The following is a 57,671-nucleotide window of genomic DNA, read 5'->3' on the forward strand; positions in this document are numbered from 1 at the left end:
GGGTCTGTTGACCTTTCGAGCTGATTTTTGCAGCGATTTGTGGGTTCTTTATACAAGGCAGCGCTTATTCGGTGTAGCCGTTCTACATCAATAAGCGGTAACACAGTAGAAAGGAGCCACAAATGCTGCCCAAAGGGTTCCTTTCTATGTGCTTTACTCTTTGTTGCAAGGTATTTGCTTAGAATGACTAAGCTAAAGACCTTGCGCCGCGATTAAAACACATAGAACTCGAACAAAATTTAACCGCGAAAGGTTAACAGACCCTAGGCAACGAGCTGGTCGTGCAGTCGATGTAGCATGTCGTCCAGATGGGCTTCTTTGAGTGGTTTTACCAACACTTCGTCGCAACCGGCATTCATCATCGCATCACGAGTTGTGGCGTAAGCATCGGCAGTACAACCTATGATGATGGAACTTTGTCCACTGACTTCCTGAGCGCGAATGACTTGCGTTGCCTGAATGCCATCCATCTCTGGCATGTGATTATCCATCAAAATAATTGGATAGAAATTCTTGTCTGCCATATCAACGGCGATTTGCCCGTTCATTGCTATATCACACTCAAAGCCTCGCGCCTTCATGAACTTTTCGATAATCATGATGTTGACGCGATTGTCTTCAACGATAAGCACTTTGCGTCCCATACCTTGATAACTTTGAGTTGGTTTCTCGGTAAGTTCATGCTCAGAGCGTCCAGCACGTAAGCCAAATGAGGCGGTGAAGATACTGCCTAATCCCGACTTGCTTGTGAGCGCAATTTGACCGTCCATGGCTTCGCAAATCTGCTTAGCAATAGCCAGCCCAAGCCCGGTTCCACCATAGTTACGAGTGGTACTGGACTCTGCCTGAATAAAGGGATCGAAAATGGACTGCTGCCGATCGCTTGAAATACCTATTCCCGTGTCTTCGACACGCACAATCAAGTGATGCTGCTCACTGGACTGAACCTCAAATCCTACTTTGATTTGTCCCTCCTCGGTGAACTTGGTCGCGTTGCTGACCAGGTTTGCAATAACCTGTCGAACTCGCTCTTTGTCGCCAAACAGCCAGACGGATTCATCAATCGAATGTACACATTCAAACTCAATCCCTTTATCGGTGCATAGTGGGGAATAGGTGGACTCTATCTCCTGAATAAGAGGCAGAAGCTGGAAGTTACCGGGGCTGAGAACCAATTTCCCAGCTTCGATTTTCGAGAAATCAAGTAAGTCATTGAGCAGCGTCATCATGTGTGAGCCAGAATGACAAAGCGTATCAATGTACTCTCGCTGCATGGTTGAAAGCTCGGTCTTTTGCATTAACTGAGCAATACCGAGTATACCGTTCATCGGGGTTCTGATTTCATGGCTGATGCTGGCAAGGAAGTGTGATTTCGCTGTGTTTGCCGATTCCGCTTTTGTTAACGCCTCTTTGAGTGAAGCCTGCATCTTCTGTTTTTCAGAAATATCCCGTTCGACTGCAATGAAACCTTCAAGGCGACCCTGTTCGTCATGCACAGGGGTAATGTCGATGTCGATCCAGTAAGATTTGCCGGATTTGCTGTAATTGAGGATTTCTTCACGTACGTGGCGTTTTTCGATGATGGCTTTTCGAAGCCGGTGTTTGGTTTCGTGATTGGTATCTGGACCTTGCAGCAGCGAACCGGGTTTACGACCGATGATCTCTTTAGGTTCATATTCCGTCAGTTGAGTAAATGCTTGGTTCACCCAGGTAACCAGACCATGTGTATCGGTAATGATGATCACATCTTTCGCGTGGCGCGCGACCTTTGCCAGCCTGCGTGATTCCGCTTCCTGACGCTTCAGTAATTCTGAAGATTCAGCCAGCTTCTTTCGAGACTTCGCCAGCTCTTCGAAGGGCTGAACCATAATCTTGCTACCAAGGAAATAGGAACCGATAAGACAGACCGAAAGGGTAATGAAAGTGGTGGTAGCCAACCGATAAAGCAGGGTACTTCTCTGTTTATCTTCAGAAGCGGTATTGACCGCGTAAAGCAAGGTTAAGCCAGAATCGTTAATGGGGACTTCGGCGATTCGCCAGTTGACTCCTTCAGGGGCTTCGGGGACGACGCCTGTTTCAAATTGACGAAGTGCTACCCAGCGCTGTCCATCATTGGTCAATGCTGAAAAAAACTCTTTGTCCTTGAACAGAAACTCAACCTGAAGAACGCCTTCGACCGAATTGTTGTAGGTGATGGGAAGAAACATCCAGAAGTACAGTTTTCTTCCCTTCTTAATTAGGGAGACAATGGAAGAACCATTGTGAGAGAAAATTCTTTCAACGGAGGTAGCAGCCAGAAGTTTATTCCCAGTGAGATTGATTTCGCTGAATACAACATCGTTGGCGATATCAAACAGGGCGACACTGACGGACTCTTTGAATATCCGATCCTGATTAATGTGGTCGCGGATTTCTAGGTTGTTTACCGAATTCCCCATTGCTGCACTCACCAAAACGGGGGATGTCGACATCTGCTTGAATGCAACCTGCCTATCCAGTAAATACTGATTCAAATAGCGCTTGGCGGTTTCCTGTTCGACCTTAGATGCTTCGGTTTGCAGAGCACTGATCGTTGTCTTACTTTGATGATTGATTGCGAAGCCGCCAATCACTGCAAACAAGACGGCAACGATTGCGATGAAGGTGACGAACAAATGTCTCGCAGACAAAGATTTTAGCAGTCGCAAACTACAGCTCCTGTATTAATGCTATCGACCAGCGATAACCGAAATGTTGTTGTCCTGATTGAATGTTGCCATGCAAAGGTCATCTAACCCTAGCGCTTCATGCGCGTCTTTGTTCGATTCAGAATACGTTGTAAAAGGTTTGTCGTAACGCTTTACCAAGCCCTGAACCGGTGACTGAATGTTTTCGAGCGCGATTCTTAGCTTGTCTCGGTTATTGACCATTTCACCTTCAAGCTCTATTTCAGATAGAGCCTGAATCAATAATTTGCTCAAATCGTACCCGTGAATAAATCCAGTCGGTGCCACGATATCATTGGCGGATTTTATCTGTTTTGGAAACAGTGCCTTAGCTCGGGTCAACACGCTGGTGGATAGTTCGGTTTCAGGTGAAGACAGGAAGGAAAAACAGGTCTGGACGACATAGAGATCCAGTTTTTGTCTTGTCTCATGGGGAACCTGAACCGCAAAATCTCCCCCTGTGATTCCCCAGTGGCTGATAATAGGGAGTCGCTCTTCTTCTGGGAATGACGCCATCGCGTTAACAATGTGTTTTCCTTCAGCGGCGTTGGACACCATCAGCACGCAGTCGGCACCGGAACGCTGAACTTCTCGGATCTTGATTCTTGCTCCGGGTTCATTGATTCCCCAGTTAAACCAGGTCACGGTGGGTGTCAGGTTAAGCAAATCTTTAATGGCAGCAGTCATATTACGCTGGTTTGATTTTCCCCAAGGGGTTTCCTCTAACAGCAAATGAGGGTTTTTACACTGGGTTTGAGTCACGGCGAAGTTTGCCAGCCTAGCCCCGGCTTTGGTGTCGTCAACAGACAGCCTGAATACCCAGTTTTCACTGCTTGGATGGCGAGTAATTGGTGCACCAGCAGCCCACGGGACGAGGGTAAGAATCTGATTGTCGTTAATATACTGGCGGTATTTGATAAGTGGAGGCGAATGAAGACCAGCGAAAATGACTAAGGCGTTGGGATCCTTCTTATAGATCGCCATGTGCTTTTTGCTTCGAACCGAATTACCTCGATGGTCGAGAGTGACAAAGCGGATGTCATGACCCTGAATCGTATTACCAATTTCGTCGAAAGCTGTGCGTATTCCTTGCTCAATAGAGGTTGCGGATTCAATGTAGCCAGTTCGATCCGCATCCAGATATATATTGATGTATGAGTCGTTAGCGACAGCAGAGAAGGGCATCAATAGCCCTAATGTCATGCCGAGCAGGTTGCGAATTTTTACCATCGTCCGTAAGCCTTTTAACGCAATGAGTTAATTGATTTTATTACAGTATAGGCAGTAATCTGGATTTAAACAGGCAACTTTGAAGAGATATCAGATGTTTAAATAATGAGCCTTGCTGGGGACAAAGCTCATTGAATTAAGGCGCTGAAACAGCGCCTGTTGGGGATTATTTCATTAAGACTTTCTGAGTAAACTGCTTACTCATCTCTTTACCGTAAACGGCGTTAAACGGCAGAGTAGAACGGCTACGCATTTCCTGAGAAACCAAAGCCTGACTGGAATCTGCTTTTGGATGCTGAGGAGCGACACCAAATTTCGCATTCAGTGCAGATTGTGTTTCTGCACTGGTCAGCCAATGTAAGAAGAGCACCGAAGCTGCCTTTCGTTGGCTGTTTTTCGCAATTGCCGCGAAGTTTGCACCACCCGACATCCCAAACTCAGGGATGTAGAATTTCAGACGAGAGGTGATTGCGCCACGTTTTTGCAAACCAGCCAAGTGGTCTTCCCATGCAGGAGCAATCACAATTTCACCATCGTTGATTCGGGTTAAGCTATCGGCGTTAGAAGCGGTAATCACCATTTGCTCTTCATTTTGGTTAAACCAGTCCCAGGTTTTTTGCCATTTCTGTGTCACTGAAGAACTCAGCTTTTTGCCTTTTGGCTCACCAGAATAACTGCGGATCGCGGCTTCAATGAATCGTCCGCCAGATCCGCCGCCGTTTGGATCGTTCACACCAAACGATTTAGGGTTGTCCTGTATGTATTGCGTTAAATCTGCAAAGCTTTGGGGTAAATCTTTCTCTTCAATACGTGCAGGGTCGTACGCCATACCTGTTTGGTTACCCCAAAATGTGACCGCGTAACCTTCGGAGTCGAACCCTTCACTTTCTGTTTTGAGTGATTCGATTTCCGGCAGCACATCCAGTTTCAGTAATACTTTCTCTGGTGAGAAAATTTTAATGTTGGAAGCACCAAGAGCGATGACGTCCAGCTTCCCTTTTTCACGTTTACTTTCAGCAATCAGCTTGTTTCGGTTACCGTCTAACGTGCCTTCGGGAATGCGAACTTTGATTCCATACTTGTCCTCAAATCCTTTTACAAACTCTCGCCAGCCAGGCTGGAGGTACCAGACCGCAAAGCTGACGGTACCTTCTTTTTTTGCCTGATCTTCGATTTCCTTCCATGTCATCTTAGTGACGTCATAAGCGTAAGCCGACGTCGCAACGCATGCGGCTACGCCGACCAGCAGCGCCTTCAAGGGGTTAAATTTAAACATAGTATCCTCTACTTCTAAGCTTTGCCCGTTGACTGGGACAAGTAATTTCCTTTTAAAAGTTGCTCGATAATGAGCATTAAAATGACGTTAGGTATCACTAAGAAAAGTGACACTACCGCCGCATCCGGTCGGATGAACGAGTACCCTAGAAAGGAGTACAAAATGGTGGGAACCGTTATAAAATCTGGGGCTCCGAGTACATAAGCCATATTGAACTCTTCGATACTGATCACCAGACAGAAAATCAGTGACGCCAGCATGCTTGGTTTAAGCATCGGCAGAAATGCATGACGGAAAGTGGTAAAGCGGCTTGCTCCCATGTCAGCACAAGCGTCGATGACGTCTTGTGGAACCGCTTTAAAACCTGCGCTCAAAATTCGTATTGCATAAGGCAGTGCCAGAACGGAGTGCGCGATCACAATGCTGAAATAAGGTTCTGAAATCCCAAGCTGCAATAACATTCCACTGAAGAAAATCGCCAGTATCATGGAAGGCATCACCATAGGGAGCAATGTAAGCAGCTCTGCAGCTCGTTTTCCTCGAAACTCCATTCTGCCAAACGCATAAGCCGTAGGTGTTGCCAGAGTGACGGTAACCAGAGCAACGGCGGGTGCCACTGTGTAACTGTTAAACAGCGCTTCTTCCAGCGAAGTGGTTTCCCAGATCTCTGTCCACCGAGCAAAGGACAGAACTTGCGGGAAAATATCGGGGAAACTCCACGGATGTGATGGGTCTACCAGAGACCAAAGCACCGCCATCCCGAAAGGAACACCCAGCCAAATGATGTTGACCAGAACAAAAAATCCGATACTCAGGTAGATCACCCATTTGTGATTGCTGTTCATGATGATTCCCCTCTCTGAATATGGGTGATGATGGAGCGTGTTTTCGTGGAGAAAGGTTGAGTGATGAGGGTAATCACCACCGCAGAGATAACAGCTAACAACATAATGACCATTGCGATGACGGCGGCTTTTTCCCATTCGTAGTACTGGGTTGCCGTGAAGTTCATCAGCATGGACAGCGAATAAGCGTTACGGGATCCAGCAATAGAGGCAAAAGCAAAGTCACCCAACGCCCCAATAAATATGAGTATTAGGGATGCCTGCAAAGCAGGGATGGTCAGAGGGAAGACAATCTGGCGGAATCTCGCCCAGCGCGAAGCGCCCAGATCATCGGCGGCATTAAGAATATCACTGCGGATACTGTTGATGGCACCACCAAGAAGAATCAGAGCGAAAGGTACGTTTTTCCATACCTGAAGCAGTATTACACTCCAGCCAAACTTGTCATTGGTTAATCGAAGTGGCTTTTCCAACAAACCAAGCGCCATTAGCCCTTCGTTAAAGATACCGTGATAAGAGATCACGTTAATGAGAAGAAACGCGGCAACCAAACCCGGGACGAACATTGGGGCGCGAAGCACACCGATGATGACAGGTTTAGCTGGCAGCGGACGGCTTAACCAAAGCGCAATGGGGTAGGCGAGCATGATTGCACCCAGGCTTCCCAGAATAGAGGTGCGCAATGAGTAAGCGATGGAACGTTGCAGAATGGGGTCTGCAATCATTTCCTGCCAGTATTGCAGGGTGAATGAAGATTCTCCCGTCAGACCTGCCATACCAAAGCTTTGAGCGACAACGGCGTACAACGCACTCCCCATTAAAAACAGGATCATGCCTAAGCCGGGAATGAGAAAAAGGTATGCCCTCACGACTTCACCTCCTCTAGGAAGCGAATTGCGTTACGACTCATTTTAAAAGCCACTTTATCGCCCGGTTGGCTCGACATGGACTGATGCAATTGAATGCGGATCTTCTGACCACAAGGCTCGTCGGCAGCGCGCCCGAACAAATCAGTGACATTCCCCAGAAAGGCCAGGTTTTCGACCTGAACATGAAAGCAGTTTTCTTCATCACTGCTTGCCAGGTGTGCGGATTCAGGGCGCCAGCAAATGTAAATACGCTCTGCCACTGGGGCTTGTTGAGATTCGGTTAAAAATGATCCTAACTCGCATTCCACCTGATACAGATTGGCTTGGTCAGTCGGGCTTACTCTTGCAGGTAAAATATTTGCTGCGCCGATGAAATCAGCAACAAAGCGATTTTTAGGCTGATAATAAATTTCTTCAGGTGTGCCAATTTGCTCAATCGAACCTTTGTTCAACACCACGATTTTGTCACTCATCGCCAGTGCTTCTGCCTGATCATGGGTAACGTAGACGGTTGTGAGGTTCTGTTCTTTTTGTAGCGACTTAATTTCAAAACGCACGCTTTCACGCAGCTTGGCGTCGAGGTTGGAAAGGGGTTCATCAAACAGTATGACGTCAGGTCGCATAACCATGGCTCTGGCAAGTGCGACGCGCTGCTGCTGCCCGCCAGATAGCTGAGCAGGTAGCTTGTCTTTGTGATCTTCCAGCCCAACCTGTGAAATGGCTTCGGACAGTAGCGTTTTTTGCTGCTCAAGCGGCATGTTTTTCTGTACCAGACCAAAGCAGATATTGTGGGAAACACTCAGGTGTGGGAACAGCGCATAGGACTGAAAGCACATGGCCGTGCTTCTTTTTTCTGGGGGTAGTGGATCAATACGCTGACCATCAATCAAAATCTCGCCTGAATCTACAGTGAGAAACCCCCCAATCATTTTCAACAGGGTAGTTTTACCGCATCCGCTTGGTCCAAGCAGAGTGACAAACTCCCCAGCCTTAGCTTCAAACGAAATATTTTCAGAAGCGACAAAGTCTCCAAATTTCTTGGTTACATTCTTAATTTGCAACATCGGCTTAATTTCTTCCTTTTAAACTTGCCTACAAAGATTAATGCTAATCAATGAATTTAAAAATTTTTGTGATCCGTCTCTATTTGTTGACTTTATAATCAGTGGTTAATCATTAACTAATTGAAAATAAAAGGTACAAAATGATGATAAATTAATCATTAATAACCGATTGAAGATCACATACAGATAGATTACAGTTTAATTAAACTTTTCAATAAAGAATAAGGTAACTATATGTCATTTGAGTTTCACGTTGCCAGAAAAGGCAAAGTTCTTGTTAATAGTCATAGGGGGTATTGCCACCTTTATCCAGAAAATACGCTTCCTGCCTTTGAAGGGGCGTATCAGGAAGGTACACACTCTATTGAGCTGGATGTTGCCATGACGTCAGATAACGAGATTGTTGTGATTCATGATCACAGCGTGGACAGAACATCTGATGGCTCTGGTTATGTTGAGCAAATGGATTTCTCAGCGTTACGAGAGCTTGATTTTGGCTCTTGGTTTGACAACAAATTCCTAAACACAAAGATCCCGACATTGGAAGAATGCATTGTATGGGCAATGGACAAGGGCGTCGGGCTGGTTGTTGAGGTTAAGCAACGCAAGCGTCAGGATGAGTTTATTATCCAACTGCACGCTTTGTTGCGCTCAATTCCCGGAAGCATCGGCTATATTCAGTTGCTGGCTTTTGATCATGTGTTGCTGAATAAGGCAAAGAAAGTGATCCCCGATCTGAACATTCAGGTGGTTACTTTGGCAAGGTACAACGATCAGCTGAATGCTGTTCTTGCATCTAATGCCGATTGTGTGTGCATTGAATATCCACACGCTCACGTAGATGATTTAAGGGCGTACAAGCAGGCTGGCTTATGCGTTAGGATGTTCTTGCCAACGACGTCCAATGGCTTAACGCCAACGGAACACTTCAATCGCCATTTTGGCTACGACGTACACGGCGAAGTGGTAGGTTGGTTACGGGAAGGGCTTATCGATATGATCAGTCACGATGATATTGAAATGCTTAAGTCTCTGGTACTTGAAGCCGGGCTTGAGCCTGTGTAATCTCGCCAGTTAAGCCAAAATCATGCTTTGTTATCGAAAGGAACCCAAACGGAAGATGCTATCTCCAATCAAACCGCTTCAACTTAACCTGACTGAAGGGCAGAAGAGGGTGCTGGCAGTGATACGTCAGCACGGTACTTTACCAAGAACCAAGATCGCAGAATTAACCGGTTTTGGTACTGGTTCTGTGACGACCCTGTGTAAAGAACTACTCACGCTGCAGTTGATTCAGGAAAGTGAAAGAGTAAAGGGCGGGCGAGGACAGCCAGCGAAGCCAGTATCGCTGTCGCCCTACGCTGCTTTTACGTTTGGGGTTGCATTCCATATTGCCCGAATCGACCTTGCGCTGGCCAACTTTACTGGCGAAGTGCTCGACAGAGTTGAGATTTTCTATGATGAGTCTCAACCTGTTGAAGAGACCATCATTCTAATTCGCGATGCCATCTCTAAAATGACAGCCAAACACAGGCTTCTTAATGCGAGGATTCTTGGCATTGGGGTTTCGATGCCGGGACCACACCTTTGTGATGGCAAGCGAGTCCGCACCATTAACCAAATGGCGCACTGGCAGGACGTTGATCTGGCGGATGCATTCGGGCACCACTTTGAATACCCAGTCTGGATTGATAACGACTGTAAAGTGGCAGCAGTTGGAGAGTACTATTCTGGGTTATGGGACAACATTGAACATTTGGTGCTGATAGAGATTGGGCACGGAATTGGTGGTGCTGTGATTATGAACGGTAAGCTGCATTCCGGTAGGCATAACAATTCAGGTGAAATTGGCACGTATTTCAACCGCTCAGAAGCACCAAGACCTTGCTTGCGTGAGCTCATCATTGAGCTTCAGGAAGCGGGACTAGATGTGGTCAAGCTTGAAGACATTCCAGATATTGAACATCCAATTGTTGCCAGCTGGATAAAACGTTCAGCAGAAAGGCTGATGCCTGCATTATTACTAACCTTAAGCTGGTTCGATCCTGAGTGTATTGTTATTGGCGGTTCATCACCCAAGGCGATTAGCGATGCGCTGATCAAAGAAATGGATCTGGCAACTGAATGGGAAAAGCGCTTTGATTATCCAGTTGCCGAAATTGCGCCCTCAAAAGTAGGCACATACCTTTCTTCTTATGGCGCAAGTATGTACCCATTTTTCCAGACGCTTTCTTATCAGACCTGATCTCTCTTAAATCGGGTTTTTGCTACCCATTCGGCAGGAATGTCACTGGAATCTGTCACTGCCATTATCGCACCTATGATGATGGCTCTTCCGCAACTGTCACCACCGCAGTAGATATTGGTTTTGACGGCGCTTCGATAGTCCGAACTGGTCAAAAGAATGTGGACAATAACGGGGCACGCGACGGACAAGTCGCAATGCAGTCCGGTCTTCTGAGCGTATTCTTCGCTACTCAGATTTAATGCGTTTATTGCGTCATCGATTTGTGTCGAAATTTCTTCTGTGGTGTTGGATCGGACTAGCTCAATCGCTTCACGTATTGAACTGCCATCTAAAACAGCCTGCATCACTGTTGCCAAAGCGAGTGCCCATTGCACCGCACTGTCATTGTTGTTGGTGACCCTGACAGCTTGCTCAATGTGTGCCTGATGAGCACCAATATACGCAATCAATGGTGGAAGCTTGGAAACCGCGGGCAATTGCTGGTCATCAGCACCGCATTGGGAAATCTCTGCTTCTGAATCTTGTGCAGAGTGCATTGCCAGTAGAGTTAATTTGGTCGGCTTATCGATATAGCCCACCCATTCTCCTCCAAAGTCAAACCACTCCTGAAACGATAAGGCGTAGTCGTTCAAGTCAAAGCGACCCGATTTCCGTTTCAAAGAGTCCAATATGGCATAAAGTTGTGCACCATATTGAGAGGGTTCTCCCGCGCTTTTATTTGCGTGAGCGAAATAGCCTTTGTTTTCAAATTCGGATGCGGAAACAGATTGGAAAGTAGGGTCTGAAGGGGTGAGTCTTTTGATGGTGGGTTGGTCATATAACCAATGAAATCCCAAAGAAGCCGCATCGGCTACAAGGGCTCCTAATATCATCTTCTCTTGTACTTTCGAAAGGGTCATTTTTGCCTCCACATCAGTAACTTTTACTGACAAACTCCGTCTCTTCGATATTGGCGACCTTATTCTCAAACGCTGCCAATGCGTAAAACGTATTTGCCATCAAATTGGCATAGCGGAATAGGATAGGCGCGGGTGAACGTTTTCCGTTATGCCCGACAGCAACCAACGCACGAACAACTTTTTTCGCCTGACACCGAGCAAGATGGAGCTCTGCTGAAGCGGCAGTCCCACCTGGTAAAACAAACCCTTTGAAACCGCCATCCAACAAGTCTTTCAGTTTATGATAGTCCGCTTTTAACTCTGATAGTTGAGATTCATCGATAGCCAGCTTGCCCCGTACAGAACCATTTAAATGATAAACATTGGGTTGCAACCTTTGAAGAATATCCTCGGTTAAAGGCTGAATACCCATAGTCAGCAATAACCCGATTCGGCAACACAAGTCGTCTGCTGCAATTTCAAAATCACAGGCGGGATTGTCTTCATATATAAATGGATAACAGAACTCGTCCCAATCTCGACTTACTGGCTTCATATGGCTTCTAACTATTCGTTGATACAAAGCCTAATAAGTTATCATTGCTTAAGCGCGAGTGCAGGCGTTTTTGGTTCCAATCCGTAAGGGATAGACGTTAGCACCGAAGACCCATCACCATATTTTGGTGCAGCATTGGTTCCCCGCCAGTCGAGAAGCATGATGGCCAGAACATTTCGATGCTCGCCTCCGGAAAGCGAGAGATTTCCCAATACTGAAGGCACCAGACCCGCATCAAAGTTTATCGAAGCTTGTATCGCATCACGGGTTTTCTGAACCACAGGGTCGTCATCAAGACCTGCAAGAAGAAATGCAATGCCAACTTCTGCAATAACGTCTTCCTTTGACCTCAATAGAATCGTATCGATGTTTTTGCGGAGGTAGTCGTAAATCCACTGATGCTCTCGTTCCGAAACGGGGTACTGGTAATAACCTGAGTCGGCGAGAATAATGTGAGTCATCCCATACAGCTTGTTTCCAAATTGCTGTTTAGTGAGCTGTGCGTCGCGCTCATCTGGATAAGTGGCTTTGAAGTTTTCGATGAACTCATCCACAACGTCCTGCTCGCCTAACTGACGTAACCAGTAAACTTGATTTGCAAGCTGAGCTGCCCAGGCTTCAATCATGGTTGGATTGGTGACGTATTTAGTGAAATCGTAACGGCGAATAATCTCGCGGAGCATTTTATCGTCTTTGTGTTTGAGCCCATATTCGTTAGCTCTTGCCATGGAACCCAATAAGCCAATACCTAAGTACATGTATTCGGGCATGGCTTTTGTTGCATTAAATCGGCGTAAGCTGCGCTCATCCGTGTTGTCGAGGTAGTGCGAAAGCCGGTTAATGGCGTACTGATGAATCTGTTCAGGCGTGTGAACTTCTTCACTGAAGCGGTTTAGCCTGCTCGCAACACGAGCCATGTCACTCCAGATCGCATACTTGTACTGCGGATCGAGCGTCTGGCGATACATTCGAAGCCCAAAATGCCCCTCTTTAAAAGGCGACAGGGTATAGAGCTTGTCTTGAAAGGTAGAGCGTATGATGTCTGCAGATGCCACATGATTGGGTACTTCACTGGACAAGCTTTTGGCATGAGCTGGCAGCAGCAAAGCTGAAAGAAGGAGAGCGGAGGTTGTAATCTTCATGAGATTTTTATGCTTTAGTAATAGTTCTGCGAATATACCTTTGAGACGAAAAGCATAAGTCCGGTGAATGTCAGATTACGGTAACAAAAAACGCCGAAGCGATGGCTCCGGCGTTTTTAGCTATATCTTGATATAAAAGACAATAAATTAGGCAAATTCTTTTTGCAGGTAGGCGACGATATCGTTTGATTCATACATCCAGGTCGTCTCGCCATTATTATCGATTCTCAGGCAAGGCACTTTAACTCTGCCTCCGCCGTTTTCAAGCTCCTGGCGATGCGTGGCATCGTTTTTGGCATCGCGCAGTTCGATATCCAGCGATTGTCTCTTCATCTGACGGCGTACTTTTACACAGAATGGGCAAGCATCGAACTGGTACAGTGAAAGGTTTTTCGTCTTTTCATTAACGGCTTGTTGTTCTGCTTCACTTCTTTCTTGCCCTTTTGGCGAGAACACAAAATTAAACCCTAGAATGATTCTTCCAAGAACCCATCGAATAAGCTTCATCACTGACTCCAAACTGCTGATATTTCTATTTCGAGTCCGAAAACTTATCGCATTTTTTACAGAAAACCAAGCGGTACAGATTTATCTATCAGTTATGTGATTTATGCAAATGCTTGTGCGAAAAAGTAAATATTGGATTGATGACTAGGATTTTGCTATCGGATAGGATATTTTAAACCGTTTTTGAATAAGAATGATTATTATTGGGGTTACTAGCTGCAGTGCTTAAGTTAGTTGTTATTTTATTGGTTTTGAGTGCAGGATCACTCTTCGTCGGAGTCGCCGACTTAAGCCTGACCAAGTTACTGGAAGGTGATCAAGCCGCCTGGGAACTGTTAGTTATTAGCCGGATACCGCGTTTGTTAGCCATCTGGCTGGCAGGGGCTGGGTTAAGCATTGCTGGCTTGATCATGCAGCAAATCAGCCAGAATCGATTCGCCGCGCCATCTACTTCTGGCACCTTTGAATGTGCTTTGCTTGGCTATCTGCTGAGTATTCTTATCTTTGGGCACGGTGAAAACCTCTTTGTTATTTTTGGCACTGCGATGGCAGGCACCTTGATATTTGTTCGCTTTATAAACTCTATTCAGTTTAAAAATGCGATTTACGTTCCGCTGGTGGGCATTATCTTTGGTAACGTTGTTTACTCCGCCGCGGTGTTTATCGCTTATAAGTACAATCTGGTACAAAGCTTATCTACCTGGGCTGTCGCAAATTTCTCTACTGTACTGCAAGGCAGTTATGAGTTGCTTTACATTGCCATTCCGGTTTCCGCATTTAGCTACTGGTATGCCGCCCGTCTTTCTGCTGCGGGTATGGGAAAAGACTTTGCAACCAACATAGGTCTGAATTACCAGCAAGTCGTGGTGATTGGCGTGTTACTGGTTTCGGTGACTTCTGCCAGTATCGTCATGATCGTTGGTGAGTTGCCTTTCCTCGGGTTAATCGTTCCAAACATTGTTGCTGCCTACATGGGCGATAACATTCGCCGAAACATCCCTTACGCTGCGCTGTGTGGTGCCATTCTAGTTCTGGTTTGCGATGTTCTGGGTCGCGTTATCATTTTCCCGTTTGAAGTGCCTATCGCTATGATCATCAGTATTTTAGGTGGGCTGGTGTTCCTCTACCTGATTTTGAGGGAGAAGAACAATGCGTGATAAGGCGGTTTTAATTGGTTTACTTGCGGCATCTCTGGTTCTCGTTTTTCTGTTTGTTGGCTTAGGTCTCACCGCCGATAACTACGAATACTTTCTTTCTCGAAGAACACCAAAAGTGCTGGCGATAGTGATTGCCTCGGTAGCGATTGCTCAGTCGTCACTGGTCTTTCAGACGGTCACTCACAACCGAATCTTAACACCCAGTATCATGGGGTTTGATTCTCTTTATGTGCTCATTCAGGTTTGTGTGCTGATATTACTGGGTGGTGTCGCCACAGTATTGCTAAATTCGTTTATCAAGTTTTCAATTTCTGTCGCTGTAATGGTCGGTTTTTCACTGGCTCTTTTCAGCTTCTATTTCCGTAAAGAAAACGCCAACATCATGACCTTGCTATTGATGGGCGTGATCTTCGGTCAGCTATTCTCCAATATCGCAGGCTTTTTCATGATGATCATGGACCCGTCTGAATTCTCTTTCTTACAAGGTGCCATGTTTGCAAGTTTCAATAACGTAAACAGCGAACTGGTCTACGTCAGCTTGATTCCATTGTGTGCCGTGATTTTTTTCCTTTACATGCTTCACAGCAAACTGGATGTTTTCTGGCTGGATAAAGACAACGCCATCAGCTTGGGTGTTGACGTTAAGAAAGTGACCAAACAAGTGCTGATTCTGGTTTCGATATTGATAGCCGTTTCTACAGCATTAGTTGGACCGATTCTCTTCTTCGGTCTTCTGGTTGCGAACCTCACCAGACAATGTTTTTCCACCTATCGCCATCAGGTTTTAATGACGGGGGCTTCGCTTATGGCGGTGTGTATGCTGTTGAGCGGGCAATGGCTGGTTGAGCGTGTGTTTGAGTTTGAAACCACACTGAGTGTCATTGTGAACTTTGTTGGTGGTCTGTATTTCCTTTCTCTGTTGATCCGACAAAAAGTGTAGTGGGTGGAACATGATTAAAATTGAAAAGCTCACCAAAGCATTTGGTAAAAGCAAAGTAGTGGATCAGGCGAGTGCCTCGTTTATTAAAGGGGAAGTCACTTCCATCATTGGTCCAAATGGTGCCGGGAAAAGTACGCTGCTTTCCATGGCGAGTCGCCTTCTGCAAAGAGATGAAGGGCAGGTGTTCATCGATACAAAAGAGCTTGCCGAATGGGACACAAAAGAGCTCGCGAAACGTCTCGCTGTGTTGCGTCAGTCTAACAGTCTGAATATGCGTTTTACGGTTCGTGAGCTGGTCTGCTTTGGTCGATTCCCTCACAGCGGCGGCAAGCTGGACAAAGAAGATATTGCAGTGATCGAGAAATCCATTGGGTATCTGGACCTGACAGATATCCAGCATAAATATCTTGATGAGTTGAGTGGCGGGCAGCGTCAGTTGGCATTCATTGCCATGGTTGTCGCTCAGGATACCGATTACGTTTTTCTGGATGAGCCGCTAAACAACCTCGATATTAAGCATTCACTCCAGATCATGAAAAATATTCGCACGCTGGCGCACGAGCTTAATAAAGCCGTTGTCATAGTGATTCATGACATCAATTTTGCTTCTTGTTATTCCGACAACATCGTTGCGCTCAAGAAAGGCAGAGTTGAAGCGACAGGCACCGTCGCTGAAGTCGTTCGCTCCGAGGTGCTTTCAGACATCTACGAGACGGATTTCCAGATCCATGAAGTGAATGGACAGCGAATCTGTCTTTACTATCAATAATAAAACTCACTATCAGCCGTTGCTTCAGGGAACTGAAGAACACCAAAAGGATTCATTGATGACACAGATACTCACTATCAAGTCAAAATCGTTTGTTACCCCTTCTATGCTTCGCATTACTTTCGAAGGTGATTGTGTACAGAGCTTTGAAGACGATTTTGCTGGTGCCTACATAAAGTTGGAACTGACTCAGGACGGTCGCAGCTTTGTTGGCAGTGGAGCTTCACAAGAAGAGCAGTCACTGCGCACCTATTCCATTCGCCATTTAGATAAAGCCAAAAATCAGATTGATGTCGATTTTGTTATACACGGAAATAGCATAGAAGCTGGGCTTGCGTCTTACTGGGCGCAGCAGGCAGAAGTGGGAGACCGCCTTTCAGTTCGCGGTCCGGGCAGTATTAAAACGATCGAACCTGAGGCGCAGTGGTGTTTTATCGTAGCAGATATGACAGGAATACCAGCGGCTTCTACGGTGCTGGAAACACTAAACGATAACCTGTCGGGTTACGCCGTTTTTGAAGTCAATACTAAAGAAGATATCCAGAATATTGATGCTCCGGAAGGTGTAGAGTTTCGCTGGGTTGTGAAAGGTGAAGGACGCGAATTGGCTGAAGAAGTAGAAAGTTTGGAATGGAAAGAAGGCAAGCCGGGAGTCTGGTGTGCCACAGAATTTTCAACCATGAGACAGCTAAGAAAATATTTCCGTAACGAAAGAGAAGTGGAAAGAGACGAGATCTACATCAGCAGTTATTGGAAGCAAGGACGTACAGAAGATCAGCACAAAATTGATAAACGAAAAGACGCTGAAGAACAGGCTAAATAAATCAACGTAATATTAAACTGAGCGCATTGATTTTACTTAGTAATAAGATGATAATGATTCTCATTATTGTGCAATTGGAAATGGATTATGTTTGACGCGGTCAATAGTTTTGAGCTTTCATCAGCCTTCGAAAACAGTACCAATGAAAAAGTGAATAAATTGCTATTGGTAGAGGATGACCCAGATCTTAACTCTCAACTTTCGGCACTGTTGTCCTCTCAACAGTATGAAGTGACAAGCTACGAATCTGGTTCAAAGGCATTGGAATGTCTGAAAACTCATTCGTTTGATTTGATTATTCTGGATGTCGATTTACCGGATGTCGATGGGTTTGAACTTTTGAATTATGTTCGCGAACATTCCAGTACGCCAGTGGTCATGCTTACAGCCTACGGAGCGGAAGAACACCGAATCCGTGGGCTTCGGTTTGGCGCAGACGACTACGTATCTAAACCTTGCAGTTTTACTGAGCTTTGCCTGCGTATTGAAGGCATTTTGCGAAGAACTCAATCTCCGGGTAAACCTATCAGCAGTACTTCCAAACTTGCTCACGAAGAACTTGTTTTAAACAAGTACACCCAAATCGTGACGGTGAACGCTAACGATGAACCCACAGACGTTCAGTTGACCCCAATTCAATTCAAGCTTCTCTGGACCTTGGCTCAAAATAAGGGTCATGTTCAGTCTAAGCCTTATCTCTATCAAGCGGTTTTAGACCGAGATTTTTGCCAATACGACAGAAGTCTGGACATGCACCTAAGCCGCATTCGCAAAAAGCTGGTGGCAGAGGGTATGCCAACAAGCCGCATTAAAACCGTTCACGGTAAAGGTTATCTGTTTGTATGAAGAAAGTGCTTTTCTGGCGCCTGTTTATCATTTTGTCTCTAGGCGTCGTCATTTTTTTCTCATTGCTTCATAGCGTTGCAATTTTATCCGAAGAAAAAATGAGTTACCTCAAGCAATCACACCGAGATGAGATTCTGGCTTGGGGGAGCAAAGCACAGACTTTGGTCGACGAAAACAAGATAGAAGAACTTGATCGCTGGCTTAATGAGTTAGCAATTGAAGAAGATACCTGGGCGACACTGGTTCGCTCACAAGTGGATGTTATTGGTGGAAACCCTCTGAACCAACGTTTTTTCGATGGCTATGGAATAGGTCGAAATGTCGATTGGAAAATCCATCTTTATTTCCCCGATAACCCAATCATGGAAGTGGCGCTTTCCCAGGGGAATTACCACTTCCTTATTATTCTTCCAGACCGCATGCGACCAGGAACTTATATGTCACACGCGTTCTGGCTGTTCCGGTTTGTTATCCCGTTTGCCGCGTTACTTGCCCTGACTGTCTACATCTACCGGTACGTCATGAAGCCTTTGCAGCGTTTTCATAGCGCAACACAGGAGTTCAGCAAGGGAAATTTCAATGAGCGGATCGGTGGCACAAGAACCAATGACGAATTTGGTGAAATAGCCAAAACGTTTGACGAAATGGCAGAGCGTACTTCCACGCTTATCGAACATCATCGGAATCTTATCAGCGACATGTCGCACGAAATTCGCACTCCCATCAGCCGAATAGAACTGGCTTTGAACTGTATCGAACGTGGAATAGACGTGAAAAGCATGTTTCACCGAATAGAGACTGAAGTTCGAAATATGCGACAACTGGCTGAAGATACACTCACTCTTGCCTGGATAGAGAATGAGCGCCCGGATTTAAGAAGTGAATCCTTTGATCTGGTGGAGCTGGTTGATTCCATCATCGATGACGCTTCCTTTGAATATCCAGACGCTAAAGTCACCGTATCCCTACCTGACAATCTGGTTTTGAACTTCTCAAGCCAAAGAGCACTTGGTCAGGCGATCGAGAACGTGATTCGCAACGGGCTTCGTTACACTCCCAAGCAGGGGGAGTTCCATGTGTCAGCAGAAGTACGGGATAAACATGTCGTGCTTAAGATTCGTGATTCAGGCCCCGGTGTTCCAGACTCCATGCTTTCCCATATCTTTAAACCGTTTTTCAAGCTGAAACAGAAAAACAACGAGGGGAGAACTGGGTTTGGTGTCGGGTTGGCTCTGGCTAAGCGACACATTGAATCAGTTAAGGGAAAAATCACAGCAGTAAACAATGCAAAAGATGGCCTAGAAATGATAATTTCATTGCCACATGATGCATAAGTGTTTGATATGTAACACTTGTAAAAGTAATTTACTCAATATGGATGGGTAAGCAGAATTCACGGCGATAATAGTTCTCATTACCAATGGAGTTAGCTGTGAACTCAATTCTCCCATTCAAACTGACGCCTGTTGCTAGCGCGTTACTACTTGTGTCAACAGTGAGCGTTGCTCAAGACGATATTGAAGTTATCGAAGTCAAAGGCAGTCAACTAACCAAAGTCGACATTAGCATTGACCAAAGTGCATTAGAAAATGCACAGGCGAACGATCTTAATGATGTGTTCCGCAGAGAATCCGAAGTCAGCGTTGGCGGTTCGTCATCGGTGTCTCAGAAAATATATGTTCGTGGTATTGAAGATACCATGTTGAACGTTAGCGTCGATGGCGCAGAACAGTCGGGTAACCTGTTTCACCATCAGGGTCGATTGGCTGTAGAACCTGAACTGCTAAAGCAGGTAGACGTTAACGCCGGTGCCGGGCGTGCGACAGATGGTCCCGGTGCTTTAGGCGGTGCTGTTAAGTTCGTAACCAAAGATGCTCAGGATCTTCTGAAAGGAGATGAGCAGTTTGGCGGCAATGTAAAAGCCGGTTATTACAGCAACAATAGCGGTTACAAAACTTCCGCAAGCCTTTACGGCAAAGTGTCGGAAGATTGGGGACTGCTTGCAAGTGCCACATACAAAGACAGTAAAAATATCGTTGATGGCAACGGTGAAGAGCAGCTATACAGCGGTTCAAAACAGCAAATTGCGCTGTTGAAATTGTCAGGAAACCTGACTGACACGCAGAAGCTTTCTGTTAGTTATGACTACAACAGTGACGATGGCGAAAAGCTGAATCGCCCGCATTGGGTTCCGAGCAAAAAGAACGCTTCATTGCAACAGGAAACGGGTCGTAAGACGTTTACGCTTAACCATGAAATTGCGGTTAACAATTACGTAAACCTAGATACAACCTTGTATACCAATGAGCAGACCCTGACGCATAAAGATCATCCTCGTTGGGGAACAAGCGCCGCGAGCATGAACACGTTTGGTGGCAAAGTGTTTAATACAAGTGTAATCGGAGCACATACCCTGGTAGTGGGTATCGATTACAAGCAGGACAAAGCCAAGCTTGGTACTGGCGGAAAAGACAGCACCGAAAAAGGCACCGTTTATGGGGTGTTTGCTCAAAATGACTGGCAAGCAACCGAGCAGTTACTGCTGACCCTTGGCGCGCGTTACGACACTTACAAATTGGTTGATACGCAGGATTTGAGTTTCGACTCTGCTGGATTCAGCCCGAATGTGGGTGCGACCTATACGGTTTTAGATGGTCTGGATGTGTTTGCCAGCTACGCAAAAGCATTCCGTGGTCAGCAAACGAAAGAGCTGTTTGTGCTGGATTACAGAAACAACGATCCAGAGCGTAAGCCAGAGAAGGCAACAAATGCCGAGGTAGGGCTTAAATACCACAATAATGGTTTCAGTGCCGGTATTACGCTGTTTGATAGCACGATTGAAGATGTGGTGAGCAACGAAGGCAAGGTGATGACTAACGTTGGTAAGCTGACCAATAAAGGCGCCAATGCTTACGCAGGTTATCAGCTTGGTGATGTGTCTGCTTATGTGAGCTACGCCCAGTCAAGCCCTAAGCTGGACGGAGAACCGCTAACGGATGACAACATGACAGTTGGTACATCAGTTGGTGACACTTGGATACTGGATTTAGTGTACCAACCGCAAGATTCGATGGAATTTGGTTGGAACGCAAAATTGGTTGAGCGCTTGACGGAAACGGGCGACTCGCCAACCAAGAACGAGAAAGCGGGTTACGGGGTGCATGACTTGTATGCGCGCTGGATGCCACTTTCTGAAGAAGAACTAGCCTTGACCTTGTCGGTGAAGAACGTGTTTGACAAATACTACTTTGATCACGCCTCTTACTATGTTTATGGGGATAGTACCGTAGCACGTGGCTTTGCAAACGCTGGTCGAGACATCAGATTCAACGTGAGTTGGTCATTTTAGCCAACTTTTTAAAGCGAGCTAGGGTTATCAGGCCCTAAAAATAGTGAACTAAGGAAAAACAATGAAAACGACGCAAACTCTACTGAAAAGTGCGCTGATTGGATTGAGCGTATTGTTTGCCAGTGTAGCTACAGCAAAAACCATTACTGTAGAACATCAAATGGGTAAAACGACGCTAGAATCGAAGCCTCAAAATGTGGTGGTTTTAGGTCAGGATAGCTTAGATGTTTTGGACGCAATTGGTGTAGAACCAGTAGGTGTTGTTAAAGCACACCTACCTAGCTACCTGTCCAAGTACAAAGGCGACAAGTATAAGGCGGCGGGTTCATTGTTTGAGCCTAACTTCGAAGCTATTTACAACATGAAGCCAGACCTGATCATCGTCTCTAACCGTAGCTCAGGTTCAATGGAAGAGCTGTCAAAGATTGCTCCAACGGTTCTTTTCCTTGCTGACTCAAAAGATTACTGGGGTTCTACTCAGAAAGCTTGGCGCATGCTAGGTAAAATTTTCGAGAAAGAGCAAAAAGTTGAAGAACTGATTGCAAGTCAGGACAAGCAAATCCAGGCGCTGAAAGCGGCGAACCAAAATGGTGATTCTCGTGCTCTGGCAATCATTACTAGTGGCGGTAAAGTGGCTGCATTTGGTGTGGAATCCCGTTACGGTTACATCCATTCGCTATTTGGTTTCAAACAAGCGGCAGATGGTATCGAAGCGAAATCTCACGGTGAGCACATTAGCTATGAGTACATCTCTAAAGCAAACCCAGATGTTCTGATTGTACTTGACCGAGATGAAGCGATTGGCGCATCTCAAGGTGAAGCGAGAAAGCAACTTGATAACGCGCTTATCAAGAAGACGAACGCTTACAAAAACAACAAAATTACTTATCTGAATGCACCTGTTTGGTACATCACTGCGAGTGGTGTAACAGCAACTCAAATCATGATCGATGACATGAAGAGAGCGCACGCAGCTAAATAAATGCTCAGGTAAGAAAAGTATAAAAAGGTCGCAGAATGCGACCTTTTTTATTTACTTTGACTTAAGCCTAAAACTGAACCATTGAGATTCGCTAGACTTTTGATTCTACCCGCTTTTGTAAATGATCAGTGTAGGAAAAGTTGATGGCTTCAGAAAAAGAAAAAATACTTGCTGGTGAACTGTATCAGCCTTGGGATGACGAGATTCATTGTGAAAGAATTGCTTGTCGTCGCTGGTTACATCAATTGAACAATAGTTTGCCCAACAGTGAAGAATGGCAAGATGCCATCGAGTCCCTTCTGCCTCAGGCAAAAGGGGATGTCTACCTGGAGCCGCCGTTTTATTGCGACTACGGAAGCAACATTCTGGTGGGAGAGAATTTCTACGCAAACTTCGGATGCACTATTCTGGACGCCAATAGAGTAGTGATTGGCGACAATGTAATGCTTGCTCCTAATGTTCAAATCTATACCGCAACACACCCACTTGATGTGAAGACACGTGTCACCGATTGCCTGGAATATGCGGAACCAATAAACATTGGAGATAACGTCTGGATAGGTGGTGCAAGTGTGATCTGCCCGGGTGTCACTATTGGAGAGAACAGCGTGATAGGAGCGGGTAGTGTGGTGACCAAAGACATTCCCGCCAACGTAGTTGCCGCGGGCAACCCCTGCGAGGTGATTCGTGAAATCGAACAATAGAGATTATACCCAAGTAACCTCAAGATGCTCGGTTCAGCGACTTTCTATTAAAGAATAGGGAACTGGCTTTTCAGACAAGACACCGATTTGAAGGTCTAGTGGGTCTAAATCAAGAATCGGTAACGCAGTATGAAAGCCAGTTAAACTCGCCCTTGGGAGCCCATATTCTGCCTCATTTCATTGTCAAAAAACTTGAACAGAAACAGAATATGAGGCTCTGAATCATGTATCTTGAGGTCACTTGGGTATTAGCCGCCTAAGCTCCCTGTTTTCCAAAATAGTGATTCAACCAGCCTGATATTCGTGTGCCCCAGGATGTTTTTTCCTGATGTGGGTTATGGCTTTTGCCAATATAAAAGGCACGCATGCATTCCGTTAGAATGGCGTCTGGCTTTTCGCCAGTTACACCAGTCAATATTTCAGCCGTTCGGACCGCATGATCGTTTGCGAGGCTGAAATCCATCTGCAGGTAACCCTGTAGCATCAACCAAACCTTGGTACAAACGGTCAATTCAGTTGGCAGTTCCACACGAAATTTTTGTGCGTGCTCTTTCCCAACAGAATCCTCGATGATTTCATTCATACTATGAAGAGCGTCGCTCTGGGTCTCCAGGCTACTTGCTAACTCCATTTGCGCTTTGGTGAGTGTACCAAGCGCCATGTCAGATGGGCGCTTGTCTGGATGAGTTTTACAAGCGTTTTCAAAGGTGGATTTCCAAGAAACCAGTAGTTTTTCCAATACACGCTGCTCATCCGCCTTCAATTCTAATGAAGACAAACCAGCTTCATCGAGCAGAGGTTTTAGCTCGCTCATTGCTTTGGCTCTTGCAGAGTTTCCCATGTGATTTCGCAATCGCCATTGTCTGCAGTAACAAAGACAGAGTTCCCCGTCAGCATTACGGATAGATCCATCGTGCGGGTAACAAGCTCAGAGAGCGCGTCTATACCTTCCCAGTCAAATCGGGTGATGGTTGCATCTAGCATCCCAAATTTACCTTGGTTCTGCTCCCACCATACGTTTGACTTGGTATTGAAAGAGTAAACGTGAACCTGCTTTGCAAGACGACGAGACTTTTTCACTCGCTCTACATCAGGTTCGCCTACGTCAATCCACAGTTCAATTTGGTCGTCCAGACTTTTCTTCCAAACGTCTGGTTCTTCAATAGTGGAAAGCCCTTTTGTAAATTCCAGACCTTCCTGAGCATTCAGACAAAATGCGATGACGCGCGCCATCATTCGGTGAGCATTTTCAGATGGATGTTGGGCGATAGTCAGGTTCAGTGAGTCGTAATGATCGCGATTCATGTCCGTCAGGTTGATACGGAATTTGTATATGGTTGGTTTAAGCGCCACGGCGGTAATCTTCTTAAGATGGGTATAAGGTTATTGTACGTTACAATTGGTTGATATGCCTAAAGATTCGATTGGGTATCTTTCTGTTAAAGCTTAACTAAAGGCAGTTTGATGGTGAACTCAGTTCCCTTTCCTAAGGTGCTTGAGACGTTTATAGAGCCTTTGTGATTCCTGATTATTCCATAGGATACGGATAGACCTAGTCCCGTTCCTTCACCAACGGGTTTAGTGGTATAAAAAGGATCAAATATCTTCCCTAAATTATCCTTGGAAATTCCTGCGCCTGTATCAGAGATTTTAATTTCTATCTGGTCGTCTAATTTTTTCAACGCTATTAAGATTTCTCCTTTGTTATTTATAGCTTGAATTGAGTTCATTAAAATATTTAAGATTACTTGATTTATCTGCATTGGTTGACAATGTAGGCGTGGGATACTTCCCTCAAAATCAGTTTTAAGTTCAATATTATTCTCTAGCTTGTGCTTCACAATATTAATCGTGGCCTCTATCCCCTCAATTAGGTCGATTTCCGCCCACTCCGAGCGATCAACATGAGAAAACTCTTTTAGGTTCTTTACTATGTCCATCACACGGGACGTTCCTTCAAGTGATTCGCTTACTAAGTCGTGTAAGTCTTCTTTTAAAAAAGGAATCTGATGTTCATTTAAGATAGCTTGAATAACTGATGACGAGTTTCCTTCATTTTGAAATGCGCTCTCTATTTTAGATATCGCTGTTAATAGATCTTCTGTATAAACCTTCAATGTTTGCAAGTTTGAATTAAGAAACCCTATGGGGTTATTTATCTCATGAGCAATACCGGCAGAGAGTTGACCAATTGAAGCCATCTTTTCTGATTGGACTAACTGCGCTTGAGTTTCTTCCAGCTTCTTTACAAGTAGTACTTGTTCTGAGTGTTCTTCCTTGATTTTTTCCTTCGCAATGACTAACTGCTGCTGCTGGCTGGCTTGTATTGTTGCATCGTGGACGCAGATGCAAACATGTTCAAACTCTCCGTTGTCACTATGGAAAGGAATGATCTCTATGTTTTGAAACATCTTCTCTTCCTGACCCGAAACTGGTCTAGAGCTTTTAAAAGGGAGTACGTGTGGCTTTTGTTCCCAAGATGAAAAGCTCGGATTTTCAATGACAAGAGCGGTGTCTATTTTTCTCTTTAGGAAGCCGGAACTTTCAGGAAAGACATTCAGAATATTAGCACCTTGCAGCGAGGGTGCATCGTATATTGATTGTGTTACGAAATACTCATTTGCTTTGACAATTTTATATTGTCTGTTGACGATGCAAATTGCGAATGAAAATTGGTCAATCAAATCAGATAGTAAGAGCTTTCCTTTCACAAGTTCCCCTTATATCAATTCATCTAGTAAGCTGATGACATTTTCTAAGTCATTGTCTGCAAAGCAAACGACGGATTTTGCTTCAAATGATGCCTCTTCAACTAAAAATGAGATTTCCATGACTAACGCAAGTTGCCAATCTGATACAGGAAGAGGTTGCTTAGAAGGTTCGAATAACACTGGTGAATGAATTTTCGTCGTCAGTTCCATTTGTTGACTTAGCCCTTTTAAGCTCGCACCAGACAGAATATTCGATACATCCAATATTGAGTCAGCCAGTAACTCTGTACTCACATCGAAAGCCTCTTCATTATGCAAGGACTTCACTACATGGTGACAGCCTTCCTTAGATAGCAAAGTGATAAGCTCACCATCAATTCCACCAAAGAATGATTGCCGAGTGTAATAGTGTGATTCTTCTAGGGTTTCGAGATCACGCAAATCATCATCTTTTGCGACTCTTATGTTGGGAATCGACAGTGTTACGTGTAAGTCAATTAAAGTCGCAAGCTTGCTTGCAGCTCTCCCCATAGAAATGTTCATTAATTCTTGAAGCGCATCTTTGTGATCGGGTGTAAATTCAATATTCATATCAAACCAACCTCATGTAGAGCTTCGTTTAGTCGAGGCTTGTCGATAGGCTTTTTTAGAAACTTGGCAGCACCTAGGCTGTTTACTCTCTCTTGTGCTTTAGGCTGAATGTCGGCGCTCACTACAAAGACGATAGTTTTGGCATCTTTGTCATGAAGGTATTCGAGTACTTCAAAGCCATCCATCTCGGGCATTGTTAAGTCAAGAAACAATATGTCCGCTTTTCCATCTTCATATAGCTCAATCGCTTCTTTCCCATTTGCACCTTCGCTTAAGTTGGGTATCCACTGTTCGGGTAAAATTCTTATGATAGATTTTCGCGATAGCTTAGAATCATCTACAACTGATACATTCATGTTATTACCTCTGACTTGAAAGCGGTTGTTTTTTGGACAAAGTAAAGGTTTTGTAGGCGACTTTTTTCAACTTCACATCTTCGACCTTCATCAGAAACTCCGATACTTGCTTTTTATCTAAGTCGATAATGTTTTCGGATATGTAAAGAATATTTCTTAGCCTAGAAACCCTGTCCGTAGTTTTTTCGTATTTGTCGCACCTTAATAAAATATCGCTTACACAACTACTTAGGCCCCAAAGAGTCGAAAGATATGTCGAGACAAGACAAACTTGGTTGAACTCGATGGAATCATTTGCTGGAAAAGAGTGTTTGTTGACCATCTTTCCCAATGACAGCAATATTGCTGAAGTAAACAGATCGTTTTGGATATCAACCGGAAATGCCATGAGTTTGGTTATTGCCTTAGAGAGGCAAGCGACGGCAAAGGCCCGCTCCGACTCGATTCTGTGTTCGTCAGTATCTATCAGGTGCGAACCTTTGTATTCACAAAGTAGTGCTAACGAGATATCAAGTAGGTTATCCGAACCTATTCTTATGATGGATTCAGATAGATCTGTGGTGGGAACTCGAAATCCAAAGTATGCCGAATTTGCAACTTGTATGATTCTGGCTGTCAGAGCAGGCTCACCCGCAACAATTTCTACTATCTCTTCAATTGAATTTTCTTTTTCTAATTTCTGCCTAAGGTGTCTTACTGATTCAGTTAGAATTGGGAGGTCAACGCCACCAAGTTTTGTTTGAAGATCTTCGTTTAATGGAAGCTGCCTTAATTTCTCTACACATTCTAGTAATCGAATGTAATCTTCATCTATACATGGTTTTGCTAGCACAAAGTGGGAATATTTGTGGGCGAGCCTGTAGGGCTTTGTATTCACATCCCCAGTGAGTAATGCTCTTATGCAACTTGGATGATTGGACTTGAAATGGTTCAGTACCTGATCACCACGCATATTTGGCATTAACATGTCTGACATCACTACATCAGGTTGAGTCAGTGCAGTTGTTTCAGCCACCGCAGTAGCAGGATCTGTATAGAATGATACGACCCATTCAGGACGTAATCTCCTCAAAGTCCTGACTGTCGCATTGAGAGAGTGCTTATCATCATCAATACAGAGAATTTTAAGTCGGCTCATCTTCTATCCTCTATGTCTAGATAAAGAAGGCTAATTGAGAGCCTGATTGTTTTTCTATATCTCTGAGACGAGCTATAGTAGTTTGGTTTATCTCGCTTCCTGCGGTCAGTACCGTGGTTCCATTTTGTAGCATGACGTCCTGTTTGAGGATGTCTCCTTCTGTTAATTCATTAGAGCTAACGCAGTATTCGATTTCATGCAAATCATCTTGTGGACGCTCTTTCATAACTTTAGTAAACGCTTTGACAACAGCTCTGTCGTACATTTTTCCGCTATTGCTTTCGAGGTACTTTGCGGCAGCAAATGGAGATTTTTTAGACGTGTTTTCTTCCCCTGCCACCATGAATTCATAATCTTTCACCACCCTTATGATCCTCGATGCTAAAGGAATATCCTGGCTCTTAAGGTGATCTGGAATTCCGGTACCATCATAGTTTTCATCTTGGCTTCTGACGATAGGTGCAAGACTCTGGAATTTCTTAAGGCTGTTTAAAATCTCCGCACCAAGTTCTGGATTGTTGGAAGGTGCTATGTGGGTGTGTTGAAAGTTCTGTGTTGAATCGATGTGGTCTTTACCTATTAATCCAAGCATGTGCATGATTGAACTGAGATATGTTTGATTGATCTGGGTTTCATTGCAGTCCATAAATACAGCGACTTGTTTGCTTTGGTATGCGATTCTTTCTAATGATTGAGTACTAATTCCTGCTCTGTGACCGACCAATGAGGTTACCAAAGCGAGTACGTCTTTTAATAAAGTGGAGCGAGTTTTATTCGATAACTCTAACTTTTTGTGGGATTCTCTGAGCGCTGCTGTACGGATTACAACTTGTTCTTCCAAAGAACTATTGAGCTTGTTGAGCTCTTCATTTTTTTCTTCGAGCTCGTTGGCTAGTCTGAATCGTTCTTGATGCAACTGATAGAATTCATAAGACTGTAACAGAGTGAATTTTAAATTTTCGTTGTCCCAAGGCTTGCAAAGATAATTGTTAACGCCTCCATCATTGATAGCTCTCATAGTTGCTTCTACATCAGCATAACCAGTGAGTAATACTCGGACACTATTAGGTTGTAGCGCCTTTGCCTTGGAGAAGAACTCTGCGCCATCCATTTGTGGCATCCTCATATCGGAAACCATCAAGGGGACAGGGTGGTCTTCTAAATGAGCAAGAGCGTGAGTGGGGTCTGTGAAGGATATGATATCGAAGTCTCTTCTTAGAACCCGGGTAAGTGCTCTTACAATGTCTTCTTCGTCGTCAACCAGAAGGAGCTTAGGCTTAATATCTAATGTTTTTGTATGCGTTCCATCCATGGCATTCTCCAACACTTATTACTAATTTCATTACTTTAAGGATAGCTCATGTAATAAATGTAGCAAAAATAAGATAGTGATTTGAGCCAGAAAAGAAAAATGATGTATTGAAACAGAGGCGGGATGTAATCTTGCTGCTATAGCGTAAAAATATTAGGGCGCTAAATACCAGGAAGTAAAATTGTAAATGTGGTTCCAACGTCTACTTCACTTGCCACTTCTATTGAGCCACGATGATTTTTAATAATTTCATAAGAGATTGAAAGACCAAGTCCAGTGCCCTTACCGATCTCTTTGGTTGTGAAAAAAGGCTCAAAAATATGCGCCAGATCATCGGGTTTAATACCTTTACCAGTATCTTTTACGGTTATCTTTATCCAATCATTATCACCCATATCTATGGTTTGAGTGGAAATAGAAAGAGAGCCTTTACCCAATGTAGCGTGTTTGGCATTTACAAAAAGGTTGATAAATACTTGCTGCAATTGCGTAAAAGAACCATTTACGTCGGGTACAGGATTTAGAGACAACTTTAAGTCAATAGTATGTTTGATCTCGCTATTCACCACTTTGAGTGCAGTTTCGATACAGTCTTTCATATCGACTGGGGCGAAGACTCCTGTGCCTTTGTGAGAGGCTTTTTTAAAGTTTATGGTTATTTCTTTAATTCTGTTTAGCCCCTGAATGGTGTCTTCAATAATTTCTTGAAATTCAGGAATAATAAAATCCAAATCGATGGACTTACGGTATTCTATGTATTTCTCCAATCCAGAATCAGATTCAAGGCTTTCCATTGCTAATGAGTCTAAAGCGATCATTTCCCTTACATAGCCATTAAGCTGATTAATGTTAGACAAAGCGAAGCTAACAGGGTTATTAATTTCATGAGTGACACCAGCAGCAAGCTGCCCAATAGCTGCCATTTTTTCGTTGTGAATCATTTGGTCCTGCAGTTTCTGGACATTAGCGAGAGTTTCCTCAAGCTTGGTCATGCTTTCGTAGAGCTCGCGTGATTTGCTCTCGAGCAACTTTTCAGATTCTTTGCGTATTTTCTTTTCTCGATAATATGCATTTTTGTAATGATCAGCAGTTTCGCTGGGGTTGTTCTCGTCTTTCATGTATTTTCCTACAATCAGCGAAGTTAAGACATTATGAGGTAAAAATTTAGCATCGTTCAGTTGAGCTCGTTTGGCTTGATGTTTCATCAGAGTTATTAGTTTTTTTGTGAACCAAATCGCCCATAGATAATGGCAACACAATCGAAACTTTTGTGCCTTCATTCACAAGGCTGCTTACGTCTATCTTCCCACCATGCTGCTCAATAACGTTATATGCTATGGTTAATCCTAGACCTGTCCCGCTACCAACTGGTCTTGTGGTGTAAAACGGATCGAATATTTGTTTCACTGCACTTTCAGAAATGCCTTCACCAGTATCAACAACTGAAACAATGGCGTTTTTCCCTTGTATTTCTGTGGTGATATCTACATGCTTTTTATTACTTGATTCGACGGCTTGTAGTGCGTTTTTAAGTACGGCGTTGATTGCTTGCTTTATCTCTGTTTGGTTGCAAAACAATGAGATGTCTGATGACAATTTCTTTTCAATATATGTATCTGACTTATATTCAAACTTAATCTGCTCGGTGCACTGGCTAACAAGTTCATTTAGATCCGTATCTTGTTTTGGTGTGTCTTTGTTATAGGTTGAGTAATTTTTAAGCCCATGCACAATATCTCTTACACGGTGTGTATTTGTTAAAGCATCCTTGAGCGTGTACTCGAAGTCTTCCTCAATGAAGTCGATATCTTGACTTTCTGACCACTGATTCAGCTTTACAACGAGTTCGTCTCTGCGTTCGGCACTACCTTCATTAATAATAGTTCCCTGTTGGTGTATTAATTTCTTGTAGCAATCTAAGTACTCAAATGCCGTCTGCAGGTTACTGTCTACTGAACCAATGGGGTTGTTAATTTCGTGTGCGAATCCTGCAGCCATTGTACCAATTGATGCTAATTTTTCGCTTTGTATCAACTTGCCTTGTGTTTCCTTTAACTCTTTGTTTGTCCGAACTAATTCGGCATTATTTTTTTCTAATTCTGACGTGCGCCTTTTGATTTTTTCTTCTAAGGTCGCATTAAACGTTTCAAGTTGTTCCTGATACTTCATGCTCGACTTTTCTGAACTGGTAAGCTTTTCTACCATGATGTTAAAAGCAGAGGCGAGGTGAGATATTTCGTCATTTCCCTTGTCATCAACTCGTATGTTTCTTTCCCCAGAGGCTAGTTTTTCTGCTGCTCTTTCAAGGTAGGTAATCCGTTTGGTCAGAAATGCACCCAAAACATAAGAAAACAGTGCGACAAGAGCCATCTCTCCGAGCACTATGAAGAAGCTCCAATGCTGTGCTTTTTCGATTTGTTCGTTCAAGTAGGTCATATCAAACCCTAATTGTACTTCTCCGTACTTGATGTCGGATTCCTTTATTGCGAATGAAACGTCGTAAGTTCCATCTTGAACGAGCTCAGCTTTTTGCTCCGGTATTGTTTCAACATTTTCAAATGTATCGTCTCCCGCAAATGCTAAATCGTTACCATTTTGATCCAGAACTCTTACGTAGATGATATCCGGGTTAGCGCTAAGCTCCTGTGTAAAAGCTCCGACGGATGCAAGATCCCATGAAAGGACGGCATCTTTTACGGAACTCGCGAACAATCTTGCGGTAGTTTCTCCTCGTTTAGATAAGCTCTCGTAGTTTGTGTCTTTTAAAAAACTAAAAGTAAAGGATATGAGCAGTGCAAGAAGCACCGCCTCTATGAGAGCAATTCCTAAAATAGTTTTAAGTCGTAGTGTCATTGAAAGCTTGTTCCAGCTAATCTAATAGAGAATTCAGCAGAGATATTTCGAGAGAACGAACATCATCCCAATCACTATCCTCTGCTGGCGACACACCTTTAAAGTTTATAGATTTGAGAAGCTTCTTCCCTTCTTCATCTGCAATCATTTCTTGTAAGGCATTGCTAATACTACTGACAATTTGTGGGTCAAGAGTTGAGAGAGCGGCAAATGCGTGAGGAGTGTATCCGGGTGTGCTCCACATGACTTTTAGTGAACTTCTAACCTCCGGGGAAGTGTTATTGAACGTTCTCATCACTCCACCTCCAGCGGGAAATATGCCTTTTGATACTGCGAGGTATACGGAGTCATGTGAGGAAACATATTGTGGAGAAAAACTGATGCCTTCTTGTTGCATTTTAGCGCGAGGTAATACACTTGCAGCAAAGGCCGCTGGCGAAGGGAAAGCAAGTGTTGAGCCACTTAACTCTGCCAGATCTTTCAATTCGCTGTCTTTGGGAACCACAACTATACCTTTGATTTTTTTGTCAGTTTGCTTTGCGAATGCTTGATAGCCTGGCTTTTGGCTGAATACAGTATAGTGATATGGATTCATGTACGCTAAGTCGTATTCTCCGTTGAGTAAGCGCTTTTCAAACGTAGGAATATCCTTTGCCGTTGCGAAATGGATGTTGTGTCCGGTTTTTTTACTGATATATAAAAATATTGGTCCCCATTTAGCAGCAAGCTTCTTCGCTGACTGCTGAGGAACAACTCCAAAAGTTATTTCATCAGACCAAGATGAGGTCGAGAACAAAGTGAGAACAAGCAGTAGTAGTGGTTGAATGCGATACATATCAAGTCCTAAATTTTCTAAATGGCTAATATCAAAAGAGTAGGACATAACTTTCACTTTGGAAATTTGTGTCGATGCGCACTTCAAAGATTATCTCTTTATTAATTATTTAGCTCAAAGTCGACCGCATCCTGTTTCCAGAATAATCTATTGATATGCAACACAAACAATTCAAAATACGAACAGTTGTGTCTTTGATTGATACCTTGATTCAGCAATACTGAGATGGTGTGCACAAAATAACACTTTGCGGCGTATGTATTTGCATCAAACTTTGCTGTTAGATCGAATGCCTTAACGCTTTGTAAAGATGATAAAAAGCACAATAAAAATTAGCAGGCTAGGATTCTAAGGAGCATGAATGGCAGCAACAGAAAATCAGGAAAGTTTGTTTCAGTGGCAACGTGTTAAACGATTTAACTTTACGATCTGGACGGTATTAGGCGGTACCCTTCTGGCAAGAACCACTTATTTTATGGCCTGGCCGTATCTGATCGTCTTTCTTTATCAGGATTACAACGCTTCTGCATTGGAAGTGGGAAGCATGCTCGCAGCATCGGCGGTGGTGGGGGTGGTTTCTGGTCTCTATTCGGGTTATTTGTCTGACAAGTTTGGACGAAAATGGGTGATGATTTCCGGAAGCTTAATCGCGGTGTTGGCCTATGGTGGAATAGGGGTTGCCAGTGAAATATGGCAGTTCTTTGTATTGTTGATGCTTTGTGGATTGATGAGATCCATGATTGAAGCGCCAGCGAAAGCGGTGATAGGGGATAACCTGTCCGACGGGAAAGACAGAGAACTGGCTCTTAATATCCGTTATTTCGTGCTGAATTTGGGTGGAGCAATTGGACCTTTAATTGGTATTTCACTGGCGTTAGCAGCACCTCAAAAGTTGTTTCTGGTGACTGGTATTTCCTACCTGATTTTTGCTCTATGGCTATGGTTAAGCTTCGCCCGCTTCCCGGAAAAAAGAAACCTAGAAGACTGTGAAGTTCCTGATTTTAAAGCCACGATAAAAGTGATTGCGCGAGATAAGATCTTCCAGATTCTTCTTATTGCCAACCTGACTATGATGTTTGTTTACGCGCAATTAGAGTCTTCACTTCCACAAGTATTAGTTCGAAGTTCTGTTGCGGATGCCGCGACCTTAATTGCGAGTCTAGTTCTGGTTAACACTCTGACGATCATTGTATTTCAATTTCCTATGCTTAAGCTGATGGAAAAAGTGCCTCTTTTTAAAAGAACACAAATCGGAATGGTATTGATGGGCGTGGGAATGGTTGGATTTATTGCTACTCCGGAAGATTGGGCAATAGGCTGGGGTATGGCTTGCTTTATTATAAGCTTAGGCGAAGTCATTGCCTTCCCAACACTAAGTGTTCAGATAGACCAACTTGCGCCTGAGCATTTAAGGGGTTCTTACTTTGGAGCCGCTGCCCTTTATTCCCTGGGATTCGCAATCGCTCCTTTGGTTGGAGGAGCCATGCTCGACAAGCTTGATGCAGACTGGTTATGGGCACTGTGTGGGTTGCTGTGTTTGATCATGATTTGGTTATACAGGCTGGTAGAAGCAAGGACTGTAAAACAAGAAGACTTGCAAGAAACACTAGCAAACACCTGACAATCTGAGGTTTCTCTGCGTTACGATAGGGATATCGGATATTTAAAGAGAATATGCATGTATAAGATTTTTGCAGTTGTACTGACTGGGATTGGCATCGCTATTGGCGTGGTATTTGGAGAAGACATCAAATCAGCAATAGAAGGCGACCCTTACGAAAATGCGAGGGAGTCAGTGGAAGATGCTGCTGGCGATCTTGCCGACAAGGCGGGTGATTTAATCGACAGCGCAAAAGATGCATTGGAATAAAGAAAGGGGCGAAAGCCCTAATGCCGATCAGTTAAGACGTTAATCGGCAGGTCAATTGAATGTTCCTACCAGTTTGTAAAAATCCGATAGACTCTGTTTATCGGACTTTTTATACACGTTTCTCAAGCTCTCGACATCATTAATCGTTACAAACAAAGTTGAGACACTCGCTGATCTCCTAAAAAAACAGTGCCGCTCACCTAAGTGAACGGCATTAGAGCAGGAGCTATCTTTATTGTCGGGTTGTTTACGTCGGTTTAACGACCGTGATTAATCTTCTTGTCGTAGAACTTTTGCCAGTAAAGATAACGCCGCTGCAAGCAATACAATGTCTTTTAAGAGGAATTGACCCGGTACGACAGAGATTGCAGGGAAGCCACCTAAGCTTGCTTCGGCGATTGGCGCGGTAAACAGAAAGCTTGTTGTAACGGCAAAGATAACCGTTGCACTAGCAGCACCAACAAGTGCAAACACACGATGTACTGGCGCGAGCAACAAAGCAAGTGCGGTTGCCACTTCAACCAAACCGATGAGGTTAGAAGCACCTTGTAAGCTGAAGATACTGTATAACCAACTGGTCAGTGGGCTTGATGCTACAAGACCTTGGATTGCATTTGCTTCGTAGCTGGTAAATTTCATGGCCCCGATCCATGCCAAAACGATGATGATAGAAAAACGTACCGCTTGGTCAGAAATGTTGGTCAGTGACTGTGTACCTGCTACTCGATGATTGATGGTGTTATTGATAGTTGTCATGGTCTTGTTCCTTATCATTTCTTTGAGCTATTTAGCGTTATGTGTGATGCCTTGGCGCTCTAATATCTGTTCAAAATTGCCACTTCTGATGCTGGCGACTAAATCATCGTTTCCGCCAACATGGTGGTCGCCGACAAAAATCTGTGGAACAGTTCGTCGTTGGCTACGGTTTTTCATCTCGTTTAGTCGCGTTGGGTTATCACTGACTTCAATTTCTCGATAGGTTAAACCTAAGCGCTTTAAAGTGTGCTTTGCGGCTTTGCAATGAGGGCAGTAGTGTTTGGTATAAATTTCGATTTTTGCCATGGTATTTCTCCGCTTGTTGTCTGTAGGGTTAATTTAGCTGTTGCGGTAAATACTATCTATGCACGATAATCTTGATTTAATACACAGATCGTCTAGCTAATCTCTCATCCCGAGTTCAGGTTAGTTAAGGGAGAGGCTAAATATGGAAGTGATGAGCGACATGCTGCGCGCGATTCGTGTCGTCGGCAGCGTCTATTTTTGCAGTCAGGTGGAAGCGCCTTGGAGTAAAACCTTTAACGACCTAGAGCACGCCAGCTTTCATTTGATTCGACGCGGTGGTTGCTGGGCGATTATTGATGATCAAGTGGAACGACTGGAAGCGGGAGATTTGATCTTCTTAGGTCCAGGGCAAGACCATGTGTTGTCGAGTCAATCTCCGGATAGAGATCAGCCTGACTTAGAAGAACCAACACTGTTACTTTGTGGTTCTTTTAGCTATACGCGAACAGTGACGACGCCGTTATTGGAGATCTTTCCTCGGGTGACGATAGTGCGTGATAAAGACTTAGCGCAATATCCTTGGTTGCGAAGCACCTTTGATCAGTTGAGTTCAGAGTACCTATCTCAAGGACCAGGCTCAGAGCTTATCGTCAATAAGCTGACCGAAATTATCTTGGTCGAACTGATTCGAATTAACTTTGGGCGAGAGCAAAAAAGCCCGTTTTTAGAAGCGCTGAACGACAAACGTATTTCTCGCGCTCTGCAATTGTTGCATGACCATCCTGACAAGAGTTGGACGTTGGAGTTGGTTGCAGGCGAGATTGGCATGTCGCGCGCTGCGTTTGCTAGCCGCTTTTCCGCTTTGGTTGGACAACCGATGTTTGAATACTTAACTAATCTCAGGATGGGAAGGGCACAGGAACTATTGCGTGAATCGTTGTTGTCGATTGATGAAGTGGCTGAACAAGTTGGCTATGAATCGGAGCGCGCTTTTACACTCACCTTTAAAAAGCATACAGGCACAACCCCCAAGCGCTTTAGAGCGCAACAATAACTAGGTATTGCTGGTACACAGATAACAAAAAAGGGGCGAAAGCCCCTTTTTTTATCTGTCCCAGTAAGCCTCTTCAAGGCTGTCTTCACGCTCAGGAAGGGCGCTAGTCAGGCGAGGCGAGTGCTGTGTCAGTACCTCGTAACTTACACGGTTAGCGTACTTACAAATCTGCGACAGTGACGAATAGCTCAGATAATTCTGCTCATGCTTACTCGAATTTGGCACGTTAGACCTATGGTAGAGGTTAGCTGCCATATCGTGAAGCAAAGAAGAAAGCGCAGCGTCGCCAGCTCCGTTGGTGTTTTTAATTTCAAGAGGACCACCAAGATAAGGGGCGATGTGCGAATACACTTTCGTTGGGTGTTCGCATTGCGACTTTTTCATCGCACGGCTGAATTCATATTTATTGAACTCTGGAATATTGCCGGGTAGAAGCGGGAACGTCGTCTTACGTTTTGCGTGCTCGTCTGTGTATCCCGCCATATACAGTCCAACAGGACCTGCGGTACACAGAACTAAGTCTACCCACTCAAGCGCTTTGTCTGCGGCTAGCAGAGGATCTTTCTCACCCGTCAGAGCTTCGCCTTCGTCCTCATTCATTGCAACGACAGTCACGTTCTCTTTCAGGTACTCCTGCCACCAGGTCTCATTACCTTCAATAACGTACTTCGTTCCAAGTGTCAGCACTACAGGTACATCGTATTTCTTTGCCATCTCTACAGCACGTTGAACAGCCATAGGCATTGGGTCTGTAGGTTCGCCACGCATCAGGTAGGAAGAGACAACCAGTGCCGCGGCTTTCTTGAACACCTTTTCAGGGATGCTTTCTGGAGAAAGCTGGTTCATCTGACCAACGTTCAAAGCAAACGTACGTTCGCCGTCGTCAGAAATAAGGGTGTAGCAACGACCAATTGGTCCATCTACAGTTTGTAGGTAGTTCAGATCCATTCTGGAAGAGGTGTTGCAGAGGTAGCGATAAGCGTAGGAACCCACTTCGATGTTCTTGCTCATCACACCAAGAAGGACAGATTTGCTGTCGGCGAGAACAGAATAGTTGTGAAGCGTGTTGCCAATCGTATCGCCAGGATACTCATGGGTAATCAGGTTTTTCTCTGTTAGTTCGCGGTAAAGTGCGTCCGCTTTTTCTTCTTCTAAAACGAGGGAGTGACCTTTACTTAGATCGTATCGTTTCAGGAAGTCATCATCTACTCTCGCTTCAATATCCACAATGGTTTGACCAACACCAACGATCGTTGGACGGCTCAATTTAGGTGTTTGGCGAATTTGATTGACAAGTGGATCACGAGAATGGGTAGGGAAATAGTGTTTGGACTTGCGCTGACCGGGAAATTTCATGCTGTTTCAAGCGTAAATTGAAAAACGAAGCGCGGATTCTACACAACTTTGATTGGCTAAGCTACCAGTAAACGGTCTTTGCCCGAAGGATATTTCGGAACAAAGACCATTAAATCTCTATGTTTATTCTTCTGTTGCGGATGGTGTGACGTAGGCTTTTGTGCCCCATAGTGGCACCGTAGACAAGCTGTGCTTAAAGCTGCCTGTTGTTTCTTTGGTCGAGTAAGACAGGTACATCAGAGTTTGTGTCTTGGCATCATAAATTCGGCGGATCTTCATGCTTTTAAAGAAGATGCTTTTTGATTTTTTGAATACCACTTCACCGGATTTGGATTTATCGATTTGCGCAATCATTTCAGGCGTAATATCACCCGTCTGACGGCAGGAGATGGAACTGTCACTTGGATCCGCCAAGCTCAGGTCTGCTTCTATACTGGCAACATGGCAGGTCACGCCTGTTACAATAGGGTCAGCCCAAGTATTCAATTTGATGTCTTTTAGAGTGAACCACCCAAGTCCCACATCACCCACTTCGTCACTGCTATCACAGGCAGTTAAACCCAAGGCAAGCAGAGGTACAATCGCAAGCTTTTTCAACATATTAAGTTCCAGATCTAATGATATCTTCTCAAGCTACAACAATATGATTGGAACTGCGAGCGATAAATGTGCAAAAGTGAGCGAGTTTACGATTCCGCGACGGTTGCTTTTACATATCTGTTCATAACTGGTTGAGGTAACAAACGCCTACCTGTATGCTTTCGATAGTGCGTTTCACCTTCTAAGCCATTGCTATTCAATAGGTTGTGATAATTGAGGATAAGGCAGTCCAGTTGACCATTCAAAACGATCAAATATTAAACCTCGTCACCCGCAAGAATGCGTGGTTGTCTTCACAAGTCGATGTTGAGTTTCCTACCAAAGAGAGCATCGCTGGTCGAGAGCTGTACCGGACCAGTCAGTCAAACAAAAGCTATTCTGAAGAGAAAGCAAGCGATTTTGAAGCAGTCGCGGATGAATTGTATATCGTGGACTTTCATCGTCTGACCATCTGTTTTGCTATGCTAAGCGCAAAGCATTGGGTGTCAGAAAGCGATCAGGCTTTAATGATTGAGTTTCTCACTCAAATTATTTTAGAACCCGACTTTCCAATTATTATTGCATTCAAGAATGGTGAACCAGTTGGATGCGCGTTATCAACGTTACATAATAATGAGATATTGATCTCAGACATATATTTAGAAGATTTTACTTCTGAGAAATATATAAATTTAGTTCAGCAACTAATTAATTTTATTAGCAATAATTTTGATGCTGAGAAATATTATGTAGAGCACCACAATTTTCATACTCAGGGCTAATAGACAGTCGTTTTCTTTATGTGATATGTTTCGCATTGTTCTGCAAATATATGTACGTAAATCTCTATGAGACGCTCTTTCTTAAACGCTATGCTTGTATACTGTGCCTGCCTGTTTACAGGGCAGGTCTACGCAAGCTTGCCTGAAGAAGTCTCATATAATCAGCCATATACAAACACTAGTGTCCACAACCCTCATATCCTTGTATTGCACTCTTACGACCCTTCATATGAATGGACCGCAGACATTCAGCGGGGGATCTCTTACGCCTTTCAAAACAGCAATACCGTTATCGCTCCTTCCATTGAGTACCTGGATACCAAGCGAAACCATCGGGATGATTATTTTGAAGACTTAAAAAAGTTTTTGGAAGTAAAGTATAAAGATTACTATTTTGATGGAATAATTATTACCGACGACAGAGCATTAAAATTCATGAATGAATTTAATAGTGAGCTGGTAAGAAATGTTCCGACAGTGGCCGTTGGTATTAACGACAGGCAAGCCAGTTTAAATTCAATAACGAATATAAATACAATTCTATACGAAGAAGATAATATATTAGAGAATTTAAAAATAATTATAAGAATAAGACCAAATATTAAAAAACTCTATCTTCTTTCAGACAACAGCCTGACTTCAACCATAGTTCGCAACGAGATCAAAAAGCATTTCAATATATATCAGAATATACAACTGGTTGAATTGACGGCGGAAACACTGGAACAAGCTCGGAACGTGCTTGGTAGTGCATCGAGCGAAGATGCTGTTTTGCTAACCCATTTCAATAGTGAAATTGAAGAGGGCGTTTTCCACAGTTACGACAAGATTGCGCGAAAGATTGCAGATTCCAGCGAAGCACCGGTATTTGTTCTTTGGGAGCACAATATAAAAGGTGACGTTTTAGGGGGGCGGGTACAAGACCCATTTCTTCTGGGTGTAACCGCGGCTAAGCTTTTGGCGAAAGATGTCCCTCTCAACCTTTCAGAAGATTTGCCCAGTGCAAAACAGCACAGTGACATCTTCAACTTTCGGGCATTGAAGCGTTTTGGTATCCCAACCTATTCGTTGCCAACCAATGCTTTCGTCATCAACAAGCCCTCATCATTCATAGAAGATAACCTCGAAATGCTGGTTTACTCTGGGACTATCATTTCGATACTTATCGTGATTATTGCTTTGCAGTCTGTTTCTATTCGTCAAAAAAAGGAGTTAGCGAATAAGAATCAAAAGATATTCGAATTACACGAGAAAACCCTGAAAGTTCAAAAAGATATGATCCATGTTTTAGGAGAAGCGATAGAGTCGCGTTCGGGTGAGACGGGCAACCATGTTAAGCGGGTTGCCAAATTGTCTTCGTATCTGGCAAAGCTGTATGGCATGAACAAAGCCGATTGCGAACTGATAGAAGTGATTACACCCATGCACGATGTTGGCAAGATAGCCATTCCTGAATCCATTTTGGATAAACCAGGTAGGCTGAATGATAACGAATGGGAAGTAATGAAAACCCACACCATAAGTGGATTTAACCTGCTTAACTCTTCAGATGGCGACGTGATGGCGCTCGCGGCAATAGTCGCGCTAGAACATCATGAGCATTGGGATGGTAACGGATACCCCAATGGGAAAAAAGGGAGCGACATTCATATTTATGCACGTATCACCGCGATTGCAGACGTATTTGATGCACTTTTAAGCCGCCGAAGTTACAAGAGTGAGTGGGATATTACTAGTGTCACGGAATATTTTCTTGAGAAACAGGGGAAACAATTTGACCCAGATTTAACTTCGTTACTTATTGAAAGTATTGATGAATTTGTGAAAATTCGCCACGAACATCCCGACAATGTGGTGCGTCTGGAAAGAGCTATGTAGTCAACATTCCCACTTACACAAGAATAAGACAGAAAAATTCATAAGCATCGTGATCAAGATGCCACTTTGGATATAAATTCAGGCTGCTGCTAGCAGATTTCGTTTTCTCAGCTTTCCAAAGAAGCGTTGCTGTACAACACTCAAATTTCCCTCAATTGACTTGGGTGTAATATGGATAAAATACGTTGCGTGATTTTTGATTGTGAAGGAACGCTGGTCGACAGTGAAGTGTTGTGCTGTCAGGCGATCGTTGATGTATTTGCTCATTTCAATAAAAACATCAGTTTAGAAGATTGTCTGAATCACTTTCAGGGGGGAAAACCCGCAGATATTCTTGCCGAGACTTGCCACAGACTGAATTGCAATCTCTCTTTGGATTTGCTTGAACCACTCTATCGAGACAGAAAACAAGTCCTTTACGAAGCACAGCTCAAGCCGATCAAAGGGGCCAACTATTTGTTGAGCCAGCTTCAGCAACTGGGCATTGGTGTTTGTATCGCCTCTAATAGCGAGAGCGATAAAATTAAACACGCGCTTCGATTAACGGGGCTAAACAGCTATTTCCGCAATGCCATCTATAGCGCATTCGATGCAAACAGCTGGAAGCCAGAACCAGATCTTCTGCTTTATACCGCCTTGAATATGGGCGTGTCACCCAAGGAATGCATCTATGTTGATGATACTTTGAAAGGGGTAGAAGCAGGGATAAGAGCCGGTATGACGACCTATTACTACCGCCCTAATCAGCCTGAGTACCAAGTCGATCATGAAGCGGTGCATACCATTTCAAATATTGAAGAGATTCTGTTTAACTTTGAACAGAAAACATCGGAGCTCAAACTTAACTTTTCGGCTTCTTAAATCGACAGTCTCGAACTGCAAAGACTCAAAATTAAAAAAGGCACCTGATTATAGGTGCCTTTCTTGTATCTGAAATCTGAATTTATTAGTGAACGGTTTCGTGGGTTTCAGGCTCTGGTGTGGTGTCCTTTGTGACTTTGCCACAATGTTCACATATCAGAACCTTGCCGTTTTCTGAAATCAAGAAATCTTCGCTTCCACAATTTGGGCATGAACATGCAGGTTTTTTGTCACACCGGATCGGTGCGAAAGAAACGAATTTAAACGGCATATCAACCTCTCAAAAACTGGAAGTAACTTCACATAAAATAATTCTGGTTGCACTTAACCGCTTATCGCAACAACGTTTTTGAATATAGCAGTCACATATTTAGAAAGCCATTTGGGTTTTCGATATGTTACCAGATTCATTTGGAACTGCGCCAAGATTCAAATTTTTGACATATAAGTGTTAAAAAACACAAATTTGGCTTGAAAACTGAAATAGTATTTCAAGCCCATGTGATCATTATCTAACCAATGGATGCTAATAATCCGAAAGAGATGAGGAACTGGGTTGCAATAATGGTGATACCGGCAATCATACAGATTGCAAGGCTTGCAGAGCCACCAGCAACTACATACGTTGATTTTGATGAGTGAATTTTTCTCGCCGTATGAGCCATTTTGACAGGTAGAAATACAGCCAGTACGACCAAGGCAATCGCAGCGTAACCCAATGCCATGATAAACCCTTGAGGGTAGAAAAGTGCAAATGCCATTGGTGGAACAAAAGTAATCAATGCTGTTTTAACTCTGGAATTCTTAGTGTGCTTTTTCAGGCTGTCTCCCAGAAATTCAAACAAACCCAGACTCACACCTAGAAAGGAAGTCAGCAACGCAAGGTCGGCAAAAACTGAAATAGCATTTTGTACAGATCCAGATTGAACAGTTGAAGACAGTGCCTGCATGAACCCAGCCAGACCATCCTGAGCGTTCAGTTCATCCTGACTTAGTACTCCCAGTGTTGACACCTGCCAGAGAACATAAAGTAAAAGAGGTAAGGAAGAACCAAGGATCAGTGCGATTCTTAAACCTTTTATGTCTTTATCAAGGTATTTGACGACGGCTGGAATACTGCCGTGAAAGCCAAATGAGGTAAAGATGACTGGTAAAGCAGAAATGATCAGCGCTTGCTGTACAGGCATGTTAACCAAGTAACCAGAGTTTATCCCCGGAGCAAGCACATAAAGCGTAATGCCCATCGCGAGAATTTTTATCGTAAACAGGACACGATTGATTTTATCTACTGAAGAGGTGCCTAAAGTAACCGCACCAGCGACTAAAGCAGTAAAAATGACGGTGGACACAGTCGGGCTGATTTCAATGTCCATGAGGGATGACAGCCTCTGGTGGAACTGCTCTCCGCCACCAGCAATATAGGCAGCGCAAAGTGCGTAAAAAAGGAAAAGCATGGCAAAGGTTGCCACCCATTTCCCTTTTTTCCCTAAAAATTGCTGTGCCAATGTATGCAGCGTGGCATCTGCATCGGCATGTTGGTGAACCTCAAGCATAAGCAGGGCGGTATACACCATTAACAGCCAAATCCCTAACATGATCATTAAAGACGTAATAAAACCAATTCCTGCTGAAGCAAGTGGCAAGGCGAGCATTCCCGCGCCAATAGTGGTTCCAGCGATGATAAGTGTGCTGCCAAAGACTTTAGATTTATGAGTGTTCATTAATTTTTACAGTATGACCTTGAGGGCGTGACATAAAGTGAGGCTTTTCTCATTTTATAGCCAGTTTTGAATGTCTGGTACTTTGCCAGAGGAGGCGTAAAGCAACAAGAAAGTGTGTAAAGTAAAAAATACCCAAATTGTATATAATTATTTACATTCGGGTGGTTGAGATATTTTCTAGATGAACTTCAAACTTTGACTGTAATGTAGGTGTGTTTTTGTAGGAATTTTAAAGGCGCTGCCTTATATCTAAACCAAATGTATAAGTTCAGATTTTCCTTAGTGAGGAAACCCTATGATTGAAGAACCGAATTCAGACACCAATTTCGAAGAAGAAAGCCTTGAGCTTTTGGATGCGATGGAAATTGGTTTAAACTTGTCTGACTATCTATTAGAGGAATTGGTGGAAGACTAAAGTCAGATTCCACCCACCTTCATGAATTATCTCGCCCATCTGCACATCGCAGACTTTTGTAAAAGTAATTTGCTTGGAAACTTATTAGGGGACTTTGTTAAAGGGTCTCCTGATGGTCGATTTCAACAAGACATTGTTAACGGTATTAAGCTCCATCGATTCGTTGATTCCTACACCGACACCCATCCAATCGTAAAAGATCTTAAACCTCTATTCCCCGACGAGCTTAAACGTTTTTCACCCATTGCACTCGACATGTTTTGGGATCATTGCCTAGCTCGTCACTGGAAACATCATCACAAGATGTCTTTGTCGGAATTTTGCCTGCATGCCGAAAGTGACGTAAAGAGTGAAGAAACAGATGAATTGCCCGAACGCTTTCTAACTGTTTCTGGTTATATGTGGGAAGGTCAGTGGCTGCTGTCTTACGCTGAATTGAGTAATATTCAGTTTGCCTTGAAAAGAATGGCAATGCGCCGCCCAAGGCTGGCAAGTTTAAGCGAATGTGGTGCGACGTTAGAATCAGAGTACAAAGCGCTCAACCAAGCGTTTCATACGCTTTATCCTGATGTGCTGAATAACGCCAAAGCCTTTTATTCTTCTCTTTAGTTTTACGTCTTGACCACTTGGGTATACAATCCGCGCTCCTGTTTTTGTGTCGGATTCTGCCTTATGCAATTTGAAAATCTTGGTCTTACTCCTGCTTTGCTTTCTCGTATCACTCAACTGGGTTTTAAGGAGGCAACGACTGTTCAGGAGAAGTCTATTCCGCATATTTTAGACGGAAAAGATGTTCTTGCAGGAGCGCAGACTGGAACGGGTAAAACCGCCGCTTACGGTTTGCCAATCATTCAGCGCTTGACCGAATCGCCAAAACCGTTAACCGACAAACTGGTACGTAGTCTGGTTTTGGTCCCGACGCGCGAACTGGCTCAACAGGTGTTAGAAAACCTGAGCAGTTATGCGCATGAACTGGATGTAAAAGTGCTGGCAGTGTATGGCGGCACAAGTATGAAAGTGCAAACTGAGAAACTGCAGGGTGGGGTGGATATACTTGTCGCAACACCAGGACGTTTACTCGATCACCTGTTTACCAAACATATTCAGCTCAACGAAACGGAAGTCCTGGTTCTCGACGAAGCGGATCGAATGCTCGACATGGGATTCATGCCAGACATTCAACGCATTCTTCGCCGTTTGAACGATGCGCGCCAGACGCTATTCTTTTCTGCAACCTTTGCCAATAACGTCAAGAAGATTGCCTACCGAATCCTCACGCAGCCTGTAGAAGTTCAGGTTACACCCAATAATTCAACCGCCGATACCGTTAAACAAATGGTGTATCCGGTGGACAAAAAGCGTAAATCAGAGCTACTAGCCTATCTGATCGGTTCAAGAAACTGGCAGCAGGTTCTGGTATTTACTAAAACCAGAGAAGGATCTGATGCGCTAGTTAAAGAACTGAAGCTTGACGGTATAAAAGCCGCATCAATTAATGGTGATAAAAGTCAGGGAGCACGCCAAAAAGCGTTAGATGATTTTAAAGCGGGAAAAGTCAGAGCGCTGATCGCGACAGACGTTGCGGCTCGTGGTTTGGACATCCACCAACTTGATCAAGTGGTGAACTTCGATATGCCGTATAAAGCGGAAGACTACATTCATAGAATTGGTCGAACGGGTCGTGCTGGGTGTGAAGGTTTCGCCGTTTCATTGATGAGCCGTGATGAAGAATACCTGTTGAATGCCATCGAAAGGCTACTGGATAAGCGCCTGCCTCAAGAATGGCTGGCAGGTTTCGAGCCCAGCTTAGAAGAAGAAATTTCAGAAGATAAGCCAAGAAAGCGCAAAAGCCGTGGTTCGGAAAAACGTAAGTTAAAAGCGAAGCTTAAGATCCACCATGGCAGGGGAAAAGCTAAGAAATAGCAGATTTAGATTTCAGAATTAAGATTTTTATCAACAACATAAAACTGCCATGACTTGTTCACGCAGTTGTCATTTCGAGCTTTTAAGTTGACTCCTTCAAAAGAAAAATAACTGACAGGAGTCACCCCATGAACAACTTGATGAAGGCGGTCGCAGCAGTGGTGCTGTTTGGATCGTCCCTCAATGCCATTGCACACGACGCGGTCCAGCTAGGACCACGACCTTTGTACCTGATTGAAGATATGGACGACGGCGCACTTAAACGTAAATTGCAGCAGTGCAGTACGGGTCCATTCTACCGCAGCGAATTTTCTATCGGGCACCGTGGTGCGCCAATGCAGTTTCCTGAGCACACAAAAGAATCGTATGTTGCCGCCATCCAAATGGGGGCGGGCGTCCTTGAATGTGATGTTACCTTCACTAAAGACAAAGAATTGGTTTGCCGCCATTCTCAAAGTGACTTACACACTACGACAGATGTTCTTGCGCATCCAGATCTCGCGGCAAAATGCAGCATTCCCTTTCAGCCAGCAAACCCTTCAACAGGTGAAAAAGCCAAAGTCGAATGCCGAACGTCAGACTTTACGCTCGCTGAATTCAAACGCTTGACCGGCAAAATGGACGGTGCCAATCCGATGGCAACGACAGTTGAAGAGTACATGGATGGCACTGCTGGCTGGAGAACCGATCTTTACGCCAGCAAAGGCACACTGATGACGCATGCTGAAAGTATCGCTTTGTTCAAAAAACACGGTGTGAAGATGACTCCGGAACTCAAATCCCCAGCGGTAGATATGCCGTTCAACGGATTTTCTCAAGAAATGTACGCTCAAAAGCTGATAAATGAATATCGAGCAGCAGACGTTCCCGCGAGTGATGTTTACGCACAGTCTTTTAACCTTGCAGATGTTAAGTACTGGATTCAGAACAACCCTGAATTTGGAAAACAAGCAGTGTATCTGGATGATCGCGTCTATAACGACGAAAACTTCAAAGCGACTCTAGCCGACATGAAAGCATTGGTAGCGGATGGAGTACAGATCATTGCGCCTCCAATGTGGGCACTGGTTACTCTTGATGATTCTGGAAAAATTGTTCCGTCAGAATACACCAAACTGGCGAAGAAAGCGGGTTTAGACATCATCACCTGGACACTTGAGCGATCTGGTCCTCTGGGTAATGGTGGTGGCTGGTATTATCAAACCATCAAAGACGCAACCAATAATGACGGCGACACCATGGTATTACTGGACGTGCTGGCTAAAGATGTCGGTGTGTTAGGTGTGTTCTCAGACTGGCCTGCAACAACGACTTACTATGCGAACTGCATGAAAATGTAGGTCAACTGACACCAGATTTCGCCGATCTTACCTGGGTCATTCTGGTCAATCGCCTAGGAACGGTATCGGCAAAGGGAAGGGCATGCTCTTCCCTTTTGTTTTTCTAAAGGTTAATCAAGTTCCGTATAAAACGCAGCGATATCGGCTATGTCATTGCTGTCTAGATGCTGAAGCTGAGCTCTCATCATGTCAGCCATCGCACCTTTTCTGTCTCCATTTTTGTATTCTTCCATTGCATCAATCAACGCTTGAGCATCTTTCCCAAGAAGGCTGGGATGTGTTGTTTCGGTATCAGAGTTCGTCGCGTGGCAAAAAACACAACTCGATGATTTCAATTTGCCCATTTCCGGATCACCGGCGAGTGACGGTAAGGGGAAGAAGAATAGTGTGAAAAGGGACAGGGTAACGATTGATTTGGTACTTCTCATGTAATTGCTTCAGCCTAATTTGCTTCTTGTTTTAGGCAAAAATAAAGCTTCCCCTAGGGGGAAGCTCAATCACAATTCATTCTTAGTTTGCGTTAAATCAAACGTTTAATGGTATCAACCAAAGTGTTCACATCATCCGACGATACGTCTTTGTGAGTAACAAATCGAATCGGGCTTCGTGGGTTAATGATAATACCTTGTTCAGCCAGCTTATTCGTGAGGCTATCAACGTCTATCGTCTCATCTACTTTCGCAAACACAATATTCGTCTGAACCAGTTCAGGCTTTACACTAAACCCAGGTATTGTTGCCAAGCCTTCTGCTAACTGCTTAGCGTGTTTGTGATCAGCTTTGAGTTGCTCTACTTGCTCAGTTAACGCGATTTTACCTGCTGCTGCGAGAATACCGACCTGTCGCATCGCGCCACCCAGCATTTTTCGAATACGGCGAGCTTTTTCGATCAACGCTTTGTCACCGAGTAACAGAGATCCAATCGGGGCGGACAGTCCCTTAGAAAGACAAATTGTCATGGAATCAAAATGTTGAGCGATTTCTTTAATATCTACATCCAGCGCAACCGCTGCGTTATAAACACGAGCACCGTCCAGATGCAATTTCAAACCCTTTTCAGTGGTCAACTGTCGCGCTTCTTCTAAATAACTAAGAGGAAGGACCTTACCATTGATGGTGTTTTCCAGACTCAGAAGTTTGGTACGCGCAAAATGGAAGTCGTCTGGTTTGATTGCAGCGGCGACTTTCTTTAAACAGATTCGACCATCTGGTTCGTTTTCGATTGGCTGAGGCTGAACAGAACCCAGTACTGCCGCGCCTCCCGCTTCATATTGATAATTGTGTGCCTGTTGCCCACAAATGTATTCGTCGCCACGCTCACAATGACTCATCAGGGCGAGCAAATTGGCCTGTGTGCCGGATGTCGTAAATAACGCGGCTTCAAAGCCATGTCTCTGCGCTGCCCATTGTTCCAAGTCGTTTACAGTCGGGTCATCACCATACACATCGTCACCCAGTGGTGCATCAATCATGGCTTGTTTCATACTTGGGGTAGGTTGAGTGACAGTGTCTGATCTAAAATCCATTATGTCATTTATCCTTTATGGTCGGCGTTTCATAGTAATCCGCATAACTTGGCTTTGTAAATGCTGGCGATGGTTTTAGCATCGGTTAACTCGTCGTTTTTTATCGCATTTTCAATGTCTTCAAGTGAATGAGGAAGTAGCTCAATAACCTCATCGTCATCGCAACTTAAACGATCGGTCTTTTTTAAATCTTTGGCGACAAACAAGTGTTGTATTTCGTCACAGAACCCTGCTAATGGTGTAACCTGCCCTAAAGAATGCCAACTGCCTGCGCTGTAACCCGTTTCTTCTTCCAACTCTCTTTTTGCACAACATTCTGGAGACTCATCTGGCTCCTTGGTGCCAGCAGGCGCTTCCAATATCCACTTCTTCAGAGACGGACGATACTGCCTGATGAGCAGAATTCGGTTGTCTGGAAGGATTGGTAAAATGACAGCAGCACCCGGATGTACGATGGTCGTGTGGGTAATGGGCTTTCCGGTTGGAAGGTTCAAATCCTCTTCGCAAAGCGAGATATTTTTCCAACTGTGTATTGTGCGGGACATAGCGTTTCCATTGCTTTTTTAATGATACTGCTGGCACGCATCTGTTTTGTAAAGACACAATCATGAAAAAAGTCCTACTTCTGACTTTTCCATCACTTAGCTCAATATTTTCCTGATGAAAATCTCATTTACGTAATCAAAGATTTCTTTCCCATCGATTTGGTGTAGATCTGCTATAAGAGTCTAATAAAACAAGATATTACTTGTAACAAAGTGATAACAAATGTATAAAAATACTAAAATGAAATTATCAAATTTGTCTGATGCCGAGGTGTCGAAATGTTAGGTTCTAATAATCCAACTCATGCTCAGAAGGCACTTTTATCAGAACGTATCAATAAATTGGTGCACGCACTCTCCGATGGAGTGTACGAAAGAGAACATACCATCAAGCTTTGCCTGCTTGCCGCGCTTTCTGGCGAAAGTGTTTTCTTGCTAGGACCTCCTGGTATCGCAAAAAGCTTAATTGCAAAACGCTTAATACAAGCTTTCGATAACAGCTCATACTTTGAATACCTGATGACTCGTTTTTCCACACCGGAAGAGGTGTTTGGTCCTTTAAGCATTCAGGAATTAAAAGACAACGGTAAATACGTTCGTCTGACAGAAGGTTATTTGCCCACCGCTCAAGTCGTTTTCCTAGATGAAATCTGGAAAGCTGGTCCTGCCATCCTTAATACTCTGCTCACCGTCGTAAACGAAAAAACGTTTAAAAATGGTAACGAAATTGAAAAAGTGCCAATGCGATTGCTGGTGTCTGCTTCAAACGAATTACCTGATGAAGACAGTGGGTTAGAAGCTTTATACGACCGCATGTTGGTTCGAGTGTTCGTAAACCGAATTCAGGACAAGCAGAACTTTCGTTCTATGCTTACAGTAGGTACGCCGCAAGAGGCACAAATTCCTGAAGGGCTGGCGATCACCAATGAAGAGTATCACCAGTGGCTTCAGGATTTGGACACGCTCTCTTTGTCCGAGTCAGTATTTGAAAAACTGTATCAGTTGAAAAGCATGATTGAGCAACGTGTTGACAGTGGCGTCGATATTGCTGATACGGATCTTTATGTGTCTGACCGTCGCTGGAAAAAGGCAGTGAAGTTACTCAAAGCCAGCGCGTACTTTAACGGGCGAGACACCATTAATCCTCTGGACTTGTTGTTATTGCAGGATTGCTTGTGGAACAGCCCTGAATCGCGTGAGATTGTGGAAGAAGTGGTTCGTGACTTCGCCATCAATCATGCATTTGATCAGGTTACGATCAATCAACAGATCGAAACCTGTAAAGAAGAACTGGACGAAGTTCAGGATGAATTGGAAGCCAAACACGCTATGCATCTGTCCGTAGACAGCACAGGTAAATTGCTTAAGAAAGAGATTCACCATTTCGATACAGGTAACGCCAAGCGTTATCAGGTCGGGCGTGACTCTGGCTTGGTGAAACTTGCGCTGCTGCAAAGCAACATGTCTGTTTGGGAAGGGGAAAAAGGCAATACCCGCTGGGTTTACCTTTCAATGACAGAGCTGGAGAAGGTGATCAAAGAAGGGGGTGGCGATGCCTACGGTTACGTCAACCAAAACACCAATCTGGGGCGTCTGAAGTTTGGTCTGGACGCTGATGAGCAGTTGGTGATTAAAGACATCGCAAACCGCTCGGTTCTGGTTACGTTGGTGACTAACGATGGGCTGGAGGAAGAACTGTTCCAGGAGTGGAGCGAGAAAGCCAATCACGCACTGGAGCAGCTTACGGCGGCCGAGCATCACCTAAGACAGGTTAAATCCGATTTTCATGGCGCATTGCCACACAGCTTTATTGACCCGGAGCTACCGACACAAATGGAAGCCAGCATTCAGTCCATCACTCATACGCTTGAGTCGACAAAAGCCGAATGCGAGAAAGTGGCGTTTCGCATCAAACACCTAAACGAGTACTTCGAATAGGAAGGGGGCGGAATGTTAGGGGCTGATAGTTTAAATCTGGCGTTAATGATTGCAGATTCAGGGCTGATTGATACGGCGGTCAACGACTTGATGGCACGCTCTCAAGTCATGATGGTGGCAGAAAACAATCGCGGCGTTAAATCTTCAATGAAGAACCACCTTCTTAAATGGCGCGGCAAAGTTAAACGCAAAATGACCAAGGTGTGCGATACCGAGCATTTTCGCAACGAACTGGCACTTTATCAGGAAGTTATTCATTGGACGGAAGACGAGTTTTTCGTCAAGATCCACGACGTGATCAAGCGTCTTGAATGGCATTCTGCGTTCTATCTACAAGCCAGACGCCTGCTTGAAAAGAACAAAGGGGTCAACAACCCGATGTTCCCGCATTACTTCTGTGACCAGTGGTACAAGAGCCTGAGCGAGGCGCTTAAACAAGCTCAGGTCAGCGAATTGGAAAGTGACAAAGAGAAGCTACTCGAAGACCTGTACCAACGCATCGAAACCATGAAGAACATGGACAAGGTGACGGAATCTGGTGAAGAAGCGCAAATCGGTAAGCTTTGGGATATGGCGTCTGCCAAGTTGTCTAAAACCGACATTTCAACCATGAAGCATCATGCAGACTTCCTGAAAAAGAACGGAACCTTACAGGAAATCGCTGAAAAGCTTGGGCGCATGGCCAGTGAAGTTGAAGATCCAGATCTGAACAAAGCCCCAAATGAAGAGTTAAGAGTCGTCGAAGAAAAAAGTGACGAAGCCACAGACGACATAGTTGGCATCCACGAAAGCGATGACCTTAACAAATTGCTCCCTAATGAAACCATGTTTCTGGCGTACCCTGAACTGGAAGTGGTGTTCTACAAGCATTTGATCGACAAGCGCCTGATGAATTACAAAACTCAGGGCAAGTCGCGAAAACTTCGCAAGGTGAGGGCAGTGACTCCTGACAACGCGAAGGTCGATATCGAAAAAGGACCTTTCATCATTTGTGTGGATGCATCCGGTTCGATGAGCGGCTTCCCTGAGCAATGCGCCAAGGCGATGGCTTACGCGCTTATGCAAATAGCTCTGGCGGAAGGACGCGAGTGCTACGTTATCATCTTCTCGACCGAGCAGATCACCTATGAGCTGACCAAGCAGGATGGGTTACGCGAAGCCAGTGACTTTTTGTCTTATACGTTCCACGGCGGTACTGATATAGATCCGGTCATTGAAAAATCCATCGATTTGATGTCATCGGATAAATATCGCAATGCAGATTTGGTTGTGATTTCAGACTTTATTGCACCTAAACAACCAGAACACATTCTGAAAAAAGTGAATCAGTTAAAAGAGAAATCAAATCGCTTCCACGCGATCAGTTTATCTAAATATGGGAACCCTCAGTTAATGTCGATGTTCGACCATTGTTGGTCGTACCACCCAAATCTTGTGGGCAGAATGTTCAAGAAGTGGTAACGCTTAACTTTCTTTCTTCTTAAACCCAATTTTCTCAATATTTCCAAATAGTGATTTTTAACCAAATAAAGATCAAACAAACGTCGGTTTGCTTTATTAAGCATCAACCGAATGAAAAACTTAAATTTTTGTTTGACTCCTGTTGGTGAATCCGTAAAGTGTGCATCGAACGCGGCGGGAGAGACTCCTAAAGCAGTTCGGTTTGGCGTGTTGGCAGAGTGGCTATGCAGCGGATTGCAAATCCGTGGACCTCGGTTCGACTCCGGGACGCGCCTCCATTGCGACACTAGCTCAGTTGGTAGAGCGCAACCTTGCCAAGGTTGAGGTCACGAGTTCGAACCTCGTGTGTCGCTCCAAATTAAAGTGGTATGGCTGAATAGCGGTATCCAGATGGTGTCTCCATCACAATGAATATTGTGTGCCCTGGTGGTGGAATTGGTAGACACAAGGGATTTAAAATCCCTCGGCGTTCGCGCTGTGCCGGTTCAAGTCCGGCCCGGGGCACCATCTACAAAGGTTTATCTTTATCACAAAGGTAAACATAAAAAATAAAGGCGCCTTGGCAGAGTGGCTATGCAGCGGATTGCAAATCCGTGGACCTCGGTTCGACTCCGGGAGGCGCCTCCATTCTTTGAATGAATAGAAAACCCCAGAAGTTACCTTCTGGGGTTTTTCTTTTTCTATTTGAGTACAAAACTACAATTTAAGCATCTTTGCAGAACGGGGTGGCAGTTCAAACGTGTGATAACGCGAGCTTACCGTTTCTGTTGTTCCTGAAAGCACGTCTTTATAAGTCATGTGCCAGTTAAATTCGTGTTGGTAGGTATCCACAGTTATATGCTTGCTTTCTCCACATTTATTAATGCCAACCACGCCTTGCTTACCGCGTTTAAACAGCAGCGTGCATTGGTCACTATGCACCATGGTCATCCCTTGTCCCTGCATCGCGTTGTGGAAGCTGAGCATTTTAACCATGGTTGAATCATTCCATACGTTTGCCCAGCGACCGTTGTCCTGATCTTCGCTGTCTGGCAACTCGTCACTGTAAATCAGCGGGACGCCACCATCACGCCCTAAAACATAGGCATAAGCCAGTTCTTCATCTTTTGGATCTAAGATTTGATGCCTGAAATCCGTATTGTTTGGAATGTCGTGGGTGACTGTGAAGGTAATCGATCTTGTACTTTCTAACGCCTGACCGTAAGCCTTTGGATCGTGCAGCAAGGTCATACTTCCGTTGTAAGAGAAAGCACGTCGGATTGAAGAAAAAAGCGGGAAATCGTACGCGGAGTGATTGGTGCCATTCAGGTAAGGGACAAGGAACCCGTCGTAACTGGTATCACCCTGACCACTTCCAGTAATGACTTCACCAAAAATATGCATGTTGGCAGAGATCTGCGGTGTGAAAATCTGATTGATGTGATGAAGGCTCATGTGTTTTACTGCGTCAACACGAAAGCCTTTAACCCCCATATTCTTCAGAGCCGCGAGATATTGCCTTTGCTGGTCTATCACCCACGGATTCACTTCTAGGTCTGGCAGACCAGTGTCTCCGTTAGGTCCACATAATCGCCAGTACTGCACGTGTCCTGGGTTTTCCCAATCAGTGATGCATCCAGCAGGGTGGAAATCGGCAGATGAGTACTGATTGTGACTCAAATCGCCATACAGAGTTTGCGCAGCGTAGTAACCCGCACGCTGTTGGTAATCCTGAATTACATCGCTTCCCGGATAGTTGAGTCCATCCTGTTTGAGCGATTCGTTCGCCATGTGATTCATCACAACATCGGCGTAAACATCAACATTGTACTGAGCCAATGCGTTGATCATGTTTTGTAAATCTTGTTTGTTGCCGATAGGGGAATCTATCACCCTGAAATCGAGCGGCTGATAGCGCGCCCACCATTTGTCTCCGCGAGACTTCATAGCGGGGGAAATCAACACCTTTTTATAGCCTGCTAGTGCGATTTGTTCTGCTCGCGCAGTGACATCGGAATAATGCCAGTTAAACGCGTGCAAAATAGCTTCAGCAGAGGCAGTTGTAGGAATGGAGAGGAAAGCAATCACAGCTAGTGATGGTTTTATGGATTTTTTCATAGTCTTTGTCTCTTATTATTGGAATAACAAAATCTATGCTTATTGACCAAAGAGTAAACTCAACAATGTGGTAACCGGAAACCTCATCAACAAGTGTAGGGGTGAAACTTTCTATGATGTGGATTTGATAGAATTTTGTACGTTGTACTCGCTTCTATAATTCTGGCTCTGGCATATTAGGGCGGTTTGAGTTTATATTCCTAGGCCAAACAGAAGGTTAAGGGCGAAAGGCAAAGCTAATGAAGAAACCGCAAAAGCTGGCTAACGATTTAAAAAAGCAGATCGAACATAAGATCTGGCTGAGCGGTGAAAAGCTTCCTTCCATACGCGCAACCTGTAAGCGATATAAGCTGAGTATAGAAACGGTACTGCAAGCGTATCAGTTACTCGAAAATCAGGGATACATTCATGCTAAACCCAAATCCGGCTATTATGTAATGCCTCAGAGAGGGATTCATATCGGTGATAGTAAGGTAAAAAAGCTAGAACCGTTTCCGGTAAAAATCAGCGACCTGCTTTACGACGTTCTCCACCGAGCCAAAGACCCGAGCATCATCCCACTTAGCAGCGCCTTTCCTGATCCTGCTTTGTTTCCGCATCAGGCATTATCCCGCAGCCTGGCTAACGCAAGTCGGCAGATGCCGAGTAACAGTATGCTGACCAACTTACCTCCCGGCAGTGAATCTTTGCGTCGGCAAATTGCTCAGCGCTATCAGCAACGTGGGTTAAATGTGCTGCCAGAGGAAATCGTGATTACCTCTGGTGCTATGGAGGCTCTGAATCTTAGCCTTCAGGCCTGCACCAAGCCGGGCGACAGAGTGGCCATTGAATATCCGGCTTTTTATGGTGTGCTACAGGCGTTGGAACGTTTGAATCTGGAAGCGGTAGAAATTCCAACAGACCCTGAATCAGGTCTGGATCTCGATGTGTTGGAATCGGCGCTTAAAAGCATGGACATAAAAGCATGCTGGTTTATGACCTACGCGCAAAACCCTGTGGGGTATTCGCTAACGGACAAGCAAAAGCAAAGACTTGCCGAATTGATGGAGCAGTACAAGACGCCCATGATTGAAGACGATGTCTACGGCGAGCTGTATGCCGGAACCACTCCGCCATTACCTTCTAAAGCCCATGACAAGGGAAATCAGATTTTGCTTTGCGGCTCGTTTTCCAAATCCCTGTCACCGGGTTTCAGGATTGGTTGGGTGGTTGCAGGTGATAAAACGTTAACCATTCAGCGGTTGCAGCACCTTTCCACCTTATCGACCAGCATTCCAATCCAGCTAGGGCTCTCTCACTATCTGACTTACTACAGTTACGACAATCATTTAAGAAAGATCCGCCGAACGTTAGCGGCGAGAAAGGCAGATCACATTGCCTGTCTCGAAAAGCATTTGCCCGAAGGGGTGAAAATTCACGGTCGCAAAGGAGGGTATTTTCTTTGGGTAGAGCTTGATCCGTCAATCAATGTGGAAGTGCTTTACGAAAAAGGAATAGAGGAAAATCTCTCTATCGCGCCCGGGATCATATTCAGCAGCGACAAAAAATTCTCCCATCATATTCGCATCAATACGTCGTATGAGTGCGAAGAGAACATTCGTGCGGGGATAGAAAGTTTGGGGCAGATAGTCCACGCCTTGCAAGATCCAAAGTGCTGACTCAACTGTTCTGAAAACTGTTCCTAAATCTGTTCTAGTTACGTAATTCGAGGATGTGGTGGAATACGCCAAAGTCGAGCTGTTCAACGTGCTACATCCTAGGCTATGAGACATTAAACACAATTCAATAGTGAAAGATCTCTGAACCAGGATGAACAACGAGAAGCTCGGTGTTTTCATCTATCTGGAATGCATCTTGGCGGATGTTTTGGAGCCTCAATGTTTGATGTGGTTGAGTTATCGCGGTTGCAGTTCGCGTTAACCGCAATGTTTCACTTTCTTTTTGTGCCGCTCACGGTCGGCATGTCTTGTTTACTCGCGATTATGGAATCTGTCTATGTGATGACTGGTAAAGTCATTTACAAAGACATGACCCGTTTCTGGGGCAAACTGTTCGGAATCAATTTTGCCCTTGGGGTGTCAACAGGGCTGACCATGGAGTTCCAGTTCGGAACCAACTGGTCTTACTATTCTCACTATGTTGGCGACATATTTGGTGCCCCCCTTGCCATTGAAGCGTTAGTCGCGTTCTTCTTGGAATCCACTTTTGTTGGTCTGTTCTTTTTTGGCTGGGACAGGCTAAGTAAGCGACAGCATCTTATGGCGACCTGGCTGGTGGCACTGGGTTCGAGTTTTTCTGCACTCTGGATTCTGGTGGCAAATGGCTGGATGCAAAATCCAGTGGGGTCGGAGTTTAACTACGTCACCATGCGAATGGAAATGGTGAGCTTTGCTGAAGTGGTGCTCAACCCCGTTGCGCAGGTGAAATTTGTCCACACCGTGGCCTCGTCTTATACCTGTGGCGCTATGTTTATTTTGGGCATCAGTGCGTACTACCTCTTAAAAGGGCGGGATGTTGCGTTTGCCCGTCGTTCGTTCGCCATTGCAGCGTCTTTCGGCATGGCTTCCATCGTATCGGTGATCATTCTGGGGGATGAATCCGGCTACGAGTTAGGCGATGTGCAAAAGGTGAAGCTAGC

General features: G+C 44.4%; 53 protein-coding genes and 4 tRNA genes (1 of these 57 cut by a window edge). 28 read left to right on the forward strand and 29 right to left on the reverse strand.

The window, feature by feature from the left end; translation table 11 throughout:
* Positions 1-263: 263 nt before the first annotated feature.
* The 6 genes from INR79_RS23080 to INR79_RS23105 all read right to left on the reverse strand — a co-directional run bounded on the left by INR79_RS23080 (position 264) and on the right by INR79_RS23105 (position 7,989).
* A complete protein-coding gene (locus tag INR79_RS23080; protein ID WP_223097097.1) occupies positions 264-2,687 on the reverse strand; it encodes a PAS domain-containing hybrid sensor histidine kinase/response regulator in 2,424 nt (807 codons plus the stop codon).
* A gap of 21 nt (positions 2,688-2,708) precedes the next feature.
* Positions 2,709-3,935, reverse strand: coding sequence for an ABC transporter substrate-binding protein (locus tag INR79_RS23085; RefSeq protein WP_223097099.1), 1,227 nt, complete (start codon positions 3,933-3,935; stop codon positions 2,709-2,711).
* A gap of 166 nt (positions 3,936-4,101) precedes the next feature.
* Entirely contained in the window at positions 4,102-5,211 is a 1,110-nt protein-coding gene (locus INR79_RS23090) for an extracellular solute-binding protein (RefSeq protein ID WP_022561237.1), read from the reverse strand.
* A gap of 14 nt (positions 5,212-5,225) precedes the next feature.
* Positions 5,226-6,056 (reverse strand): ABC transporter permease, encoded by an 831-nt coding sequence (locus INR79_RS23095; RefSeq protein WP_004398734.1) that lies wholly within the window; start codon positions 6,054-6,056, stop codon positions 5,226-5,228.
* Positions 6,053-6,925, reverse strand: a complete 873-nt coding sequence (locus INR79_RS23100) for an ABC transporter permease (RefSeq protein WP_223097100.1) — start codon at positions 6,923-6,925, stop codon at positions 6,053-6,055. The genes INR79_RS23095 and INR79_RS23100 overlap by 4 nt, the downstream gene beginning before the upstream one ends.
* A complete protein-coding gene (locus INR79_RS23105; protein WP_223097101.1) occupies positions 6,922-7,989 on the reverse strand; it encodes an ABC transporter ATP-binding protein in 1,068 nt (355 codons plus the stop codon). Before INR79_RS23105 ends, INR79_RS23100 begins: the two co-directional genes overlap by 4 nt.
* Positions 7,990-8,223: 234 nt before the next feature.
* Here INR79_RS23105 and INR79_RS23110 point away from each other — a divergent pair, with 234 nt between their 5' ends.
* Both INR79_RS23110 and INR79_RS23115 read left to right on the forward strand, forming a co-directional pair.
* Positions 8,224-9,054, forward strand: a complete 831-nt coding sequence (locus INR79_RS23110; RefSeq protein WP_223097102.1) for a glycerophosphodiester phosphodiesterase — start codon at positions 8,224-8,226, stop codon at positions 9,052-9,054.
* Positions 9,055-9,109: 55 nt separating this feature from the next.
* A complete protein-coding gene (locus INR79_RS23115; protein ID WP_223097103.1) occupies positions 9,110-10,234 on the forward strand; it encodes an ROK family transcriptional regulator in 1,125 nt (374 codons plus the stop codon).
* Here the strand turns inward: INR79_RS23115 and INR79_RS23120 are convergent.
* From INR79_RS23120 to INR79_RS23135, 4 genes are all read right to left on the reverse strand, one after another.
* Positions 10,225-11,136, reverse strand: coding sequence for an ADP-ribosylglycohydrolase family protein (locus INR79_RS23120; RefSeq protein WP_262415411.1), 912 nt, complete (start codon positions 11,134-11,136; stop codon positions 10,225-10,227). The two genes, INR79_RS23115 and INR79_RS23120, sit on opposite strands and share 10 nt — an antisense overlap.
* Before the next feature lie 13 nt (positions 11,137-11,149).
* Complete coding sequence (locus INR79_RS23125; RefSeq protein WP_223097104.1) at positions 11,150-11,671, reverse strand: ATP:cob(I)alamin adenosyltransferase; 522 nt, start codon at positions 11,669-11,671, stop codon at positions 11,150-11,152.
* A 41-nt stretch (positions 11,672-11,712) separates the two neighbouring features.
* Positions 11,713-12,813, reverse strand: a complete 1,101-nt coding sequence (locus INR79_RS23130) for a DUF3541 domain-containing protein (protein WP_223097105.1) — start codon at positions 12,811-12,813, stop codon at positions 11,713-11,715.
* Positions 12,814-12,960: 147 nt separating this feature from the next.
* Positions 12,961-13,320 carry a glutaredoxin family protein gene (locus tag INR79_RS23135; protein WP_223097106.1) on the reverse strand — a complete coding sequence of 120 codons (360 nt, stop codon included), beginning with the start codon at positions 13,318-13,320 and terminating at the stop codon, positions 12,961-12,963.
* A gap of 221 nt (positions 13,321-13,541) precedes the next feature.
* Here INR79_RS23135 and INR79_RS23140 point away from each other — a divergent pair, with 221 nt between their 5' ends.
* From INR79_RS23140 to INR79_RS23180, 9 genes are all read left to right on the forward strand, one after another.
* Positions 13,542-14,477: an ABC transporter permease gene (locus INR79_RS23140; protein WP_223097107.1), complete on the forward strand. Its 936-nt coding sequence runs from the start codon at positions 13,542-13,544 to the stop codon at positions 14,475-14,477.
* Positions 14,470-15,417 carry an iron chelate uptake ABC transporter family permease subunit gene (locus INR79_RS23145; protein WP_223097108.1) on the forward strand — a complete coding sequence of 316 codons (948 nt, stop codon included), beginning with the start codon at positions 14,470-14,472 and terminating at the stop codon, positions 15,415-15,417. Before INR79_RS23140 ends, INR79_RS23145 begins: the two co-directional genes overlap by 8 nt.
* A 10-nt stretch (positions 15,418-15,427) precedes the next feature.
* Positions 15,428-16,186, forward strand: a complete 759-nt coding sequence (gene vctC, locus INR79_RS23150; RefSeq protein WP_004398715.1) for an iron chelate ABC transporter ATP-binding protein VctC — start codon at positions 15,428-15,430, stop codon at positions 16,184-16,186.
* A 58-nt stretch (positions 16,187-16,244) separates the two neighbouring features.
* Positions 16,245-17,009 carry a siderophore-interacting protein gene (locus tag INR79_RS23155; protein ID WP_223097109.1) on the forward strand — a complete coding sequence of 255 codons (765 nt, stop codon included), beginning with the start codon at positions 16,245-16,247 and terminating at the stop codon, positions 17,007-17,009.
* 87 nt (positions 17,010-17,096) lie between these two features.
* Positions 17,097-17,855, forward strand: a complete 759-nt coding sequence (locus INR79_RS23160; protein ID WP_004398893.1) for a response regulator transcription factor — start codon at positions 17,097-17,099, stop codon at positions 17,853-17,855.
* Positions 17,852-19,189, forward strand: a complete 1,338-nt coding sequence (locus INR79_RS23165; RefSeq protein WP_200768634.1) for a sensor histidine kinase — start codon at positions 17,852-17,854, stop codon at positions 19,187-19,189. The genes INR79_RS23160 and INR79_RS23165 overlap by 4 nt, the downstream gene beginning before the upstream one ends.
* A 98-nt stretch (positions 19,190-19,287) precedes the next feature.
* Positions 19,288-21,204 carry a TonB-dependent receptor domain-containing protein gene (locus tag INR79_RS23170; RefSeq protein ID WP_223097111.1) on the forward strand — a complete coding sequence of 639 codons (1,917 nt, stop codon included), beginning with the start codon at positions 19,288-19,290 and terminating at the stop codon, positions 21,202-21,204.
* A 61-nt stretch (positions 21,205-21,265) separates the two neighbouring features.
* Positions 21,266-22,186: a siderophore ABC transporter substrate-binding protein gene (locus tag INR79_RS23175; RefSeq protein ID WP_200768636.1), complete on the forward strand. Its 921-nt coding sequence runs from the start codon at positions 21,266-21,268 to the stop codon at positions 22,184-22,186.
* A gap of 143 nt (positions 22,187-22,329) precedes the next feature.
* A complete protein-coding gene (locus INR79_RS23180) occupies positions 22,330-22,890 on the forward strand; it encodes a sugar O-acetyltransferase (RefSeq protein ID WP_223097113.1) in 561 nt (186 codons plus the stop codon).
* A gap of 256 nt (positions 22,891-23,146) precedes the next feature.
* On the opposite strand, the gene INR79_RS23185 is transcribed toward INR79_RS23180, so the two are convergent.
* From INR79_RS23185 to INR79_RS23230, 10 genes are all read right to left on the reverse strand, one after another.
* The gene (locus INR79_RS23185; protein ID WP_223097115.1) at positions 23,147-23,704 is read right to left on the reverse strand and encodes a hypothetical protein; all 558 of its coding nucleotides are present in this window, start codon (positions 23,702-23,704) and stop codon (positions 23,147-23,149) included.
* A complete protein-coding gene (locus tag INR79_RS23190; RefSeq protein WP_223097116.1) occupies positions 23,701-24,243 on the reverse strand; it encodes a YaeQ family protein in 543 nt (180 codons plus the stop codon). The genes INR79_RS23185 and INR79_RS23190 overlap by 4 nt, the downstream gene beginning before the upstream one ends.
* A gap of 86 nt (positions 24,244-24,329) precedes the next feature.
* On the reverse strand, positions 24,330-25,601 hold the full coding sequence (locus tag INR79_RS23195; protein ID WP_223097117.1) for a sensor histidine kinase: 1,272 nt from the start codon (positions 25,599-25,601) through the stop codon (positions 24,330-24,332).
* Between the two features lie 9 nt (positions 25,602-25,610).
* The gene (locus INR79_RS23200) at positions 25,611-26,192 is read right to left on the reverse strand and encodes a chemotaxis protein CheC (RefSeq protein ID WP_223097118.1); all 582 of its coding nucleotides are present in this window, start codon (positions 26,190-26,192) and stop codon (positions 25,611-25,613) included.
* Positions 26,189-26,548 (reverse strand): response regulator, encoded by a 360-nt coding sequence (locus INR79_RS23205; RefSeq protein ID WP_223097119.1) that lies wholly within the window; start codon positions 26,546-26,548, stop codon positions 26,189-26,191. The genes INR79_RS23200 and INR79_RS23205 overlap by 4 nt, the downstream gene beginning before the upstream one ends.
* Before the next feature lie 4 nt (positions 26,549-26,552).
* Complete coding sequence (locus INR79_RS23210; protein ID WP_223097120.1) at positions 26,553-27,686, reverse strand: HDOD domain-containing protein; 1,134 nt, start codon at positions 27,684-27,686, stop codon at positions 26,553-26,555.
* A gap of 16 nt (positions 27,687-27,702) precedes the next feature.
* The gene (locus INR79_RS23215) at positions 27,703-28,998 is read right to left on the reverse strand and encodes an HD domain-containing phosphohydrolase (RefSeq protein WP_223097121.1); all 1,296 of its coding nucleotides are present in this window, start codon (positions 28,996-28,998) and stop codon (positions 27,703-27,705) included.
* A gap of 161 nt (positions 28,999-29,159) precedes the next feature.
* A complete protein-coding gene (locus tag INR79_RS23220; protein WP_223097122.1) occupies positions 29,160-30,116 on the reverse strand; it encodes a sensor histidine kinase in 957 nt (318 codons plus the stop codon).
* 46 nt (positions 30,117-30,162) lie between these two features.
* Positions 30,163-31,851, reverse strand: coding sequence for an ATP-binding protein (locus tag INR79_RS23225; RefSeq protein ID WP_223097123.1), 1,689 nt, complete (start codon positions 31,849-31,851; stop codon positions 30,163-30,165).
* A gap of 16 nt (positions 31,852-31,867) precedes the next feature.
* Positions 31,868-32,686 (reverse strand): phosphate/phosphite/phosphonate ABC transporter substrate-binding protein, encoded by an 819-nt coding sequence (locus INR79_RS23230; RefSeq protein ID WP_223100297.1) that lies wholly within the window; start codon positions 32,684-32,686, stop codon positions 31,868-31,870.
* 361 nt (positions 32,687-33,047) lie between these two features.
* On the opposite strand from INR79_RS23230, the gene INR79_RS23235 reads away from it, so the two are divergent.
* Together INR79_RS23235 and INR79_RS23240 are read left to right on the forward strand one after the other, a co-directional pair.
* Complete coding sequence (locus tag INR79_RS23235; protein WP_223097124.1) at positions 33,048-34,307, forward strand: MDR family MFS transporter; 1,260 nt, start codon at positions 33,048-33,050, stop codon at positions 34,305-34,307.
* A 57-nt stretch (positions 34,308-34,364) separates the two neighbouring features.
* Positions 34,365-34,556 (forward strand): hypothetical protein, encoded by a 192-nt coding sequence (locus INR79_RS23240; RefSeq protein ID WP_223097125.1) that lies wholly within the window; start codon positions 34,365-34,367, stop codon positions 34,554-34,556.
* A gap of 270 nt (positions 34,557-34,826) precedes the next feature.
* Here INR79_RS23240 and INR79_RS23245 read toward each other — a convergent pair whose 3' ends face one another.
* Together INR79_RS23245 and grxC are read right to left on the reverse strand one after the other, a co-directional pair.
* The gene (locus INR79_RS23245; RefSeq protein WP_223097126.1) at positions 34,827-35,312 is read right to left on the reverse strand and encodes a YkgB family protein; all 486 of its coding nucleotides are present in this window, start codon (positions 35,310-35,312) and stop codon (positions 34,827-34,829) included.
* Between the two features lie 27 nt (positions 35,313-35,339).
* The gene (gene grxC, locus INR79_RS23250) at positions 35,340-35,618 is read right to left on the reverse strand and encodes a glutaredoxin 3 (RefSeq protein WP_022561263.1); all 279 of its coding nucleotides are present in this window, start codon (positions 35,616-35,618) and stop codon (positions 35,340-35,342) included.
* A gap of 142 nt (positions 35,619-35,760) precedes the next feature.
* Here grxC and INR79_RS23255 point away from each other — a divergent pair, with 142 nt between their 5' ends.
* Positions 35,761-36,612 (forward strand): AraC family transcriptional regulator, encoded by an 852-nt coding sequence (locus INR79_RS23255; protein ID WP_223097128.1) that lies wholly within the window; start codon positions 35,761-35,763, stop codon positions 36,610-36,612.
* Positions 36,613-36,663: 51 nt separating this feature from the next.
* Here INR79_RS23255 and INR79_RS23260 read toward each other — a convergent pair whose 3' ends face one another.
* Both INR79_RS23260 and INR79_RS23265 read right to left on the reverse strand, forming a co-directional pair.
* Positions 36,664-37,968 carry an inosine/guanosine kinase gene (locus tag INR79_RS23260; protein WP_223097130.1) on the reverse strand — a complete coding sequence of 435 codons (1,305 nt, stop codon included), beginning with the start codon at positions 37,966-37,968 and terminating at the stop codon, positions 36,664-36,666.
* 123 nt (positions 37,969-38,091) lie between these two features.
* Positions 38,092-38,568, reverse strand: a complete 477-nt coding sequence (locus INR79_RS23265; protein ID WP_004401713.1) for a CreA family protein — start codon at positions 38,566-38,568, stop codon at positions 38,092-38,094.
* A 233-nt stretch (positions 38,569-38,801) separates the two neighbouring features.
* On the opposite strand from INR79_RS23265, the gene INR79_RS23270 reads away from it, so the two are divergent.
* From INR79_RS23270 to INR79_RS23280, 3 genes are all read left to right on the forward strand, one after another.
* On the forward strand, positions 38,802-39,329 hold the full coding sequence (locus INR79_RS23270) for a hypothetical protein (protein WP_223097132.1): 528 nt from the start codon (positions 38,802-38,804) through the stop codon (positions 39,327-39,329).
* Between the two features lie 138 nt (positions 39,330-39,467).
* Entirely contained in the window at positions 39,468-41,207 is a 1,740-nt protein-coding gene (locus INR79_RS23275; RefSeq protein ID WP_262415412.1) for an HD domain-containing phosphohydrolase, read from the forward strand.
* Between the two features lie 171 nt (positions 41,208-41,378).
* Positions 41,379-42,068, forward strand: a complete 690-nt coding sequence (locus tag INR79_RS23280) for an HAD-IA family hydrolase (RefSeq protein ID WP_004401716.1) — start codon at positions 41,379-41,381, stop codon at positions 42,066-42,068.
* Positions 42,069-42,580: 512 nt separating this feature from the next.
* Here INR79_RS23280 and INR79_RS23285 read toward each other — a convergent pair.
* Positions 42,581-43,789, reverse strand: a complete 1,209-nt coding sequence (locus INR79_RS23285; RefSeq protein ID WP_223097133.1) for an aromatic amino acid transport family protein — start codon at positions 43,787-43,789, stop codon at positions 42,581-42,583.
* Between the two features lie 436 nt (positions 43,790-44,225).
* Between INR79_RS23285 and INR79_RS23290 the strand changes: the two genes are divergently transcribed.
* From INR79_RS23290 to INR79_RS23300, 3 genes are all read left to right on the forward strand, one after another.
* On the forward strand, positions 44,226-44,813 hold the full coding sequence (locus tag INR79_RS23290; RefSeq protein WP_223097134.1) for an ACP phosphodiesterase: 588 nt from the start codon (positions 44,226-44,228) through the stop codon (positions 44,811-44,813).
* Between the two features lie 63 nt (positions 44,814-44,876).
* Positions 44,877-46,127 (forward strand): DEAD/DEAH box helicase, encoded by a 1,251-nt coding sequence (locus INR79_RS23295; protein WP_223097135.1) that lies wholly within the window; start codon positions 44,877-44,879, stop codon positions 46,125-46,127.
* A 128-nt stretch (positions 46,128-46,255) separates the two neighbouring features.
* Positions 46,256-47,467, forward strand: a complete 1,212-nt coding sequence (locus tag INR79_RS23300) for a glycerophosphodiester phosphodiesterase family protein (RefSeq protein WP_223097136.1) — start codon at positions 46,256-46,258, stop codon at positions 47,465-47,467.
* A 110-nt stretch (positions 47,468-47,577) separates the two neighbouring features.
* Here the strand turns inward: INR79_RS23300 and INR79_RS23305 are convergent, their stop codons facing one another.
* The 3 genes from INR79_RS23305 to INR79_RS23315 form a co-directional block, all read right to left on the reverse strand.
* A complete protein-coding gene (locus tag INR79_RS23305) occupies positions 47,578-47,895 on the reverse strand; it encodes a c-type cytochrome (protein ID WP_262415413.1) in 318 nt (105 codons plus the stop codon).
* Between the two features lie 92 nt (positions 47,896-47,987).
* Positions 47,988-48,992, reverse strand: a complete 1,005-nt coding sequence (ltaE, locus tag INR79_RS23310) for a low-specificity L-threonine aldolase (RefSeq protein ID WP_022592526.1) — start codon at positions 48,990-48,992, stop codon at positions 47,988-47,990.
* A gap of 29 nt (positions 48,993-49,021) precedes the next feature.
* Positions 49,022-49,537: an NUDIX hydrolase gene (locus INR79_RS23315; protein ID WP_004401430.1), complete on the reverse strand. Its 516-nt coding sequence runs from the start codon at positions 49,535-49,537 to the stop codon at positions 49,022-49,024.
* Between the two features lie 279 nt (positions 49,538-49,816).
* On the opposite strand from INR79_RS23315, the gene INR79_RS23320 reads away from it, so the two are divergent.
* The 6 genes from INR79_RS23320 (at position 49,817) to INR79_RS23345 (ending at position 53,563) form a co-directional block, all read left to right on the forward strand.
* Entirely contained in the window at positions 49,817-51,475 is a 1,659-nt protein-coding gene (locus INR79_RS23320; RefSeq protein WP_004401428.1) for an ATPase RavA domain-containing protein, read from the forward strand.
* Between the two features lie 12 nt (positions 51,476-51,487).
* Entirely contained in the window at positions 51,488-52,936 is a 1,449-nt protein-coding gene (gene viaA / locus INR79_RS23325) for an ATPase RavA stimulator ViaA (RefSeq protein WP_223097137.1), read from the forward strand.
* 204 nt (positions 52,937-53,140) lie between these two features.
* Positions 53,141-53,214: transfer RNA gene (locus tag INR79_RS23330), tRNA-Cys, on the forward strand.
* A gap of 2 nt (positions 53,215-53,216) precedes the next feature.
* A tRNA-Gly gene (locus INR79_RS23335) sits at positions 53,217-53,292 on the forward strand.
* A gap of 64 nt (positions 53,293-53,356) precedes the next feature.
* Positions 53,357-53,443: transfer RNA gene (locus INR79_RS23340), tRNA-Leu, on the forward strand.
* A gap of 46 nt (positions 53,444-53,489) precedes the next feature.
* Positions 53,490-53,563, forward strand: a tRNA-Cys gene (locus INR79_RS23345).
* Positions 53,564-53,632: 69 nt separating this feature from the next.
* Here INR79_RS23345 and INR79_RS23350 read toward each other — a convergent pair.
* Complete coding sequence (locus INR79_RS23350) at positions 53,633-55,033, reverse strand: alpha-amylase family protein (RefSeq protein WP_223097138.1); 1,401 nt, start codon at positions 55,031-55,033, stop codon at positions 53,633-53,635.
* Positions 55,034-55,272: 239 nt separating this feature from the next.
* On the opposite strand from INR79_RS23350, the gene INR79_RS23355 reads away from it, so the two are divergent.
* Both INR79_RS23355 and INR79_RS23360 read left to right on the forward strand, forming a co-directional pair.
* A complete protein-coding gene (locus INR79_RS23355; RefSeq protein WP_223097139.1) occupies positions 55,273-56,691 on the forward strand; it encodes a PLP-dependent aminotransferase family protein in 1,419 nt (472 codons plus the stop codon).
* Positions 56,692-56,910: 219 nt separating this feature from the next.
* Positions 56,911-57,671: the start of a cytochrome ubiquinol oxidase subunit I gene (locus INR79_RS23360; protein ID WP_022602705.1), read on the forward strand. The gene runs 826 nt beyond the window's last position; the window shows 761 of its 1,587 coding nt (coding positions 1-761); it begins with the start codon at positions 56,911-56,913; its stop codon lies beyond the right edge, outside the window.

Source organism: Vibrio sp. SCSIO 43132 (assembly GCF_019904195.1).
Classification (GTDB): domain Bacteria; phylum Pseudomonadota; class Gammaproteobacteria; order Enterobacterales; family Vibrionaceae; genus Vibrio; species Vibrio nigripulchritudo.

Bases quoted from the DNA above. Each gene is read 5' to 3' on its own strand.
- INR79_RS23085 (WP_223097099.1), bottom strand. From the start codon at position 3,935: ATGGTAAAAATTCGCAACCTGCTCGGCATGACATTAGGGCTATTGATG.
- INR79_RS23090 (WP_022561237.1), bottom strand. From the start codon at position 5,211: ATGTTTAAATTTAACCCCTTGAAGGCGCTGCTGGTCGGCGTAGCCGCA.
- INR79_RS23095 (WP_004398734.1), bottom strand. From the start codon at position 6,056: ATGAACAGCAATCACAAATGGGTGATCTACCTGAGTATCGGATTTTTT.
- INR79_RS23105 (WP_223097101.1), bottom strand. From the start codon at position 7,989: ATGTTGCAAATTAAGAATGTAACCAAGAAATTTGGAGACTTTGTCGCT.
- INR79_RS23110 (WP_223097102.1), top strand. From the start codon at position 8,224: ATGTCATTTGAGTTTCACGTTGCCAGAAAAGGCAAAGTTCTTGTTAAT.
- INR79_RS23115 (WP_223097103.1), top strand. From the start codon at position 9,110: ATGCTATCTCCAATCAAACCGCTTCAACTTAACCTGACTGAAGGGCAG.
- INR79_RS23120 (WP_262415411.1), bottom strand. From the start codon at position 11,136: ATGACCCTTTCGAAAGTACAAGAGAAGATGATATTAGGAGCCCTTGTA.
- INR79_RS23125 (WP_223097104.1), bottom strand. From the start codon at position 11,671: ATGAAGCCAGTAAGTCGAGATTGGGACGAGTTCTGTTATCCATTTATA.
- INR79_RS23130 (WP_223097105.1), bottom strand. From the start codon at position 12,813: ATGAAGATTACAACCTCCGCTCTCCTTCTTTCAGCTTTGCTGCTGCCA.
- INR79_RS23135 (WP_223097106.1), bottom strand. From the start codon at position 13,320: ATGAAGCTTATTCGATGGGTTCTTGGAAGAATCATTCTAGGGTTTAAT.
- INR79_RS23145 (WP_223097108.1), top strand. From the start codon at position 14,470: ATGCGTGATAAGGCGGTTTTAATTGGTTTACTTGCGGCATCTCTGGTT.
- vctC (WP_004398715.1), top strand. From the start codon at position 15,428: ATGATTAAAATTGAAAAGCTCACCAAAGCATTTGGTAAAAGCAAAGTA.
- INR79_RS23155 (WP_223097109.1), top strand. From the start codon at position 16,245: ATGACACAGATACTCACTATCAAGTCAAAATCGTTTGTTACCCCTTCT.
- INR79_RS23160 (WP_004398893.1), top strand. From the start codon at position 17,097: ATGTTTGACGCGGTCAATAGTTTTGAGCTTTCATCAGCCTTCGAAAAC.
- INR79_RS23165 (WP_200768634.1), top strand. From the start codon at position 17,852: ATGAAGAAAGTGCTTTTCTGGCGCCTGTTTATCATTTTGTCTCTAGGC.
- INR79_RS23175 (WP_200768636.1), top strand. From the start codon at position 21,266: ATGAAAACGACGCAAACTCTACTGAAAAGTGCGCTGATTGGATTGAGC.
- INR79_RS23180 (WP_223097113.1), top strand. From the start codon at position 22,330: ATGGCTTCAGAAAAAGAAAAAATACTTGCTGGTGAACTGTATCAGCCT.
- INR79_RS23185 (WP_223097115.1), bottom strand. From the start codon at position 23,704: ATGAGCGAGCTAAAACCTCTGCTCGATGAAGCTGGTTTGTCTTCATTA.
- INR79_RS23200 (WP_223097118.1), bottom strand. From the start codon at position 26,192: ATGAATATTGAATTTACACCCGATCACAAAGATGCGCTTCAAGAATTA.
- INR79_RS23205 (WP_223097119.1), bottom strand. From the start codon at position 26,548: ATGAATGTATCAGTTGTAGATGATTCTAAGCTATCGCGAAAATCTATC.
- INR79_RS23210 (WP_223097120.1), bottom strand. From the start codon at position 27,686: ATGAGCCGACTTAAAATTCTCTGTATTGATGATGATAAGCACTCTCTC.
- INR79_RS23215 (WP_223097121.1), bottom strand. From the start codon at position 28,998: ATGGATGGAACGCATACAAAAACATTAGATATTAAGCCTAAGCTCCTT.
- INR79_RS23220 (WP_223097122.1), bottom strand. From the start codon at position 30,116: ATGAAAGACGAGAACAACCCCAGCGAAACTGCTGATCATTACAAAAAT.
- INR79_RS23225 (WP_223097123.1), bottom strand. From the start codon at position 31,851: ATGACACTACGACTTAAAACTATTTTAGGAATTGCTCTCATAGAGGCG.
- INR79_RS23230 (WP_223100297.1), bottom strand. From the start codon at position 32,686: ATGTATCGCATTCAACCACTACTACTGCTTGTTCTCACTTTGTTCTCG.
- INR79_RS23235 (WP_223097124.1), top strand. From the start codon at position 33,048: ATGGCAGCAACAGAAAATCAGGAAAGTTTGTTTCAGTGGCAACGTGTT.
- INR79_RS23240 (WP_223097125.1), top strand. From the start codon at position 34,365: ATGTATAAGATTTTTGCAGTTGTACTGACTGGGATTGGCATCGCTATT.
- INR79_RS23245 (WP_223097126.1), bottom strand. From the start codon at position 35,312: ATGACAACTATCAATAACACCATCAATCATCGAGTAGCAGGTACACAG.
- grxC (WP_022561263.1), bottom strand. From the start codon at position 35,618: ATGGCAAAAATCGAAATTTATACCAAACACTACTGCCCTCATTGCAAA.
- INR79_RS23255 (WP_223097128.1), top strand. From the start codon at position 35,761: ATGGAAGTGATGAGCGACATGCTGCGCGCGATTCGTGTCGTCGGCAGC.
- INR79_RS23260 (WP_223097130.1), bottom strand. From the start codon at position 37,968: ATGAAATTTCCCGGTCAGCGCAAGTCCAAACACTATTTCCCTACCCAT.
- INR79_RS23265 (WP_004401713.1), bottom strand. From the start codon at position 38,568: ATGTTGAAAAAGCTTGCGATTGTACCTCTGCTTGCCTTGGGTTTAACT.
- INR79_RS23280 (WP_004401716.1), top strand. From the start codon at position 41,379: ATGGATAAAATACGTTGCGTGATTTTTGATTGTGAAGGAACGCTGGTC.
- INR79_RS23285 (WP_223097133.1), bottom strand. From the start codon at position 43,789: ATGAACACTCATAAATCTAAAGTCTTTGGCAGCACACTTATCATCGCT.
- INR79_RS23290 (WP_223097134.1), top strand. From the start codon at position 44,226: ATGAATTATCTCGCCCATCTGCACATCGCAGACTTTTGTAAAAGTAAT.
- INR79_RS23295 (WP_223097135.1), top strand. From the start codon at position 44,877: ATGCAATTTGAAAATCTTGGTCTTACTCCTGCTTTGCTTTCTCGTATC.
- INR79_RS23300 (WP_223097136.1), top strand. From the start codon at position 46,256: ATGAACAACTTGATGAAGGCGGTCGCAGCAGTGGTGCTGTTTGGATCG.
- INR79_RS23305 (WP_262415413.1), bottom strand. From the start codon at position 47,895: ATGAGAAGTACCAAATCAATCGTTACCCTGTCCCTTTTCACACTATTC.
- ltaE (WP_022592526.1), bottom strand. From the start codon at position 48,992: ATGGATTTTAGATCAGACACTGTCACTCAACCTACCCCAAGTATGAAA.
- INR79_RS23315 (WP_004401430.1), bottom strand. From the start codon at position 49,537: ATGTCCCGCACAATACACAGTTGGAAAAATATCTCGCTTTGCGAAGAG.
- INR79_RS23320 (WP_004401428.1), top strand. From the start codon at position 49,817: ATGTTAGGTTCTAATAATCCAACTCATGCTCAGAAGGCACTTTTATCA.
- viaA (WP_223097137.1), top strand. From the start codon at position 51,488: ATGTTAGGGGCTGATAGTTTAAATCTGGCGTTAATGATTGCAGATTCA.
- INR79_RS23350 (WP_223097138.1), bottom strand. From the start codon at position 55,033: ATGAAAAAATCCATAAAACCATCACTAGCTGTGATTGCTTTCCTCTCC.
- INR79_RS23355 (WP_223097139.1), top strand. From the start codon at position 55,273: ATGAAGAAACCGCAAAAGCTGGCTAACGATTTAAAAAAGCAGATCGAA.